The organism is Deinococcus fonticola, assembly GCF_004634215.1.
GTDB lineage: Bacteria > Deinococcota > Deinococci > Deinococcales > Deinococcaceae > Deinococcus > Deinococcus fonticola.
Genome location: NZ_SMMH01000008.1, coordinates 56,888 through 114,558, shown reverse-complemented (window position 1 = coordinate 114,558; position 57,671 = coordinate 56,888). Strand labels below are relative to the sequence as shown.

Annotated in this window: 46 protein-coding genes (2 of these 46 running past the window's edge); 38 read left to right on the top strand and 8 right to left on the bottom strand. The window is 66.8% G+C overall.

Features of this window, described 5'->3' with window-relative positions:
- The 8 genes from nagA to E5Z01_RS06750 form a co-directional block, all read left to right on the top strand.
- A protein-coding gene (gene nagA, locus E5Z01_RS06780) for an N-acetylglucosamine-6-phosphate deacetylase (protein WP_135228674.1) crosses the window boundary here: on the top strand, positions 1 to 586 show its 3' portion. It extends 536 nt beyond the left edge of the window; 586 of the gene's 1,122 nt are visible here — the last part of the coding sequence; the start codon falls outside the window, past its left edge; it ends in the stop codon at positions 584 to 586.
- A gap of 105 nt (positions 587 to 691) precedes the next feature.
- Positions 692 to 1,732 carry a DNA topoisomerase IB gene (locus E5Z01_RS06775; protein WP_135228673.1) on the top strand — a complete coding sequence of 347 codons (1,041 nt, stop codon included), beginning with the start codon at positions 692 to 694 and terminating at the stop codon, positions 1,730 to 1,732.
- Between the two features lie 120 nt (positions 1,733 to 1,852).
- Positions 1,853 to 2,572 carry a DUF1175 family protein gene (locus tag E5Z01_RS06770; protein ID WP_135228672.1) on the top strand — a complete coding sequence of 240 codons (720 nt, stop codon included), beginning with the start codon at positions 1,853 to 1,855 and terminating at the stop codon, positions 2,570 to 2,572.
- A gap of 78 nt (positions 2,573 to 2,650) precedes the next feature.
- Positions 2,651 to 3,412, top strand: a complete 762-nt coding sequence (locus tag E5Z01_RS06765) for an SDR family NAD(P)-dependent oxidoreductase (RefSeq protein ID WP_135228671.1) — start codon at positions 2,651 to 2,653, stop codon at positions 3,410 to 3,412.
- A gap of 97 nt (positions 3,413 to 3,509) precedes the next feature.
- Entirely contained in the window at positions 3,510 to 3,644 is a 135-nt protein-coding gene (locus E5Z01_RS20205; RefSeq protein WP_276321242.1) for a hypothetical protein, read from the top strand.
- 53 nt (positions 3,645 to 3,697) lie between these two features.
- The gene (locus E5Z01_RS06760) at positions 3,698 to 4,843 is read left to right on the top strand and encodes a thiolase family protein (RefSeq protein WP_135228670.1); all 1,146 of its coding nucleotides are present in this window, start codon (positions 3,698 to 3,700) and stop codon (positions 4,841 to 4,843) included.
- A gap of 399 nt (positions 4,844 to 5,242) precedes the next feature.
- Complete coding sequence (locus E5Z01_RS06755; protein ID WP_135228669.1) at positions 5,243 to 9,634, top strand: alpha-2-macroglobulin family protein; 4,392 nt, start codon at positions 5,243 to 5,245, stop codon at positions 9,632 to 9,634.
- Positions 9,631 to 10,266: a hypothetical protein gene (locus tag E5Z01_RS06750; RefSeq protein WP_135228668.1), complete on the top strand. Its 636-nt coding sequence runs from the start codon at positions 9,631 to 9,633 to the stop codon at positions 10,264 to 10,266. Before E5Z01_RS06755 ends, E5Z01_RS06750 begins: the two co-directional genes overlap by 4 nt.
- Positions 10,267 to 10,434: 168 nt before the next feature.
- Here the strand turns inward: E5Z01_RS06750 and E5Z01_RS06745 are convergent, their stop codons facing one another.
- The gene (locus E5Z01_RS06745; protein ID WP_420810832.1) at positions 10,435 to 10,875 is read right to left on the bottom strand and encodes a response regulator; all 441 of its coding nucleotides are present in this window, start codon (positions 10,873 to 10,875) and stop codon (positions 10,435 to 10,437) included.
- A 310-nt stretch (positions 10,876 to 11,185) separates the two neighbouring features.
- Between E5Z01_RS06745 and rimO the strand changes: the two genes are divergently transcribed.
- Positions 11,186 to 12,658 (top strand): 30S ribosomal protein S12 methylthiotransferase RimO, encoded by a 1,473-nt coding sequence (gene rimO, locus E5Z01_RS06740; protein ID WP_135228667.1) that lies wholly within the window; start codon positions 11,186 to 11,188, stop codon positions 12,656 to 12,658.
- Positions 12,659 to 12,910: 252 nt separating this feature from the next.
- Here rimO and E5Z01_RS06735 read toward each other — a convergent pair whose 3' ends face one another.
- Positions 12,911 to 15,298 carry a POTRA domain-containing protein gene (locus tag E5Z01_RS06735; RefSeq protein ID WP_135228666.1) on the bottom strand — a complete coding sequence of 796 codons (2,388 nt, stop codon included), beginning with the start codon at positions 15,296 to 15,298 and terminating at the stop codon, positions 12,911 to 12,913.
- Between the two features lie 312 nt (positions 15,299 to 15,610).
- On the opposite strand from E5Z01_RS06735, the gene ftsH reads away from it, so the two are divergent.
- On the top strand, positions 15,611 to 17,410 hold the full coding sequence (gene ftsH, locus E5Z01_RS06730; protein ID WP_420810833.1) for an ATP-dependent zinc metalloprotease FtsH: 1,800 nt from the start codon (positions 15,611 to 15,613) through the stop codon (positions 17,408 to 17,410).
- A gap of 107 nt (positions 17,411 to 17,517) precedes the next feature.
- On the opposite strand, the gene E5Z01_RS19430 is transcribed toward ftsH, so the two are convergent.
- From E5Z01_RS19430 to E5Z01_RS06720, 3 genes are all read right to left on the bottom strand, one after another.
- Entirely contained in the window at positions 17,518 to 17,664 is a 147-nt protein-coding gene (locus E5Z01_RS19430) for a hypothetical protein (RefSeq protein ID WP_167757806.1), read from the bottom strand.
- A 186-nt stretch (positions 17,665 to 17,850) separates the two neighbouring features.
- Positions 17,851 to 18,861, bottom strand: coding sequence for an MBL fold metallo-hydrolase (locus E5Z01_RS06725; RefSeq protein ID WP_135228664.1), 1,011 nt, complete (start codon positions 18,859 to 18,861; stop codon positions 17,851 to 17,853).
- Positions 18,862 to 18,908: 47 nt separating this feature from the next.
- Positions 18,909 to 20,546, bottom strand: coding sequence for a long-chain-fatty-acid--CoA ligase (locus E5Z01_RS06720; protein ID WP_135228663.1), 1,638 nt, complete (start codon positions 20,544 to 20,546; stop codon positions 18,909 to 18,911).
- Positions 20,547 to 20,825: 279 nt separating this feature from the next.
- Here E5Z01_RS06720 and E5Z01_RS06715 point away from each other — a divergent pair, with 279 nt between their 5' ends.
- From E5Z01_RS06715 to E5Z01_RS06670, 10 genes are all read left to right on the top strand, one after another.
- Positions 20,826 to 21,968 carry an ABC transporter substrate-binding protein gene (locus E5Z01_RS06715; RefSeq protein WP_135228662.1) on the top strand — a complete coding sequence of 381 codons (1,143 nt, stop codon included), beginning with the start codon at positions 20,826 to 20,828 and terminating at the stop codon, positions 21,966 to 21,968.
- A gap of 335 nt (positions 21,969 to 22,303) precedes the next feature.
- Complete coding sequence (gene paaK, locus E5Z01_RS06710) at positions 22,304 to 23,584, top strand: phenylacetate--CoA ligase PaaK (protein ID WP_135228661.1); 1,281 nt, start codon at positions 22,304 to 22,306, stop codon at positions 23,582 to 23,584.
- A gap of 146 nt (positions 23,585 to 23,730) precedes the next feature.
- Positions 23,731 to 24,708 (top strand): hypothetical protein, encoded by a 978-nt coding sequence (locus tag E5Z01_RS06705; RefSeq protein ID WP_135228660.1) that lies wholly within the window; start codon positions 23,731 to 23,733, stop codon positions 24,706 to 24,708.
- A gap of 19 nt (positions 24,709 to 24,727) precedes the next feature.
- Entirely contained in the window at positions 24,728 to 25,519 is a 792-nt protein-coding gene (locus E5Z01_RS06700; RefSeq protein WP_135228659.1) for an inositol monophosphatase family protein, read from the top strand.
- A gap of 43 nt (positions 25,520 to 25,562) precedes the next feature.
- Positions 25,563 to 26,957, top strand: a complete 1,395-nt coding sequence (locus tag E5Z01_RS06695) for a tetratricopeptide repeat protein (protein WP_119766852.1) — start codon at positions 25,563 to 25,565, stop codon at positions 26,955 to 26,957.
- A gap of 107 nt (positions 26,958 to 27,064) precedes the next feature.
- On the top strand, positions 27,065 to 28,081 hold the full coding sequence (locus tag E5Z01_RS06690; RefSeq protein ID WP_135228658.1) for an LLM class flavin-dependent oxidoreductase: 1,017 nt from the start codon (positions 27,065 to 27,067) through the stop codon (positions 28,079 to 28,081).
- Positions 28,082 to 28,260: 179 nt separating this feature from the next.
- Positions 28,261 to 29,241: an ABC transporter substrate-binding protein gene (locus E5Z01_RS06685; RefSeq protein ID WP_135228657.1), complete on the top strand. Its 981-nt coding sequence runs from the start codon at positions 28,261 to 28,263 to the stop codon at positions 29,239 to 29,241.
- Between the two features lie 137 nt (positions 29,242 to 29,378).
- The gene (locus tag E5Z01_RS06680; RefSeq protein WP_167757805.1) at positions 29,379 to 30,347 is read left to right on the top strand and encodes an ABC transporter substrate-binding protein; all 969 of its coding nucleotides are present in this window, start codon (positions 29,379 to 29,381) and stop codon (positions 30,345 to 30,347) included.
- Between the two features lie 7 nt (positions 30,348 to 30,354).
- Positions 30,355 to 31,194, top strand: coding sequence for an ABC transporter permease (locus tag E5Z01_RS06675; RefSeq protein ID WP_167757804.1), 840 nt, complete (start codon positions 30,355 to 30,357; stop codon positions 31,192 to 31,194).
- Complete coding sequence (locus tag E5Z01_RS06670; protein ID WP_240738212.1) at positions 31,191 to 32,042, top strand: ABC transporter ATP-binding protein; 852 nt, start codon at positions 31,191 to 31,193, stop codon at positions 32,040 to 32,042. Before E5Z01_RS06675 ends, E5Z01_RS06670 begins: the two co-directional genes overlap by 4 nt.
- Positions 32,043 to 32,428: 386 nt before the next feature.
- Here E5Z01_RS06670 and E5Z01_RS06665 read toward each other — a convergent pair whose 3' ends face one another.
- Positions 32,429 to 33,715, bottom strand: a complete 1,287-nt coding sequence (locus tag E5Z01_RS06665) for a thiolase family protein (RefSeq protein ID WP_167757803.1) — start codon at positions 33,713 to 33,715, stop codon at positions 32,429 to 32,431.
- A 200-nt stretch (positions 33,716 to 33,915) separates the two neighbouring features.
- Between E5Z01_RS06665 and E5Z01_RS06660 the strand changes: the two genes are divergently transcribed.
- From E5Z01_RS06660 to E5Z01_RS06600, 13 genes are all read left to right on the top strand, one after another.
- Positions 33,916 to 35,079, top strand: coding sequence for a cytochrome P450 (locus E5Z01_RS06660; RefSeq protein WP_135228655.1), 1,164 nt, complete (start codon positions 33,916 to 33,918; stop codon positions 35,077 to 35,079).
- A 5-nt stretch (positions 35,080 to 35,084) separates the two neighbouring features.
- Positions 35,085 to 36,620 (top strand): phytoene desaturase family protein, encoded by a 1,536-nt coding sequence (locus E5Z01_RS06655; protein WP_135228654.1) that lies wholly within the window; start codon positions 35,085 to 35,087, stop codon positions 36,618 to 36,620.
- A gap of 6 nt (positions 36,621 to 36,626) precedes the next feature.
- The gene (locus E5Z01_RS20200) at positions 36,627 to 38,078 is read left to right on the top strand and encodes a carotenoid biosynthesis protein (RefSeq protein ID WP_135228653.1); all 1,452 of its coding nucleotides are present in this window, start codon (positions 36,627 to 36,629) and stop codon (positions 38,076 to 38,078) included.
- A gap of 2 nt (positions 38,079 to 38,080) precedes the next feature.
- The gene (locus tag E5Z01_RS06645) at positions 38,081 to 38,737 is read left to right on the top strand and encodes a lysophospholipid acyltransferase family protein (RefSeq protein WP_135228683.1); all 657 of its coding nucleotides are present in this window, start codon (positions 38,081 to 38,083) and stop codon (positions 38,735 to 38,737) included.
- A 111-nt stretch (positions 38,738 to 38,848) separates the two neighbouring features.
- Positions 38,849 to 39,241, top strand: a complete 393-nt coding sequence (locus E5Z01_RS06640) for a DoxX family protein (RefSeq protein WP_135228652.1) — start codon at positions 38,849 to 38,851, stop codon at positions 39,239 to 39,241.
- On the top strand, positions 39,242 to 40,348 hold the full coding sequence (locus E5Z01_RS06635) for a glycosyltransferase family 2 protein (RefSeq protein WP_135228651.1): 1,107 nt from the start codon (positions 39,242 to 39,244) through the stop codon (positions 40,346 to 40,348). It begins immediately after the preceding gene.
- The gene (locus tag E5Z01_RS06630) at positions 40,345 to 41,754 is read left to right on the top strand and encodes a phytoene desaturase family protein (RefSeq protein WP_135228650.1); all 1,410 of its coding nucleotides are present in this window, start codon (positions 40,345 to 40,347) and stop codon (positions 41,752 to 41,754) included. The genes E5Z01_RS06635 and E5Z01_RS06630 overlap by 4 nt, the downstream gene beginning before the upstream one ends.
- A 361-nt stretch (positions 41,755 to 42,115) precedes the next feature.
- On the top strand, positions 42,116 to 43,357 hold the full coding sequence (locus E5Z01_RS06625) for a PQQ-dependent sugar dehydrogenase (RefSeq protein ID WP_135228649.1): 1,242 nt from the start codon (positions 42,116 to 42,118) through the stop codon (positions 43,355 to 43,357).
- Entirely contained in the window at positions 43,357 to 44,751 is a 1,395-nt protein-coding gene (locus E5Z01_RS06620; RefSeq protein WP_167757802.1) for a superoxide dismutase family protein, read from the top strand. The genes E5Z01_RS06625 and E5Z01_RS06620 overlap by 1 nt, the downstream gene beginning before the upstream one ends.
- 90 nt (positions 44,752 to 44,841) lie before the next feature.
- Complete coding sequence (locus E5Z01_RS06615; RefSeq protein WP_135228647.1) at positions 44,842 to 45,618, top strand: SRPBCC family protein; 777 nt, start codon at positions 44,842 to 44,844, stop codon at positions 45,616 to 45,618.
- Entirely contained in the window at positions 45,615 to 46,793 is a 1,179-nt protein-coding gene (locus E5Z01_RS06610) for a zinc-dependent alcohol dehydrogenase (RefSeq protein WP_135228646.1), read from the top strand. The genes E5Z01_RS06615 and E5Z01_RS06610 overlap by 4 nt, the downstream gene beginning before the upstream one ends.
- A gap of 9 nt (positions 46,794 to 46,802) precedes the next feature.
- A complete protein-coding gene (locus tag E5Z01_RS06605) occupies positions 46,803 to 47,795 on the top strand; it encodes an SDR family NAD(P)-dependent oxidoreductase (protein ID WP_135228645.1) in 993 nt (330 codons plus the stop codon).
- Positions 47,796 to 47,852: 57 nt separating this feature from the next.
- Positions 47,853 to 49,952 carry a catalase gene (locus tag E5Z01_RS06600; protein ID WP_135228644.1) on the top strand — a complete coding sequence of 700 codons (2,100 nt, stop codon included), beginning with the start codon at positions 47,853 to 47,855 and terminating at the stop codon, positions 49,950 to 49,952.
- Between the two features lie 99 nt (positions 49,953 to 50,051).
- On the opposite strand, the gene crtI is transcribed toward E5Z01_RS06600, so the two are convergent.
- Positions 50,052 to 51,701: a phytoene desaturase family protein gene (crtI, locus tag E5Z01_RS06595; protein ID WP_167757801.1), complete on the bottom strand. Its 1,650-nt coding sequence runs from the start codon at positions 51,699 to 51,701 to the stop codon at positions 50,052 to 50,054.
- 102 nt (positions 51,702 to 51,803) lie between these two features.
- On the opposite strand from crtI, the gene uvsE reads away from it, so the two are divergent.
- Together uvsE and fni are read left to right on the top strand one after the other, a co-directional pair.
- Positions 51,804 to 52,736 (top strand): UV DNA damage repair endonuclease UvsE, encoded by a 933-nt coding sequence (gene uvsE, locus E5Z01_RS06590; RefSeq protein ID WP_135228642.1) that lies wholly within the window; start codon positions 51,804 to 51,806, stop codon positions 52,734 to 52,736.
- A complete protein-coding gene (gene fni / locus E5Z01_RS06585; protein WP_135228641.1) occupies positions 52,729 to 53,745 on the top strand; it encodes a type 2 isopentenyl-diphosphate Delta-isomerase in 1,017 nt (338 codons plus the stop codon). The genes uvsE and fni overlap by 8 nt, the downstream gene beginning before the upstream one ends.
- Positions 53,746 to 53,788: 43 nt before the next feature.
- Here the strand turns inward: fni and E5Z01_RS06580 are convergent, their stop codons facing one another.
- Positions 53,789 to 54,760 (bottom strand): phytoene/squalene synthase family protein, encoded by a 972-nt coding sequence (locus E5Z01_RS06580; protein ID WP_135228640.1) that lies wholly within the window; start codon positions 54,758 to 54,760, stop codon positions 53,789 to 53,791.
- Positions 54,761 to 55,067: 307 nt separating this feature from the next.
- Here E5Z01_RS06580 and E5Z01_RS06575 point away from each other — a divergent pair, with 307 nt between their 5' ends.
- The 3 genes in view from E5Z01_RS06575 to E5Z01_RS06565 are tightly spaced (at most 1 nt apart) and all read left to right on the top strand, a layout consistent with a single transcriptional unit that may run on beyond the window.
- On the top strand, positions 55,068 to 55,973 hold the full coding sequence (locus E5Z01_RS06575) for a glycine betaine ABC transporter substrate-binding protein (protein ID WP_135228639.1): 906 nt from the start codon (positions 55,068 to 55,070) through the stop codon (positions 55,971 to 55,973).
- Between the two features lies 1 nt (position 55,974).
- Positions 55,975 to 57,150 (top strand): ABC transporter permease, encoded by a 1,176-nt coding sequence (locus E5Z01_RS06570; RefSeq protein WP_338069133.1) that lies wholly within the window; start codon positions 55,975 to 55,977, stop codon positions 57,148 to 57,150.
- Positions 57,143 to 57,671: the 5' portion of an ABC transporter ATP-binding protein gene (locus E5Z01_RS06565; protein WP_135228638.1), read on the top strand. The gene runs 407 nt beyond the window's last position; only the first 529 of its 936 coding nucleotides appear in the window; the start codon lies at positions 57,143 to 57,145; the stop codon falls past the right edge of the window. The genes E5Z01_RS06570 and E5Z01_RS06565 overlap by 8 nt, the downstream gene beginning before the upstream one ends.

Sequence of the window (57,671 nt, the reverse complement as noted above, 5' to 3'; positions counted from 1 at the left end):
GGGCGTCGGTCACACCGTCGCGGACGCCAACACCGTGAGCAGGTTCCTGAACCACGTTCAGCAGGCCGGGGGCCACACCTGCGCCACGCACCTGTTCAACGCCATGGGCGGCATTCAGGGCCGTGAACCCGGCGTGCCCGCCGCCCTGATGAGCGACCCGCACACTTTTCTGGAAGTCATTCTGGATCTGGTGCACGTACACCCCACCAGCTTCAGGCTGGCCTGCGCCGCCGCGCCAGACCGCACGCTGCTGATCACGGACGCCATGCGGGCCGCCGGGATGGGCGACGGCCTCAGCGAACTGGGCGGGCAGGCCGTCATCGTAAAGAACGGTGAAGCCCACCTGGAGAGCGGTTCGCTGGCGGGAAGCGTACTGACCATGGATGTGGCCTTCCGGAATGCCGTGCAGGCCGGCTTTACGGTCGCGCAGGCCAGCCGCATGGCCAGTGCCGTTCCCGCCGCCTCCACCGGCCTGACTGACCGCGGCGAACTGCGTGGGGGGCTGCGGGCCGACCTGGTTCTGCTGGATGAAAAACTGAACGTGCAGGGCGTCATGGTCGGCGGACAGGCCCTTTCCCTGGCTTAACTCCATCCTTCCTGTCCATTTCTTCACGCTCAGGTGGGCGTGGGGCGTGGGCGTTCTAGCATGCGGCGTTTGTGCCTTTCATCTTCCTGCCCCGAGGTTGCCCACATGCCCACCCGCACTGAACTGCTCTCCGAAGAATTTCTGCGCCGCGAGGGAAAAACCCCGGCGGACTTCCAGTACTTCTACCCCAGTGGCCGCCGTTACCGTGACCGCGCCGGCCTGGAACGCATCGCCAAACTGGCGGTGCCGCCGGGGTACTCGGACGTGTTCGTGTCGCCTGACCCCGACATGGAATTGCAGGCCTTCGGGCGCGACAGCGCGGGGCGGTTGCAGTACCGCTACCACCCGGATTTCGTGCAGGCTGGAGCCTTGAAGAAATGGCAGCGCCTGACGCGCTTTGCCGGGGCGCTGCCCACCCTGAAAGCCGTGACCACCGCCGACCTGCGCTCAGGCGGGCTGCCGCCGCGCAAGGTCATGGCGCTGATGACCCGGCTGCTGCATGTGGCCCGCTTCCGGGTGGGCAGCGACATCTACATGAAGCAGCACAAGACGTACGGCCTCAGCACCCTGCGCCAGCGGCACGTGCAGGTCGACGGGAACGCGGTCACTTTCCGCTTCAAGGGCAAGCACGGCATCTCGCAGCACAAGGTCACCACGGACCGCACGCTGGCGACCAACATCACGCGCCTGCTGGAATTGCCCGGCCCGTGGCTGTTCCAGAGCCTGGATGGCGACGGCCACCGCCAGCGCGTGAAATCGCAGGCCCTGAACAGTTACCTGCGGGAAGTGATCGGGCCATTTACCGCCAAGGACTTCCGCACCTGGGGCGGCACGCTGCTGGCCGCCGAATTCCTGGCGCAGGAGGGCGCTCCCAAAACCGAACGGCAGGCCCGTAAGACGCTGGTGGAGTGCGTGAAATTTGTGGCGGACGACCTGGGCAACACGCCGGCCGTGACCCGCGGCAGTTACATCTGCCCGGTCATTTTCGACCGTTACCTGGAAGGCAAGGTGCTGGACGACTACGAACCGCGCACCGCCCGCCAGGAAGCCGAACTGGACGGCCTGACTCGCTCCGAGGCGGCCCTGAAAAGGCTGCTGGAAAGTGAAAAGGTTCTGCGCGCGGGCCGAAGCAAAAAAAGCGCCTGAAGCTCGGTTGGGTCTGGCGTTCACTTCCCGGTGTCTCTGGTGGGTGCTGTGGTCAGGAGTGGGCGCGGCAGTCAGGGAAATCTTCACCGCTTTCAGCCTTCCGGCGCGGATAATCACACCATGCGTCCTCTTGCTTTGATCGCCTGCACCTTGCTGGGAATGGGGGTGGCGGCCTCCACTTTCGATGGGCCGGCGCGGGACATGGACCGCGACGGTTACCCGGACGCCGCCGAGTTGCGTGGGGAAGACCGGGCGCGGTTCAGCGAGTGGTTCGCGGCGGTGGCCGAAAGTCAGTATTACGGCCTGAATCCCGACTGGAAGCTCGAGGATCAGGATTGCGCCGGCCTGCTGCGTTACGCTTTCGTTCAAGCCCTGGAGAAGCATGACACCGGGTGGAAGGCAAAATTCAAATTCCTGCCTGCGCCGCGTTTTCCCTCGGTGCAGAACCTGATTTACCCGCTGCCGTACCTGAGCCGTTCGGTATTCCGGGTTGCGCCGGGCAGCTATCAGGCGGGGGACGTGGCGGCGGGAAAACTGGTGGGCCGCACCAGTGCGCAGTTCCTTGCCAATTACTCTTCGCAGCGCGTGACCCGCAACATCGACGAGGCGCGGCGCGGTGACCTGCTGTTCTTCTTCCGCCCGCGCCTGGGCGCCTACCACAGCATGGTGTACCTGGGCGGCGGCCTGGTCGTGTACCACACCGGGGCCAGCCCCAGCGAAGGCGGCGAAGTCCGGCTCCTGTCCATCCAGACCCTCATGAAACACCCGGAAAAAGCCTTCCATCCTGTCAGCAGCAACCCCAACTTCCTGGGTGTGTACCGCTGGAAAATCCTGCAATAGGGGGCAAAAAGCCAGGTCGGAGGCTGTCTTTCCAATCTCCAGCATCCACTGACGGGTAACCTTTATACTCGGTTCAACATGATGATTCAGGGGAAGGCGGTGCTGGTCTCCGGCGGGGCGTCGGGCCTGGGAGCGGGCACGGCACGGATGGTGGCGGAGGCGGGGGGTTTCCCGGTCATCCTCGATCTGAACGTGGCGGCGGGCGAGGCGCTGGCGGCGGAACTGGGCGGACTGTTTCAGCTGGTGGATGTGGCGAGTGAACAGGACGTCTCGCAGGCCATTGAAGCTGCCAGAGCGAAATTCGGCCGGGTTCACGGCGCGGTCAATTGCGCGGGCATCGCCATCGGGGCCTCTACCGCCGGCAAACGTGGCCCACATCCCCTCGATCAGTTCGAGAAGGTCATTCGCGTGAACCTGATCGGCACTTTCAACGTCACGCGTCTGGCCGCGCAGGCCATGCTGGACAACGACCCCGACGAGGAAGGTGAACGGGGCGTCATCGTGAATACCGCGTCGGTCGCCGCGTTCGACGGTCAGATCGGTCAGGCGGCCTACGCGGCCAGCAAGGGCGGCGTGGTGGGCCTGACCCTGCCTATCGCGCGTGACCTGTCGCGCAGCGGCATTCGCGTCATGACCATTGCGCCGGGCCTTTTCGAGACGCCCATGCTGGCCGGGCTGCCGCAGGACGTGCAGGACTCGCTGGGGGGGCAGGTGCCCTTTCCCTCCCGGCTGGGCCGGGCCGGCGAGTACGCTGCGCTGGTGCGGCACATCTTCCAGAACACCATGCTGAACGGCGAGGTCATTCGCCTGGACGGCGCTATCCGGATGGCGCCCCGGTGAGCGGGCCGCATCGTGGGGAGTCGTGGCGGAACAAGGCGCGGCTGGACACTCTGGGCAGCACCTTTCGCCCGGACCGCCGCTGTGGTTTTGAAACGTCGTGGTCTTGAAACAGGGCCTGACCGAACCGCGTGCCCACGCCCGCGCTGGCCTGGCGGGCTTCAAGGTGCCCCAGAGCGTTCAACACGTCTATAACCTGCCGCGCTACACGGCGAACAGAATCCTGAAAGGCTGACTGCGCGAGCGCTCCAGTAGGCAGCCCTCAGATGAAAAATAAGGAGATCAGGGATGAGTGAAGCAGTGATTCTGGAAGCGGTGCGAACCCCTTACGGCAAACGGAACGGTGCCCTGCGGGAAACACGTCCGGACGCACTCCTGGCGTTCGTGTTGAACGGGTTGGTAGAACGGGCGGGCTTTGACCCGGCGCAAGTCGAGGACGTGATCACCGGTGCGGTGACGCAGGCTGGAGAGCAGGGCGCGAACATTGGCCGCCTGGCGGTGCTGATGGCCGGCTGGCCCGTTCAGGTGCCTGGGGTGAGCCTGAACCGCATGTGCGGCAGTGGCCAGCAGGCAATCCATTTTGCGGCTCAGGGCGTGGCGGCGGGCGACATGAGCTATGCGGTGGGCTGCGGCGTCGAGAGCATGACCCGCGTGCAGATGTTCAGCGACATTGGCGGCGGCTTCGAGCGATTGAACCCGGAACTGCTGGGCAAGGTAGACCTGATTCACCAGGGCGAGAGTGCTGAACGCATTGCCGACCACTGGAAATTAAGCCGGGAGGAACTGGACGCCTTCGCTGCCGAGAGTCACCGCCGCGCCGCACAGAGTCAGGGCAAACACACGGAATTGCTCCCGATTTCTGGCCTCGACGCCGATGGAAACGTCATTACCCTCGCTGCCGACGAGGGCGTGCGCGGCCACATCGACCCGGCAAAAATGGCGACCCTCAAGACGCCTTTTCGTGAAACGGGCGTGGTCACGGCCGGGAACGCCAGTCAGATCAGTGACGGCGCGGCGGCCGTGCTGGTGGGGAACAGGGAAATCGCGCTTGCAGACGGCCTCTGCCCCCGTGCGCGTCTCCGGGCGCGGGTGGTGGTGGGCAGTGACCCGACCCTGCAACTCACGGGCGTCATTCCTGCCACACAAAAAGCCCTTGAGAAAGCCGGCCTGAGCCTCGGGGACATCGACTGGTTCGAGGTCAACGAGGCCTTTGCCAGCGTGGCGGTGTCATGGATGCACGAACTGAACGTCGACCCGGCGAAAGTGAACCCGTGGGGCGGAGCCATCGCGCACGGCCACCCGCTGGGCGCCAGTGGCGCGGGCCTGATGGCAAAAATGCTGGCCGGGCTGGAAGCCACAGGCGGCACCCTGGGCCTCCAGACCATGTGCATCGGTCACGGCATGGCGACGGCCACGATCATTGAACGTCTCTAATACGTCAACAAGGGCAAATTCAGGAGTTGAAAAGCTTTGACGCCTGGGGTTCGAATGACCCGCCGCTTTGTTCTCCATCTCTTCTTTTTGGGGAAAGATGGAGCGCTCACTTGGGGGACTTGCAGAGAGGGCGTCGTAACCACAACCTTCGCTTGTTCTCTGCCTTTGATCCGGCCATTTAGTAACAGGCCGTAACATCCCCGCACCTCGCTCTTCGGCGCGCGCTCGTTGTCCCATTCGAGGTTTCTCTTTTCCCCGTACTGGACAACCTTTTGACATTGAGCGGTGGGCGGCCTTCAGCTCCGCTGTCTCGGCAGAAAGTGGGATGGACTGTTCATCGTTTGCCTGTACCTTTGGGAGAACTGGCGCAGGCCGTCCAGTCACGGGAGGCAGGGAAGCATGGGGAAAGCACGGTGGGGTGGCGGGGTGTTGCTGGCGGGGTTGCTGCTGGGTCTGGGGGGCGCCCAGAGTGGCGTGAGCGTGTACGGCGGTCAGTTCATGACCGGGCGCAGCGTGAACGTCGAGGTGTCCGCCCCGAAAGGCACGCTGTTCCGCGTGGAGCGGGTGCTTGATCCGGCCGCTTTCCTGTCGGGCGGGCCGAACCCCAGCAAACCCGTGATTTCGCCCGGCTTGAAAACACAGGTCGTGGGGTCTTACCGCGCGGTGAATTCGCGCCTGAACCTGGGCCGCCTGCCGAGTGGCGTTTACCTGGTGCGCAGTGGACCAAGTGGTGGAGTGGTGCTGGTGTCCCGTCTCGGCCTGATCGTGAAGCGTGACCAGTCGAGTGCGCTGGTGTACGCCGCCGACCGCGAGTCCGGCCAGCCACGTCAGGCGCAGGTGTGGGCGCTGCGTGCAGGCGGCCTGGAGCAGGCGACGAAGGGCGTTACGGTGGATGGGCGCTGGAAAACCGGGCGCAACCTGACGGAGGCACAGGTGTTTCTGGCGCGGAGCGGCAACGACTGGGCGGTGTCGGGTTCCAACTGGAACAGTTACGCCGCCCCGAAGTGGCTGGGGCACGTGTACACGGATCGGCCCATCTACCGTCCCGGTCACCGGGTGGAGTTCAAGGGCGTGCTGCGCAAACCCGGCAGCCTCGCGCCGGTGGCGAACACCCCCGCCGTGCTGCGCGTCACCGACGCAGACGGTCAGGAGGTGCTGCGCCAGAAGGTCACCACGAACGCTTACGGCGCGGTCTCGGCGGGCCTCGACCTGCGGCTCTCGGCGCGGCTGGGCGACTACCGCGTGGCCCTGACCGCTCCCGGCGAGCAGGACGAAGGGTACGGCGGCGTGAGCGGCACCTTCAGCGTGGAGGAGTACCAGAAACCCGAGTACGCCGTGACCGTCGAGCCCCAGCGCCGGAATGCCGTGCAGGGCGAGAAAGTCAGTGTCAAGGTCAGCGCCCGTTACCTCTTTGGCGGTGTGCCGGGCGGCGCGAAAGTGACCTACAACGTGACGCGGGCGCGCTACTATCCGCCGGGCTTCGACCTGGACTCCCTGCCCCCCGGCGAGGACGAGGGCGCGGATTACGGCTCCGACCTCGTGATTCAGGACACGGCGCGGCTGGACGCGAACGGCGAGTTTATGCTGACCTTGCCGCTGGCGAAAGACAGGGAAGGGCAACCGGTGCGTTACCGCATCGAGGCGGAAGTCGAGGACGAGTCCCGCAAGCCCGTCAGTTCGCAGACGCAGGTGATCGCCTACCCGGCGGCCGTGAATGTGGAAACGCAGACGGGTTCGTACATTTACGACGCTGGGAAGCCCATCACTGTCTCGCTCGACACCCGCAACCTGGAGGGGCAGGGTCAGGCGGCGCGGGTCACGCTGGAACTGGTGCGTCAGGACTGGGTGAAGCGGGCGGGCAAGTGGGTGGAGCAGGAAACCGTGATGGACAGGCGGCCGGTGACCACCAGCGCGGCGGGCCGGGGAACGGCGAAACTGGTCACGCCGCGTGGGGGCGGTTACGTGGTGCGGGCGCGGGTGCAGGACGCGCAGGGCCGGACCTCTACCAGCGACAACTTCCTGTGGGTACTGGCAGGCAACGAGGACTGGAACTGGGTGGCGCGCGACATCGGCATCAGCCTCGATCGGCGGCAGTACGCGCCGGGCGATACGGCCACGGTGCTGGTCACCAACCCGCACCCCGGCAAGCCGGTGCTGCTCACGCTGGAGGGCGACCGCCTGCGCTCCAGCACCGTGCTGCGCGGCCAGGGTGGCGTGCTCACGTACCGCTTCAAGGTCACGCCCGACATGAGCCCGAACATCTTCGTGGGGGCCGCAGCGTTCAGTGACGGTGACCGCTTCGGGGCCGAGGCGCGAGTGCGCGTTCCGCGTCCGGATTCGGCCCTCACGGTGAAGGTCACGCCGGACAGGCCCCGCTACAAGCCCGGTGAGGCCGGGACATTCAAGGTGCAGGTGCGGAATGCCAGAGGTCAGGGGGTTCCCGCCGAGGTGGCGCTGGGCGTGGTGGACGAGGCCATTTACCTCGTGAAACGCGACAACGCGCCGACCCTGCTTCAGGTGTTCACGGCGGAGCGCGAGAACCAGGTGGGAACGTCTGCCAGCGCCGACTTTTACTTCGAGCCGCTCGGTTCGGCGACGGCCAGGGCCCCCTTGGCGCCCATGAGCGCGGCGGCCTTCGCGCAGAGCAAAGCCGAGGCCGAACCCGCCCAGAGCGACGAGACGCCGCGCGAAATCTTTAAAGACACCCTGATCTGGGTACCCAAACTGGTCACGGACGCCCGTGGGCAGGCGCAGGTGGACGTGAAATTCCCGGACAACCTGACCACCTGGATCGCCACCGCCCGCGCCCACACGCGGGAAGCGCGTTTCGGTCAGGCCACCGGCAGCGCCCTGGTCACCAAGGACGTGATCGCGCGCCTGAGCCTGCCCGCCTTCCTGGTGCGCGGCGACCGCGTGACCCTGGGCGGCATCGTGAACAACACCCTGAAGCAGAGCGTGACAGGCACGGCGAAAGCCACCTTGCAGGGGTTGTCTCCGCTGAACGGCGCGGTGTTCACCCCGTCCGGCGCGGCCTTAACGCTGGCGGCAAATGGGCGGGTGCGGCAGGATCTGACGGTGGGGGCGCCGCAGGTGGGGCTGGCAAACGTGATGTTCAGTGCCCGCACGAACGGCGGCAGTGACGCGCTGAAACTCCCACTGCCCGTGAAGGCCCGCGGGTACGAGGAAACGAAGACGCTGGTGGGCAGTGCCCGTCAGCCCAGCGTGACCTTCACCCTACCCGCCGGAACCAATCCGGCCACCGTGAAACTGAACGTGTCGGCCACGCCGTCCCTGTTATCGGCGGTGACGCCCGCGCTGGAGTATCTGCTGGGCTACCCGTACGGCTGCACCGAGCAGACCATGAGCCGCTTCCTGCCCGCGCTGCTGGCCCGTCAGGCGCTGGGCGCCGGAACCCTGCCGCCAGACCAGGCCGGCAAGCTGAACGAGTACACCGAACTGGGTCTGGCCCGGCTGGCGAAATTCCAGCACGAGGACGGCGGCTGGAACTTCTGGGAGTTCGACGAAAGCACGCTGGAAATGACCGCTTACGTCACCGAAGGGCTGCTGCGCGCCAAAGCGGTGGGCGCGAGGGTGGACAACGCCATGCTGGACAGGGCGCTGAAGTACCTGAGCCGCCACGCGAAGAACGGCCAGGAAAGGCCGGCTGACCGCGCCCGGGCGTACCGCGCATTGAGCCAGGCGGGCCGCGTGAACACGCCGGAATTGCTGGCCTTCTCGCGCCGCGCCGATCTGGTGCCGTACTCGCTGGCCAATACCGCCATGGCCCTGAAATTCGCGGGCCAGTTGCCGGCCGCGAAAACCACGCTGCAACGTCTGAAAGCCAGGCGTATCGCCGGGAATGGTCTGGTTCACTGGGAAGGTTCTGCGCGTGACCTGTGGTTCGACTACTGGGACGACAACAGCAATCAGGTCACCGCCGCCGCGCTGGAGGCCCTGGCGCTGCTGGAACCGCAGAGCACGCTGATTCCCGCGGCGTCCCAGTGGCTCCTGACGCAGCGGCGTGGCCCGCAGTGGCTCAGCACGCAGGACACCGCCAGCGTCGTGGTGGCCGCGTTGAGCTTGCCGCGCGCCCAGGCGAGTGCGCCCAGAGCGTTGCCCGTGCAGGTCGACGGTCGGAACCTCGGGCCGCTTCAGGTGCAGGGCCGCAGCGCCAGCCTGGAACTGGCCGTGCCGCTGGGCGCGGGTCAGCATACGCTCACGCTTTCCGGTGCTCCGGCGGGGACCATCTACTCGGCCGAGGTCAAGTACGCCCGCGAACCGGCGCAGCTCGGCGGCCTCGACCGCGGCATCGCGGTCACGCGCCGCTACGAGAAACTGACCCCCAGATGGGACGCGAAGAACGAGCGGTACACCTACGCCCGCACGCCCCTGATGCAGGGGGGCACGCTGAAGGACGTGAAAGTCGGTGACCTGGTGCTGGTGACCCTGACCGTCGACCCGAAAAACGACTTCAGCCGCTACCTGCTGGTCAGCGACCCCATTCCCGCCGGCACGAAAGCCATGGACGAACGCAGCCTGGTGATCGCCGGCCTGGAGGAACCCGACGAGTACGCCTGGCGGGACTGGGACGACTGGTACTCCGGGCGCGACCTGCGCGATGACCGCGTCGACCTGTACGCGGCTTCCTTGCATGGCACGGGGAAAATGACGTATCTGCTGCGGGTGCAGACGCCTGGTACGTTCACCGCCCTGCCCACGCACGCCTTCCTGATGTACAGCCCGGACGTGCAGGGCTACAGCCCGGCGGCCACCTTCACCGTCAAGCCGTGAGGGGGCTGCCGCGGCTGGTGGCCCCGTGGCTGATGGTTCTGTCGCTGCTGATGGGCCTGTCGCTGGAAGTGGGCGCCCAGTCCGTCACGCGGGCGGGCCTGACCGTGAACTACCGCGACCCGGCCGACAGGGCGCAGCTGGCCCAGGTTTTTCAGGTGTGGCAGAAGGCGGGGCAGGACTTGAAAGTAAAAGGCCTGACCCTGCCTGCGGCCACCCTGACCGCCGCGCGCAGTGCCAACGATTTCGCGGCCCTGACCGGGTCTCCGCCGCACATCGCGGCCATCACCCTGAAGGGCAAACTCTACACGCAGCGTCTGGCGGCCCTGCGGGGCAAGCAACTCCTCCCGTATACTCTGCGCCACGAGGCCTTTCATCTGGCCCAGCCGCCGGATCTTCCGCGCTGGCTGGCAGAAGGCCTGGCGCGGATCTTCAGCGGCGAATCCGGGCTGGACGCGCCGGGCCGCACAGGGCTGGAGGGCCTGAGCGAAAAAGACCTGGACACCCGCCTGGCGCAGGCCAGCGGGCCGGGGCTGACCCGCGTTTACCGTGAGGCCACGCGCCGGGCCGGACAACGCCTGGAACGACAGGGCTGGCCGGCTACACTCAACCCCCTCCATTCGAGGGGGCCATAACTGAAGCATTTGACATAAGAATGGCAGCGTATTTCTGCCATTCGTTGTCCGAACGAAGTGAGTGAATTCGAGGAGAGCATGGGGCAGAATGGAGGCATTTGGGGTGCTGTTCCCCGCAGGCCGTAATTTCTGTCCCATGCTCTATGTGTTGGGCAGCGGGAAGTTCGCTTACTTGTCCTTCTGGGGCGGCAGGGTGGCGGTGGACACCCAGAAATGCTCGAAATTCCGGATGACTTCCACGAATTCGCTGATGGACACGGGTTTGGGAATGTAGGCGTTGGCGTGCAGGTCGTAGCTGCGCCAGATGTCCTCCTCGGCGCGCGAGGTCGTCAGGACGATCACGGGAATGCGGCGCAGGTGCGGGTCGGCCTTGATGATGTCCAGGGTTTCCATGCCACTCAGGCGCGGCATGTTGAGGTCCATCAGGATGACGTCCGGCATGGGGACATTCGCGTATTCCCCTTCGCGCCGCAGGAAAGCCAGCGCCTCCACGCCGTCCGGCGCGCAGTGCAGCTCGTGCGGAAAGGCCGCTTCCTCGAAGGCCACCTGCGTCAGCATCACGTCGGCCGGGTTGTCCTCTACCAGCAGGACATGAATGGGAGCCTTCACGGTTGCCGCCTTGCGCCCCGGGTGGGTGCCGCGTCAGCGACCGCGGGCCGCCGGGAAGCGTGCCTGGCCCTTCCCGGCTTTTCCTTCACTTTGCTTGCACCCTGTCGACGTTGAGCCACTCCGCCAAGCTTAGCAAAAGATATTCAGGGTTATTCGCGTGTCCTCTGCAACGTGAAGCCGGCTGCATGAGATGTAACCCGGCGAAGAGTAACAAGAAAGAGTAACCGGGGCATGGTGAAAAGGCGTCCGAGCCTGTACACTTGGTTGTTTTGCGCCCCGCAGGTCGTGGTGTGGCGCGGAGGCTCCTAGCATGACAACCGAACTGAAACAGAAGAGAGTGGGCTTTATCAGCCTGGGCTGCCCCAAAGCCCTGGTGGACAGCGAACGCATCCTGACGCAACTGCGGGTCGAGGGGTACGAGGTCGCCCCCAGTTACGAGGACGCGGACGCCGTGATCGTGAACACCTGCGGGTTTATTACACCCGCTGTGGAGGAATCCCTGAGCGCCATCGGCGAGGCGCTGGACGCCACTGGCAAGGTGATCGTGACCGGCTGCCTGGGCGAGCGGCCCGAGAAGATCATGGAGCGGCACCCCAAAGTCGCGGCCATTACCGGCAGCGAGGCGGTGGATGAAGTGATGGGCCATGTGCGCGAGTTGCTGCCCATCGAGATGGACGCCTTCACCGGGAACCTGCCGGTGGCCGCGCCGGGCATGCGCCCACAGCCGGAAGTTCCCCAGCGTGAAAACGTGGCTCACGGGGACGTGTTCGCGCCCAGCGTGAAGCTCACGCCCCGGCACTACGCCTACGTGAAAATTGCCGAGGGCTGCAACCACACCTGCGCGTTTTGCATCATTCCCAAATTGCGCGGCCGGCAGGTCTCGCGCGACGCGGGCGCGGTGCTGTACGAGGCCTTCCGGCTGGTGGCGGGCGGCACCAAGGAACTGATGATCATCTCGCAGGACACCAGTGCCTACGGCGTGGACGTGCGTTACCGCGAGTCTGAATTTCAGGGCGAGCAGGTTCGGGCGCACCTGACCGACCTGGCCGTGAAACTGGGCGAGCTGGGCGCTTGGGTGCGCATGCACTACGTCTACCCTTACCCGCATGTGGAAAAAATCGTGGAACTGATGGCGCAGGGCAAAATCCTGCCTTACCTGGACGTGCCCCTCCAGCACGCCAGCCCCACCATCCTGAAAGCCATGCGCCGCCCTGGGGCAGGTAAGCAGCTCGACACCATTCGCCGCTGGCGCGAGATCTGCCCGCAACTGGTGATTCGCAGCACCTTCATCGTGGGGTTTCCCGGCGAGACCGATGAGGACTTTCAGGAACTGCTGCAATTCCTGGAAGATGCCCGCCTCGACCGGGTGGGGGCCTTCCCTTACAGCGACGTGGACGAAGCGGACGCCAACAAACTGCCCAACCCCGTGCCGGAAGAAGTCAAGCAGGAGCGTCTGGCGCGCTTCATGGAAGTGGCCCAGCGCATCAGCACTGAGAAACTGGCCGAGAAGGTGGGGCGCGTCATGGAGGTCATCATCGACGAGTTCAACGACGAGGACGGCGACCTGCCCGGCAGCAAACTGATTGGCCGCACGAGGGGCGATGCCCCCGGCATCGACGGGCAGGTGTACCTCGCGGCCGGAGACTTCGCCGGGCAGGTCAAGATCGGTGACATCGTCCGCGCCCGCATCGAGGACAGCGACGAGTACGACCTGTACGGCGAGGTGGTCGAACGCCCCGCGTGGAACCCCAACGTTCCGCAACTGGGGCACTTCCGGCATTGATCGGAAGTCGGCAGCGGTGAAAAGGAGGGCCTCCAGTATGAATTGGAGGCCCTTCTCTCGGGTGTTCATAAGAATTCCGGCCCTTCAGTTATGGAAGAACTGGGCAACCCGACTGGAAGGAGAAGGAACAAAAAGCGTCCCGGACGTGAAGTGCACCCTCCGGTGATCTGCCGGAGGGAGAACGCAACAAACAGGACGCTTATCAGGCGCTGATTTTCAGGCGTTTGCGCCGATATTTTTCCGTGTCGCCCCTCACCAGAAATTCCCGAGGCGCAGGCTGAATTTGTTGCTGCCGACGGTGGTAAAGCCGTAACTGAGTTGTACGTTGGCGAAACTGGTGTTCAGTTGCGTGCCCAGGCCGTAGGAGGTGTTCAGATTGAAGGGGTTGGCCGCACTGCCCTGCCGCCAGGCGTCCCCGGTGTCTACGAAGGCCAGGCCATACACGCCCTGCACGACGTTTCCGAGTTTCACGCCGAAGTTGTGGCGCAGTTCGGTGCTGGCGGTCAGATAACTGGTGCCGGCCTGCGTGGTGGTCTGCCCGCGCAGTTCGTAGGCGGGGTTCATGCTGGCCCCGACGCGGTACACGTTGCTTTCGCCGGGCGTGCCGAGCAGCGTGCCGGCGTTGACGCGGGCGGCCAGCACGGTCTGCTTGCTGCCGTCGGACATGCTGCGCCCAAAGCCCAGGTAGGTGCTGGCCCCGCTCTCCAGTTGGCCCCACGAGAGGCGGCTCTGGCTCTGGGCACTGGCCGCGCTGCCGCCTTGCACGCCGAAGCCGTACCCCACGCTGCCGCCCGTGCGCACGCCCTGGCTGGGGTATACGCCGGAGTCGGTGGTGTCGTACTGAAGGCCCAGGATGGTCAGGGCGGTGGTGTTGCCCAGCGGCAGTTGCGCGCCCGCCTGCGCGTCGTTCTGGTAAGTGGTGTCCGTGACGTTGCTGTCGCCGCTCTTGTACGGTTCCAGGTACACGCTGGTTTTGCTGACCTGCACGCCGAAGCTGCCCGTCAGTTGTGGGGTAATTTCGCGGTTCAGTTGCAGGCTCGCGCCGGTGTTGCGGGTGGTGTACTGCCGCCCGGTGTCGGTGCCGGTGGGCAGGCCGTCACTGCCCTTGACGCTGAGGGTGTTGTTGCCGCTGGCCTGGCTCCACGCGCCCACGCTGAGGCTGGTGCGTTTGCCGCCCAGGTTCAGGAAATTCGTGTCGATCCAGGGAATAGTGTAGTTGACGCTGCCGTTCAGGCGCTGCCCGACGTCATTGGCGTTGGCCCCGAGGGTAGCCCGAAAGGCATTGCCGCTGCGCAGCACGTTGTTGCTGGTGTATGTGAATTCGCCGCCCAGGCCGTTCTGGGAGTCGTAGGCCGCAGCCAGCCCGACCGGAATACCTTGCTTGCGCGGCGCGAAGTTCAGCACCACCGTCAGGTTCTCGGGGTGCTGCGGGTCGAGGGCACGGGCGTCGCGGCTGACCAGCGTGAAGTTGTCGTAGCCGTCCACACTCGACAGCGCCCGTTGCAACTCGGCTCGGTTAAAGGCGCGGCCCGCAGCGGGCAGTTGCCGGGCCAGCACCTTCTCGTCGATCAGGGGTTGCCCGCCTTCCCAGCTGAACTGGTACGCGCCGATACGGGCTTCGTGCAGGCTGAAGGTCAGGACGCCGCCCTGGAAATCCAGGCTGTCCTCGGTGGCGCTCAGGGCCAGGCCGCGCTCGTCGTACAGGTTCTGAATGGCGAAGTAGTCCTGCTGCGCCAGTTGCGCCGAGGCGACGTCGCCCACCTGCGTGCGAAGGACCTTCAGGATGTCGGCGGTGGGCACGCTGGTGTTGCCCTGCACCACGATGCGGCTCACGCGGTCACTGGCGGCGTCATCTGCGTGAAAAAAGGTGACGCGCATCTGCCCCAGGCTTCCTGACACGGGCGCGGCCTGCCAGCTGACCGCCCGGCCACTGGCGTTCGAGAGGGCGCGGGCGTCCGCGTTCAGCAGCGCAGGTTGCAGGGGCTGCCCGGCGCGGGTTTGCAGCGTGGGCGCAGCACTGGTCTTGATGGTACCGGTCTCGACCGCCTGCACGAAGGGCTCGTTGACCGTGACCTTCAGCACGCCTGCGGTCAGGCTGGCCTGCACGCCCGGCGCGTCGAAAACTATACCTCGCCGGCTGTACGCCTGCGCGAGTTGCGTCAGGGCGGCCTGGTAGCCACTGGGCGTCAGGCGCCTGGCCTGCTGCAGCGGCCCGAAGGCCTGGCGCACCACGTCCTGGCCGACCAGCCTGACGCCGCTGATCTCCACGCGGTTCAGGGCGGCGCTTTCGTCCACGGTATAGGTGACCACTGTGCCGTTTTGCCCGGCGGCCTGGCTCAACTTGACCTCGGGGGTGAACAAAGAGTGCTGCTGCGGGTAACTCTGCGCCAGCAGTTGCCGCCCGGTTTCCAACGTCTGGACACTCACGCTGGCGCCGGGTTTGATGCCCAGCCGCTCGGCCAGCGCCGCCCTGATCTGCGCCGGGTCGAAAACCGTGAAGCCTCTGAGTTCCACGCTGGCGATGGTCACGGTCTGGGCGGTGGTGGCGGGCGCAGGGGTGGAAGGTGAAGTGGTCTGGGCCTGCGCGGCGGGCGCGGCGAGCAGAGAAAGGGTCAGGAAGGCGGCACAGGGGGTCTTCATCTGCACTCCACCTTCGTGAGTTAAGAAATAAGAAGCGTGAACGGCGGCCCAGCGGAGAGCAAAATTTCTCACCTGCGCGTCAGCTCGGGCACTTTGGTGTTGAGGGAGGCCGGGGTGGTGGCGGGGTTAAGGCTTAGCCAACCTCCGGGACATCGGTGCTTGCCTGAAACATATTTGAGTCTGATACACTCAAGTCTCAGGGCGGAAGGCGTCCTGTCAGCCCTTTTTCTCAGTCTCACTCCCGGAGGCCCACTGTTGAGGCGGTTCACTAATCCATGGCTCATTGTTCTGTTCGTGCTGGCGCTGTTCCTGATGTTCTCCAGCACCGGCAACCTGGGCCGCACTAACGTCGATTACAACCAGTTCAAGGATCTGGTCGCGCAGGACAAAGTCGCGCAGGTCGTGATGACCAGCGACCACGCCACCGTGACCCTCAAGCAACCCGAGGTGCTGAGCACGGGGGCCAACGCCCAGCCCGTGCCGAAATTCAACGTGCGCCTGCCCAGCAACCCGGCCCTGCCGGACGCCGAACTGCTGCCGCTGCTCAAGGAGCATGGCGTGCAGCTGCCGGTTCAGGCCCCCAGCCAGTGGCTCTCGCTGCTGGCCACCTTCCTGCCGGTGCTACTCCTGATGGGCATGATGTACTTCTTCTTCATGCGTGCCCAGGGCGGTCAGAGCGGTGTGATGCAGTTCGGCCAGTCGCGCGCCAAGAAGTACGGTAAGGAAAACCGTGTGCCCACCAAGTTCACCGATGTGGCTGGCCACGAGGAAGCCAAAAAGGAACTGATCGAGGTCGTCGACTTCCTGAAGAACCCGGCCAAGTACCACCAGATCGGCGCGGAAATTCCCAAGGGTGTGCTGCTGGTCGGCCCTCCCGGCACCGGCAAGACGCTGCTGGCCCGCGCCATCGCTGGCGAGGCCGACGTGCCTTTCTTCAGCGTCAGCGCCAGTGAATTCATGGAGATGTTCGTGGGCGTGGGCGCCAGCCGCGTGCGCACGCTGTTCGAGGACGCCCGCAAGAGTGCGCCGGCCATCATGTTCATCGACGAGATCGACTCCATCGGGCGCAAACGTGGCGCCGGCATCGGTGGCGGGCACGACGAACGCGAGCAGACCCTCAACCAGATCCTTTCCGAAATGGACGGCTTCGACAAGAGCAGCAACGTGATCGTGCTGGCGGCCACCAACCGCCCCGACGTGCTCGACCCGGCGCTGCTGCGCCCCGGCCGCTTCGACCGTCAGGTCACCATCGACCTGCCGAACCTCAAGGAGCGCGAGGCGATTCTGAAAGTTCACCTGCGCAACAAGCCGCTGGCCGACGGCGTGGACGTCGAGGAAATTGCCCGCAGCACCCCGTATTTCAGCGGCGCCGACCTGAAGAACGTCACCAACGAGGCCGCGCTGGAAGCTGCCCGCCTGGGCAAGACGAAAATCGACATGAGCGACTTTTACCGCGCCCTGGACAAGATCACGCTGGGCCTGGAGAACGGCTCGCTGACCGTCAGCCCCGACGAGAAACGCGCCATCGCCTACCACGAGGCCGGCCACGCCGTGACCGCTGCCGTGATTCCCGGCAGTGACAAACTCCAGAAGGTCAGCATCATTCCGCGTGGCCGGGCGCTGGGCGCCGCCTTCTACCTGCCCGAAGAACAGGTGCTGATGAGCAAGGAGCGCCTGGAAAACCAGCTGGTGGTGTCTCTGGGTGGCCGCGCCGCCGAGGAAGTCTTCACTGGCAACGTGACTTCGGGCGCCGCCGACGACTTCCGCAAGGCCACCAACATCGCCCGCAAGATGGTGCTGGAGTGGGGTATGGGCGACAACTTCAAGAACATGGCCCTGACCACCGACAGCGGCCCGGTGTTCCTGGGCGAGGACATGGCCAAACCCAAGGCGTTCAGCGAGCACACCAGCCAACTGGTCGACGAGGACGTCAAGCGCATCCTGAACAAGGCCTACGACCGTGCCAAGCAGCTTGTCACCGAGTACAGCCAGGCCATGCACGAGGTGGCCGACGCCCTGCTCAGCCAGGAACTCATTACCGGCGACGTGGTGCGCGAGGCTGTCGCCAAGATCGGCGGTCAGGCCCAGCCCATGCCGCAAGCGACTGTCTGAGCCTTCCTCAAATTTCCGACCCCTGCCGTCCTGGCGGGGGTTTTTCGTTGCCTGCCGGCAGTGTTGGAAAGCATGGGGTTGAAGGCGGGAACAGCGCCTGTTTCCAGTCAGAACCCACCGACGATCAGGGAGGCCAGCAGTGCTCCCAGTCCGAACAACGCCGCAATCAGAAAGGCCGTGCGCGGTGGAATGATGCGCAGGTAACCCAGCATGACCAGCAGCAAAATGGCCAGAAGCAGGGCAACACGGGTCATGGGACCAGGCCACTCAAAAGGGGAGACATGGCCTGATAATGACGTACTGACGTACTTATAAGCACCCCGGTTGTTTTGTTCGCCTGCGGCAGAGGCTCGGGGGGCTCACGTCCGGACGCTGGTTGTTCCTGTTCGCTCTGCTGAACTCTTGCCCGTGCTTCCCTCACTGAGGGGCGGGAATCCTGATCAGTTGAGCTGGAACAGGCTGGCTCCCTGGGTGGGAATTTCTGCCAGCTCGCCGCTTTCGAGCAGGTATTCGATCAGCGCGGCGGTCTGGTCGAGCAGCAGCACGGCCTGAATTTCTTTCATGCGCGGATTCAGCAGGGCGTTGATGTCGGCCAGCGTGCGGGGTTCACGGGCGGCCTGGCGCGCGGCGTCCAGCTTCTGCGCGTAGCGTTCGCGCAGGGTGCGGATGCGGCCGCGCCAGGCGTGCATCTCCTGATCGTGGCTGCCCAGCGCCAGCGTGACGCCGTCCAGGGCGTCCAGCTTATCCAGGGAGGCCAGGTAACGGCGCAGGCCCCCGCCGGGATACAGTTTCTGGGACATCAGCGGCGGCGAGTTCAGCGGAAGCAGGTGATCGGCGCTGAGCAGCAGATCGTCCACACGCAGGCACACCTGCCCCGGCGCGTGACCGGGCGTGTGAATCACCTGCATCACGCCGTCGAGCATGTCCCCGTCCTGCAGGAGAGTATCCACGGGCACCCCACGGGGCAGCATCAGGTTCCCGGCGCGTTTGCGCAGGCGCTCCGCGAACGGCCCTTCAATGCCCGCCCAGCGCAGGTACTCCTCGATGATCGCCCGGTGACGCTCGCGGGAGACCGCCGGCTGCTCGATCAGGGGGGCGTCCAGTTCGTGCGCGGCGACGGGGGCAGGCGTGTAGCGCCGCAGGGCGGGCAGCGCCGCCACATGATCCGGGTGGGCATGCGTGATGACGATCCGCGACAGGCTGGCACCGTCCACCCGCTCGCCGAATTCCTGCTGAACGCGCGTCAGGCCAGCCTGCAGGGCCTGCTGACTGTTTGGGTCGCTGCTGCCGGTGTCCACCAGCGCTGCGTAACTGGGCGCGGCGGGCAGCCCCTGCACCACCTGAAACACGTGCACTTTCAGGTGCGGAAAGGCCGGAACAGTGATGCGGTAAACGCGGGTTCCCGCGCCCGACACGAAGCGGGTCACGGGAACGGAAACAGGAGGGGTCACAGCCGTTCATGCTACACGCCGCGCGTCCGGCGCAGGTGCCTATAGCCTTACGACATGGCGGCGCGGGCAGCGTCCTGCAGGGGCCGCCAGGCGACCTTGCCGGTGGGGCTGCGTGGCAGGCTCTCGACGAACTGGTATTCGCGCGGCACCTTGTAGGGCGCCATCTCGCCGCGTGCCCAGTCCTGCAACTCCTCGGCGCTCACGGCGTGGCCGGGTTTCAGGACAATCAGGGCGCGGGCGCGTTCGCCGGTGCGCTCGTCGGGCACGCTGATGACGCAGGCCTCCTGCACGGCGGGGTGTGCGTGCAGCTTGTTCTCGACCTCCGCCGGCCAGACCTTCATGCCCGAGACGTTCACCATGCGCTTGAGGCGGTCACTGAAGAAGAAATAGCCCTCGTCGTCCATGTACCCCAGGTCACCCGTGCGCAAAAAAGCCTTACCGTCCAGCGTCACGAAGGCCCTGGCGGTGTCCTCAGGCCGGTTCCAGTAACCCTGCATGACCTGCGGGCCGTGAATGACGATCTCGCCGCTCTGCCCTGGCTGTACTTCCTCCAGCGTGTCCACATCGACCACGCGGGCGTCCACGTTGAACAGCGGGATGCCCAGGCACTGGAATTTCTGGCGCCCTTCGGGGTTGGTGTGCGACTGCGCCATCGTCTCCGAGAGGCCGTAGCCCTCCATGTACTCGATGCCGGTGGTGTCCAGCAGGCGCTTGCCGACCGCTTCGGGCAGGCTGGCCCCACCCCCGGTGACGCGCCGCAGGGTTTTCAGGTCGTCCGGGTTGAAGGTCGGGGAACTCATCAGGTCGATGATCATGGTGGGTGTGTTCGTCCACACGGTCGCGCCGTGCTCCCTGACCAGCTTGCGGGCGGCGTCCCTGTCCCAGCGGGCCAGGATCACGATCTTGCCCCCGGCGGCCAGCGGCGAGAGCAGGCTGTTCACGAAACCTGTCACGTGAAAGAAGGGCAGCGCGGCCAGGAACACGTCCTCGGGCGTGCCGTTCACCCACACGTTCGAGCCGAACACGTTGGCCTGCACGCTGCCGTGCGTGTGCACGCAGCCCTTGGGCAGGCCGGTGGTGCCGCTGGTGTACGGCATGACGCACAGGTCGTCCCCCGAGACGTCCGCTGGCGGCGCGGGCTGGTGTTGCAGGGCCTCTTCCAGCGTCACGTCCCCGGCTTGCAGGGTGGGGGTCACATTCAGGCCGTCGGGCAGCGGAATGCCGGCGGTTTCAAAGTCGGTGCCCAGCATCACGTTGGCCGCGACGGTGTGGCCCAGGCCGCCCTGCTTGGCTTTCTCGTACAGCTCCGCGCCCACGATGCCGACGCGCACCCCGGCGTCCTGAAGAAAAAAGCCGAACTCGCGGGCCTGCAACATGGGGGCCAGCGGCACGACCACCGCGCCCAGGTGCCAGCAGGCGTGCGCGGCCACCACCCAGGCGGGGCTGTTTTGCAGCCACACTGCCACCCGGTCGCCTTTCTTGACGCCCTGCGCGGCCAGGTGCCCGGCCAGCCGCCCGGCCTGCTCACGCAACTCCCGGTACGTCAGGCTGCGGCCGTAAAACCACACGGCAGTTTTCAGGGGGTAACGTTCGGCGCTGACGGTCAGGTTGTGCATCAGGCCGGTCTGCGGAATGACCAGCGATCTGGGCTTCTGGGGCGGCCAGTAACGGTTGGCTGGGGTCACAGGGGGTCCTCCGTTGCGTGAAGCGTAAGATGAGGGCGCAGGCCGCGCCCGTTGTGGGCACTCTGGCAATGGGATGGGTTGTGGGTCTGGGCAGTAGTGTAGCGCACCGCCTGTGGCCGGTCACAGATCTTCTCCCAGCCTTGAGGTCTGATGGGCCGATGTTTGGCCCCTGGATGTCTGCACTTGTGATATTTGACCTAACACCTGTTAGGTGGAGTTTGCTACCATTCATCCAACCTTAACGTCCCATTTGTCTCTGCCCGAGACTGGAGGTCTTTCATGTTGAAAACCCGCGTAATCATGACCGCTGCCCTTGCCCTGGCTACCCTCGCCCACGCCGAAGTGCGCATCGGGGTGGTCGTGTCCAGCACCGGCCCCGCCGCCAGCCTGGGCATTCCCGAGAAAAACACCGTGGCGCTGCTGCCCCAGACCATCGGCGGCCAGAAGATCACTTACATCATCCTGGACGACGCCTCGGACACCACCACCGCCGTCACCAACACCCGCAAACTCATTCAGGACAGCAAGGTCGACCTGATCCTGGGCACCACCACCACGCCCGCTTCACTGGCCATGATCGACGTGGCCGCCGAAAGCAAAACGCCCATGATCTCGCTGGCCGCCTCGGAGGGCATCATCAAGCCGGTGGACGCCAAGAAAACCTGGGTCTTCAAGACCCCGCAGACCGACGCCATCATGGCCGCCGCCATCATCGACCACATGGCCAAAAACGGCGTAAAAACCCTGGGCTACATCGGCTTTAACGACGCTTACGGCGAAGGCTGGTACAACGAGATCAAGAAGTACGCCGACCAGAAGAACATCCGCATCATGGTCAACGAACGCTACGGGCGCAGCGACTCCAGTGTGACCGGCCAGGCGCTGAAGCTGGTCGCCGCCAAGCCCGACGCGGTGCTGATCGGCGCCTCCGGCGTGCCGGCAGTGCTGCCGCAGAAGACCCTGAACGACCGCGGCTACAAGGGCAAGGTTTACCAGACCCACGGTGTGGCCAACGCCGACTTCCTGCGCGTGGGCGGCAAGGACGTGGAAGGCGCGATCCTGCCGGTCGGCCCGGTGCTGGTCGCCGACCAGTTGCCCGCCACCAACCCCACCCGTAAGGTCGGCCTGGACTACATGAACTCGTACGAGGCCAAGTACGGCAAAGGCACCGTGTCGGGCTTCGGCGGGCACATGTGGGACGCCAGCCTGATCCTGAAAAAAGCCATTCCCGCCGCCCTCAAGAAGGCCAAGCCCGGCACGGCCGAATTCCGCAGCGCCCTGCGTGACGCCATCGAGGGCACGAAGAACGTGATCGGCACACACGGCATCTTCAACTTCAGCAGTACGGATCACCTGGGCCTGGACGCCCGCAGCCGCGTGATGGTGCAGGTCGTGAACGGCGACTGGAAACTCCTGAAGTAAAGCCAGAGCCACCCCTGACGACTTGCCGAAACCCCCACCCACGCTGGTGGGGGTTTTGTACGGATTCCGTCTGTTTCGTTGACCCACCAGGAAAGCGCCGGTAGGTCAAATCCACGCTCGGAACCCACACTGCTCACACTCGCTCCGCTCGGATTGAATCGCCTACGAAGTGATTCAATCCGGGGCCATTTCTCTGTGCTGCAGGCCCGCTTCCCGGCTATGCAGGTTGGCTACCAAACGTTTGTTAGGGCGTACACTGGGAAACGATCTCAGCCCATTCGCGCCGGCCCGCTGCCCCGTTTCAGCCGTGGCCTTTGCACCGGAGGTGTTCTTTCTTGTTTCAACCCGACCGTGAAGCCATGCCAGTCGCGCAACTGCGCGAACATCAACTGCGTCACCTTCAGGCCATGGTGGCCCGCCAGTTCGAGAACGTGCCTTTTTACCAGCGAAAATTCGCTGAACTGGGCCTGAAACCTGGCGACCTGAAAACCCTGGATGACCTGAAAGCCTTTCCCTTCACGCGCAAGACCGACCTGCGCGACAATTACCCCACCAAGCTGTGCGCCACCGCCCCGGAGAACATTCGCCGCATTCACGCCAGCAGCGGCACCACCGGCAAACCCACCGTGGTCGCCTACGACGAGAACGACCTGAACGTGTTCCGCGAGGTGGTGGCCCGCAGCCTGTACGCCGCCGGCGGGCGGCCCGGCATGGTCTTTCACAACGCTTACGGGTACGGCCTCTTTACCGGCGGGCTGGGCACCGACGGCGGCGGGCAACGCCTGGGCCTGTGTACCATCCCGGTCTCGGGCGGCGGCACCGACAAGCAGGTACAACTCATTCAGGATCTGGAACCGGAAATCATCGCCTGCACGCCCAGTTACGCATTAGTGCTGGCCGAGGCCCTCAGGAAAAGCGGCATGAAACCCGGCGACATCAGCCTGAAATATGCGGTGCTGGGCGCGGAACCCTGGTCTAACAAGGCCCGCGTGGAAATCGAGGAAAAACTGGGCCTGAAAGCCACCAACATCTATGGCCTCTCGGAAGTCATCGGCCCCGGCGTCAGCAACGAGGACGCGCAGGAGCAGTACGGCAGTTACCTGTGGGAAGACCACTTCTACCCGGAAATCGTCGACCCGGAAACGGGCGAGGTGCTGCCGGACGGCGAGTACGGCGTACTGGTCTTGAGCAGCATGACCCGCACCGCCATGCCCATTTTGCGTTACTGGACCGGCGACATCACGCGCCTGATTCCCGAGGAGAACAGCACCGGGCGCAGCATGCGCCGCATGGATCAAATCCGGGGCCGCAGCGACGACCTGATCATCCTGCGCGGCGTGAACGTGTACCCCACGCAGCTGGAGGCGGTGCTGCTGGGCATGGGCCAGGTCAGTCCGCACTACCACGTGATCCTGACCCGCACCGGCCTGATGGACGACCTGACCTTTCAGGTGGAGACCGAAAGCGAATCCGCCGCGCTGAAAAAAGAAATCCAGCGTTGCGTGAAGGCCCAGGTGGGTGTCAGCGTCAACGTGGAACTGCACGTTCCCGGCAGCCTGCCCCGCAGCGAGGGCGGCAAGCTGAAGCGCGTCACCGACCTGCGCGGCGAACGGTAAAGCGGTTCGCAGCAAGTGAACCACAGCAAGCGGGTCGGAGAAAACTCCGGCCCATTTTTAATCGGGAAACCCATTTAATGGGGAAACCCAGGCAAGTGGAAAGGACAGCTCACCGAAGTTCATCGTCCGGGCGGCATCATGGCCCGGTGATCCGGGTTTTTCCGCTGGCGGTTTCGCTGCTTGGTGGTGGGGCGCTGGCTCAGCCCACGCTGTCCGTGCCTGCCGGGGCGCCGTTCATCGTGGCGCGGGGTGTCGATCCGTCTGAACTGGAAGGGCCGCGCCGCACGCCCGCCATGCAGAAGCTGGCCCAGGCGATTTACCGTGAGTTCCGAGACGAGGCGGATTTCATGGTGGTGTCCGCCAACCGCCGCAGCGTACCCGAATCCACGCCGGTGAAGGGCTATCACCTGCGCGTGAAGAACGACGTGAAGGGCATCGGTGTGCCGACCTTCAATGCCGGGAAGAATTTTGGCGGCACCCGGCGCCTTCAGGGCCTGCTGTATTTCCCGAACACCTTCCCGTTCTGGAAGATCCCTTTTATTCACGAATTCGCGCACGGCTGGGGCAATGACCTGCTGCCCACGGCGGAGCCGGGTCACTTCGGGTTTTGTGGGGCAGGCAGTCAACTGGGCGGGTTCGACTCGCGCACCCTGCGCAAAATCGGCCCGGAGCTGTACCAGGCACGGAACCTGCGTGGCGCATCTTTCGGTACGGCGGCGAATGGCGGGAACAGCGTCCCTTACAGTGATTTCGAGCTGTACCTGATGGGCCTGCTGCCTGCGCAGGCCGTGAAGCCTTTCCAGTGCGCTTACGCGGGAGCATGGGTGAACCGAAGCGCCGGAATATTCCAGGCGAACCGCCTGCACTCGCTGAACATTCAGGCGGTTCAGTCGAAATATGGCCCACGCCAACCCGATTTTGCCCACTCCCCCAAAACCTTCCGCCTGCTGGCCGTCCTTGTCTCTTCTGCGCCCCCTACCCGGCAGGAACTGAGCACGTTCAGCCTGACCCTGCAACACCTGACAGGCACCGGCGACGACGGCGACAGCAACTACACCTTCAACGAGGCCACGCGTGGCCTGGGACGCCTGCACCTCCTCGACCCGCGCACGCTGCGGCGTTAAGGCGCCTTACACTGGCCGCATGACGTTTTCCCTCACGGGTGGACTGCCTGATCAGGCCTTGCAGGTGGCGGTGCAGGCAGCGCGGCGGGCGGGGGCCATTCACCTGGAGCACCTGGGGCGCGTGCATCAGGTCACGTCTAAAAGCACCCACTCCGACCTGGTGACCGAAGTGGACGGACTGGCCGAACGCGCCATCCGTGAGGTGATTGCCGCCGCTTTTCCGTCTCATGCGGTGCTGGGCGAGGAGGGCGGGCAGCAGGGCGCGGGCGATTACCGCTGGGTGGTCGATCCGCTGGACGGCACCGTGAATTACGCACACGGGTTCCCGGTCTTCTGCGCGTCCGTTGCCCTGGAGTTCCGGGAAGAAAGCATGGTGGCGGCGGTATTCGACCCCACGCGCGACGAACTGTTCACGGCCACGTGGGGCGGCGGGGCGTTCCTGAACGGGCAGCCCATCCGCGTGAGCGGCACGCCCAGCCTGACCACGCCTGCGCTCGTCAGTACCGGGTTTCCTTACGACCTGACCGGCGAGCGGAACCTCGCGCACGTCGTGAATCTGCTGCGGCTGGGTGTGCCGGTGCGGCGGCCGGGGGCGGCTGCCCTCGACCTGTGCAATGTGGCGTGCGGCCGCATGGACGCTTACTGGGAACTGGGCGTCAAACGCTGGGACGTGGCCGCCGGGGCGTTGATCGTGCAGGAAGCCGGGGGCCACGTCACCGACGCGCACGGCACCCCCACGCCGCACGGCGAGATGATCGTGGCGAGCAACACCCAGTTGCACGCGCATCTGCTGGACATCCTGAACGGCTGAACCCCCGACGGGGTGAACCGGAAACCCGGTATGCTGGGCGGTAATGATTGATGTGGACACCACCTGGCAGCAAGTGAGTGAGGCGCTGGCCGGTGACGATTACGACGCGGCTTTCGGCATTCTGGATGCCGCGATGCGTGAAGCCGACCCGCGCACCCGCGCCCGCCTGGCGCTGTACCAGGCGAGTTTGCACGCCCTGTACGGCGAGGCAGGCGTGACCGACATGCAGCGTTCCCTGGCGGCGGCGCGGGGCCTGGACGCCAGCCTCGCCGCCGATCCGCTGTACCTGGCCCTGCACGCCGAGCTTCAGGCCCGCACGACGGGCATCGTGTCGGTTCCGGCTGACCTGCTCACCGAGGAGGCCCCGCCGCTGGCCCGGTATCACGCGCTGGGGGCCCTGGCGCTGTCGGGGCAGGCCAGCGGGGCACTGGACGTGTTTCTGCCCGTGACCGACGTGCCCGAGCACCTGCGCTGGCGCCTGCGGTCGTGGCAGGCGGACTCGCACGAGGCAAACGGGCAGACACAGGAAGCCGCGCACCTGTACGGCGAGGCGGCGCACCACGCCCGTGGCCTCAACCGCGCCGTGATGCTGCAGGAACAGGCGGCGCTGCTCCTGCAACTGGGGCAACTGGACGCCGTGCGCCAGGCCCTGAACGCCGCCCGCCCCGAGTACACCGGACGCGACCCGGACGAGGGCCTGAACCTGGCCACCTGGCATTACCTGAACGCGCAGGCGCTGCTGCAACAGGGCAACCCGGAAGACGCCCTGCGGGAAATCGAGGAGGCGGCCCGCCTGGAACGCCACCACGGCGACATGAGTTACGGCGTGGCGCTGGTGCGCGGGCAGGTGTTCAGTCACCTGGGCCGCCCCGAGGAAGCCCTGCGCGCCTTCGAGGAGTCGCTGGCGCTGGCCACCGAACCCGACCGTCCGTACGCCCAGCACGAGTTGGGCGTGGCGCTGCTCGACCTGGATCGCCCGCTGGAGGCGCGCGAACGCCTGGAGGCGGCCGCGGGCGAAGCGGATTACCCGTACCAGCCCGAAGTCCTGGCCGACATTGCCGAGTGCGACTACCGCCTGGGCCGCCTGGCCGAGGCGCAGCTGGAGGCCGAGCAGGCCCTGGCTGGCGGCGCGGTGGTGCCCGCGAGTCTGGTGCTGGGTAGCATTGCCATGGATTACTACCACCTGGACGAGGCGCTCGATCACTACGAGCGGGTGGTGCGCGAATCCGCGCCGGACACCCGCGACTGGGTAACGGGGCATCAGATGGCGGCGGACATCATGGCGCAGCAGGGGTTTCGTGACCCGGCGGCGGCTTACGCGCACGCGCAGCAGGCGCTGGAGCACACCCCGGAAAGCGACGACTGGCACGGCACCTTACAGGAGTACGTCCGCAAGGCCGAAGCGCTGCTGGGCCAGGGCAGCCGGACATTGAACTGATCCCAATTGCGGTGATATCGCTGCTTCCCGGCAATATCACCCGACTGGAAGGAGAGGTAAAAAGTAAAGCAGTTGATTTTTTAAACCAATATTGTTAGGCTGGGGCCATGAAACGGATCGGTTTTCTCTCCTTCGGCCACTGGAACCCGTCGCCGCACTCGGGCACCCGCTCGGCCAGCGACGTGTTGCTGCAATCCATCGATCTGGCCGTGGCCGCCGAGGAACTGGGGGCAGACGGCGCTTACTTCCGGGTTCACCACTTTGCCCAGCAGCTCGCCTCTCCCTTTCCCCTGCTGGCCGCCATCGGGGCCAGAACGAAACGCATTGAAATCGGCACCGGGGTCATCGACATGCGCTACGAGAACCCCTTTTATATGGTCGAGAACGCCGGGGCCGCCGACCTGATTTCGGGTGGACGTCTGCAACTCGGCCTCAGCCGCGGCTCACCCGAACAGGTCGTCGACGGCTGGCGTTACTTCGGGTATGCCCCCGCCGAGGGCCAGGGTGACGCTGACATGGCCCGCCAGCACACCGAGGTTTTTCTGAATCTGCTGGAAGGGAAGGGCTTTGCTCAGCCCAATCCGCGCCCCATGTTCTCCAACCCGCCGGGACTGTTGCGCCTGGAACCCCACTCGGCCGGCCTGCGTGAGCGCATCTGGTGGGGTGCGGCGTCCAACGCCACGGCGGTCTGGGCGGCCCAGAAGGGCATGCACCTGCAAAGCTCGACCCTCAAGGAAGACGAGACGGGCCAGCCCTTTCACATTCAGCAGGCCGAGCAGCTGCGGGCCTTCCGCGCCGCCTGGAAGGAAGCAGGGCACCAGCACGAGCCGCGCACCTCGGTCAGCCGCAGTATTTTTGCGCTGGTCAACGACCAGGATCACGCCTACTTCGGCCGTCAGAAAGGCGGCGATCAGTTCGGGTACATCGACCGCTACAGCGCCGTGTTCGGGCGCAGTTACGCCGCCGAACCCGACGTGCTGATCGAGGAACTCCGGCAGGATGAGGCCATTGCGGAAGCGGATACCCTGCTCCTGACCATTCCTAACCAGCTGGGCGTGGACTACAACGCGCACCTGATCGAAAGCATCCTGAAGCACGTGGCCCCGGCACTGGGCTGGCGCTAGGGAAGGGTTTTTAAAGAGCTGACTGATCACAGGTAGATCGAGACCGGCGGCGGGCGGCGCGCTCAACGTAGCCGTTCGCCGCTGGTACCGGCCGCACTTATGAAGCTGCAGAAAAACACAGCCCACCTTTTGTCTAGTAGATTACTCATCTTATCAACTATTTGAGTTATGCTCTGGCCATGAAGTTGCGTCTTCCCCTGACCCTCGCGGCCCTGACGGCCCTGCTCAGCCCCGCCGCCCACGCCCAGCAAACCAAAGAATTGCGTCTGGGCGTGTTTCCCAACGTGACCCACGCCGCCGGTCTGGTGGGCGTGCAACGCGGCCTGATCCAGAAGGAACTGGGCGGCACCCGGCTGACCGTCAAGGAATTTGCCAACGGTTCGCAGATCAACGAGGCCTTCGCCGCCGGGGCCATCGACGCCGCTTACGTCGGCCCTGGCCCCGCCATGAACGCCTTCATGCGCGGCGTCCCCATTCAGATTTACGCCGGAGCCGCCAACGCGGGCGCGGTACTGGTGGGGCGTAAGGACAGCGGCATTCGCAATGTGAAAGGACTGGCAGGCAAGAAAGTCGCCGTGCCCACTCGCGGCAGCACCCAGGACATCAGCCTGCGCCACCTGCTGCACCAGAATGGCCTGAAAGCCAGCGACGAGGGCGGCAACGTCAGCATCGTTCCCATCGATCCGGCCAACATGCCCGCCGCCTTCGCCAGCAAACAAGTGGACGCCGCCCTGGTGCAGGAACCCTGGGGCGCCGTCATGGAAAGCCAGGGCGCGAAGCTGATCGTGAACGAGAAGGGCATCTGGGAGGGCGGGAATTACACCACTACCGTCCTTGTCGTGAACACCAAGTTTGCCCAGGCCAACCCCGATACGGTTAAGAAACTCCTGCAAGGTCACCTCAACGCCATCGCTTACATCAAAGGCAGCAACGCCGGCGCGCAGAAAGCCATTGCCGAGCAGATTTACGCCTTTACCGGCAAGCGCCCCAACACCGCCGAACTGTTCAAGGCCCTGTCGCGTACCAGGGTTACCTGGGACATCAATCTGAAAACCCTGGCCGAGTACGCGCAACTGAACAGGGAAGCCGGCTTCGCGCGCGACGTGCCCGATCTGGGCAAGCTCGTCGACCTGAGCCTGGTGCGCTCGCTGGCAAAATAAGACCTTCTTCCTGAACGGATGCGCCCCTGCTGGGCGTCCTTTCATCTCTCTCATATCCAGACACCGCACGATACACCATCCCGCTCAACCCGCCCTTTCCCTGAACCCGAAGTACCCCGAAGTACACAGAGGAGACCATGACCTGCACTGCCACGCTGCGCCGATCTTCTTTGCTCCTGACTTTTGCCCTGACCCTCGCACCCGCTGCGCAGGCCCAGTCCGCGACGACCGTGCGACTGGGATTTTTTCCGAACCTGACACACGCGCCTGCCCTGATTGGCCTGGAACGCGGCACTTTTCAGAAGGCGCTGGGCAACGCCAAGCTGGACGCCCGGCAGTTCGTGTCCGGCACCACCCTGAATGAAGCCTTCGCCGCCGGCCAGATCGATATTGCTTACATCGGCCCCGGCCCGGCCATCAGCGCCGCCACGCGCGGAATGCCCGTGCAGTTCCTGGCCGGCACCGCCGAGGCCGGCGCGGTGCTGGTCGCCCGCAAGGACAGCGGCATCAAGCCCTACAAGGACATGGCCGGGAAGGTCGTGGCGGTGCCCAGCCTGGGCAACACGCAGGACATCAGCCTGCGGCACATCCTGAAAGACAACAGCCTGCGGGACAGAAAAGATGGTGGCAACGTCACCATCGTGCCCATTCCACCCGCCGACATCGTGGCGGCCTTTGCCGGGAAACGCGCCGACGCGGCCCTGGTGCCTGAACCCTGGGGCGCGGCCCTCGAAGCCCAGGGCCACAAGGTCGTGGGTACCGAAAAGACGGTGTGGCGCGAAGGGAAGTACCCCACCACCATTCTGATCGTGAACACGAAGTTTGCGCAGGCCAACCCCGCGCTGGTCACGGCCTTCCTGAAAGCTCACAACGAGGCTGTGGCGTTCCTGACCAAGTCGCCCGCCGCCGCGCAGACTGCCGTAAACGCCCAGCTCGCCAAACTGACCGGCGAGAAGCTGGACTCGCGCGTGCTGCAACGCGCCTTTTCCCGCACGCGCTTTACCACCGCCCTCGACCTGGAGGCCCTGAAGGAATACGCCGCGCTGAACGTCGAAGCCGGATATGCCCGCAGTGTCCCGGACCTGACCCCATTCCTTCGCAAGTGAACCCCCTATGACGACCCTGCCACAACAACCCGACATGACCCGGCCCGCCCGCAGCACTCCCTCACGCTGGCGCGTCCTGAGCTGGCAACTGGTGGGCCTGCTGCTGCTCGTGGGCATCTGGTGGCTGGTCACCGACTTGCTGAAACTCTATCCGCCCTATGTGTTTCCCAGCCCCAGGGCCGTGTGGACCGAAATCCAGTACGGCCTGTGGGGCAGCGGGCCGCAGGACGGCAAACTGCTGGCCGCCATTGCCGGAAGTCTGCGGCGCGTGCTGACCGGGTATGTGGCCGCCGTGCTGCTGGGGGGTGTGGTGGGCCTGCTGATGGGCGCCTGGCTGCCGCTGCGGGCCACACTGGGCGCGTACCTGACCGGACTCCAGAGCGTGCCCAGCATCGCCTTCGTGCCGTTCGCCATTCTGTTCCTGGGCCTCAACGAGCGGGCAGTGCTGTTCGTGGTGATTCTGGAAGGCTTCATTCCCGTGGCGCTGGCCGTTTCCGGCGCCCTGCTGAACGTTCCGCCCACCCTGCGCGTCGCCGGCCGCACCCTGGGGGCCAGTGGGCTGGCACTGATGCTGCGTGTGCTGCTGCCCGCGGCCCTGCCCAACGTTCTGACGGGCCTGCGCACCGCCTGGAGTTTTGCCTGGCGCGCGCTGGTGGGCGGTGAACTGCTGATTGCTGGGGCCAAGAGCCTGGGCGAGCAGCTGGAGGTGGGCCGCAACACCGCGAACGTCGCCCTGGTGCTGGCGACCATCCTGATCATCGGCCTGATCGGCGGGCTGTTCGATGCCCTGCTGCGCGTGCTGGAAGGCAACGTCCGCCGGAATTACGGCCTGGAGAGCCACACATGAACACGTCCTCGGACTCCCTGCGCGACTCGATGCCGCGCGACACTGTGGCGCCCCCCCGTCCCAGGCCAGCCGACCCCACGGCCGGCCACCCTGCGCCGAACAGGCCCGCTGAACCCGTCCCGCCTGACGGTTCAGCCGTGACCAACGCCAGACCCGTCGCCGGGGCCAGCCTCGACCTCTCCGGCGTCACCTACCGCTACGGCCGCAGCGGCGCGGGCATCGGCCCCCTCGATCTGCACGTCAAGCCCGGCGAGTTCATCACGGTGGTCGGCCCTTCGGGTAGCGGCAAAAGCACCCTGCTGTCACTGCTTTCCGGTTTCCTGCACCCGCAACAGGGTGATATTCGGTTGGGTGGGCAACCCGTGCGTGGCCCCCATCCGGCCCTCACGCTGGTGCAGCAGGAAAGCGCCCTGTTTCCCTGGCTGACGGTGGGCGGCAACGTCGCCTTTGGGCTGGGCAAACTGGGCCGCCCCGAGCGCCTCCAGCGGGTGGCCGAGGCCCTGAAACTTGTCGGCCTGCCCGGCTACGAGGCCCGCCGGCCCCACGAACTGTCGGGCGGGCAGCGCCAGCGCATCAGTATCGCCCGCGCGCTGGCCGTCAAACCTGGCCTGCTGCTGCTCGATGAACCCTTCAGCGCCCTCGACCACGCCACCCGCACCACCCTGGCCGACGAACTCATGGCCATCTGGTGGGATCAGAAAATTACGGTGGTGTTCGTCACGCACCAGCTGGAAGAAGCCCTGCACCTGTCGCAGCGCGTGGTGGCTCTGCGCCAGGGCGAAATTGCGCTTGACGCCCCGAGCAAGGAACTGAGTGTGGGGGCCTTGAGGCGGGTTCTGGGCGAGTAAAGGCGGGGGAGAGGCTATTGAGATGCGTGCTTCCCCAACCCCCCCAGCCCCCTATTCCCACCGGGGACATATCTTCGCCGCGCGGGGCGGCCTGCGCGTTGACGCCAGACTCGCAAAAACATTGCCTCCAACCTGGTGGAGGGGGGAGTGTCGCTGCACTCGGCAGGTCGTTGCCGTTTGCAGTGGCTGGCTTTGGGACGGGGCTTAAGGCCAGAGGGCTTGGTGTGCGGAACGTCCGGGGACGGTTCCTATGGCCCGTGCGCTTCGCGCCCGACGGCCTCGGGCTGATTGAGCGGTGAAATTGAGGGGGGCAATGAGGGATGAAAACGCCCCCAGCCCTCGCACCATTAGGGCCGAGATTTGGGGGCAGACGGAGGAGAGCCTTACTACGCTTCGACGCGTTCGATGATGGCTGCCTCGCCCTGGCCGACGCCCACGCACAGGGTCGCCAGGCCGTACTGCTGCTGCCGGGCTTCCAGCTCGTGGGTCAGGGCCACGATCAGGCGCGCGCCGCTCATGCCCAGCGGGTGACCCAGGGCGATCGCGCCGCCGTTCACGTTCACCTTCTCCTGATCCAGGCCCAGTTCGCGGATGCACGCCAGCGCCTGCGCGGCAAAGGCCTCGTTCAGTTCCACCAGATTGAGGTCTTCCACCGTGAGGTCGGCGCGTTCCAGCGCCTTGCGGGTGGCCGGAATGGGGCCCAGGCCCATCACGCGGGCCTCCACGCCCGCCGCCGCGCCGCTCACCCAGCGGGCCAGCGGCTTCACGCTCAGTTCACGCGCTTTCTTGGCACTCATCAGCACCAGGGCCGCCGCGCCGTCGTTCAGGCCGCTGGCGTTGCCGGCCGTGACACTGCCCCCCTTGCGAAACGCGGGTTTCAGTCCGGCCATCGTTCCGGTATCGGTGGCGATCTCGTAGACGTCGCCGTTCTTTTTCATGCGCGGATGCTCGTCGGTGTCGAAGACCGTCACGCCCTTGCGTCCCTTCACTTCCACCGGCATGATCTGCGCCTTGAATTTCCCGTCGTTGATGGCCTGCACCGTACGGCGCTGGGACTCCAGGGCAAAGGTGTCCTGTTGCTCACGGGTGATCTCGCCGCCCGCGTAGGCGCCCTCGCGGCTGCGTTCCACGATGTTCTCGGCCGTTTCTCCCATCGCCTCCAGCGGGAATTTCTCCTCCATGGCGGGGTTCGGGTAACGCCAGCCCAGCGTCGTGTCGTAAACGGTCACGTTGCCGTTCTGAAAGGCCCCCGCGCCCTTGGCCATGCTCAGCGGGGCGCGGGTCATGCTCTCCACGCCGCCCGCCACGTAAATATCCCCGTCACCGTTCCTGATGGCGCGGGCCGCCGAGTTCACCGCCGACAACCCCGAAGCGCACAGGCGGTTCAGCGTCACCCCCGCCACGCTGTCCGGCAGGCCTGCCAGAATGCCGGCCATGCGGGCCACGTTGCGGTTGTCCTCGCCGGCCTGGTTCGCGCAGCCGAAAATGACTTCCTCGATCTGCTCGGCGGGGACGCCGGCGCGGGCCACGGCTTCCTTGATGATCATTCCGGCCAGGTCGTCCGGGCGTACCGTCGACAGGCTCCCGCGAATCGCGCCAATGGGCGTACGCACGGCGGAAACAATCACCACATCGTTGTCTTTCAGGTCACTTGCTTTGACGGCATTGGTCATGTTCATTTCTCCTTTTGGGGCGCGGGGGGAGGCGGACAGGCTGCCCGCAGTCAGTTCTCCCCAAGGTACTCGGGTTTGCGCGTTTCGGCACGGCCTTGCCTACGGAGCCGGCGCCACGGGCCTGCCTCCGGGAGGGTAACAGGTCAGGCCTGAGGATTGTATGGCCGCGGCCGGAGCGCCAAAGGCGGCAGAATACCGGAGTGCCCGCTGCCCTGAATACCCTGCCTTCCCCCCCGGCCGACCGGCACGTGGGCCACCTGCTGGCGTGGGCCCAGGAACCCCTGGCCCTGATCGAGCAGGGAGCCGAACTGGCGCGCGCCGCCGGGCAGGACGTGTTCGCCCTGGGGCTGGGCGTGCCGGCAGTGGTGGGCTTCAGCCCCGCCTGGAACCGCCGCCTGCTGAGCGACCTGCCCACCTTCCGCAGTGCCGGCAGCTTCTCGGCGCTGGTTCCTTACCTGGCTGGCGGCGTCATCGTGACGGACGCGCCGCGGCACCGCGAGCGGCGACAATTGCTGAACCCGCCCTTCGGTGCCCGGCAGCTGGAGGGGCTGCGCCTGCGCGTGCGCCTCAGTGTCCCCGCCGTGCCGCAGGGCCCTTTCGACGCGCTGGCCTGGGCCGACGGAGTGGTGCAGGGGGCGCTGAACGCCGCGTACTTCAGCGGAGAGTTTGACCCTGAACTGCTGCACGCTTTCCTGGCCCCGCTGCGTCGTCCCTTTCCAGCGCCGATGTTGCCGCGCCCGCTGCTGTTCCGGCAGGTGCGCCGGGAGGTGCAGCGCCTGGCCCGCCAGCGCGTCCTGGCGCCGCGCAGCGACCTGCTGAGTGCCCTGCTTGCCCTGCCCGGCGCCCTGGAGGAAACGCAGGTCAGCCTGGCCGCCGCGCACGACACCACCACCCACGCGCTGGCCTACGCGCTGTGGCACCTGGCGCTGGAGCCGCGCTGGCACACGCCGGAGCACCACGACGCGGTGATCCGCGAGGTGCTGCGCCTGTATCCGCCCGGCTGGATGGGCAGCCGCCGCCTGGGCGCCGACCTGCACTGGCAGGGCGTGACGCTGCCGCGCGGCGCGCTGGCGCTGTACTCGCCTTACCTGAGCGGACGCGACCCGCACCTGTGGCCGCAGGCGGGCGAATTCCGGCCCGGACGCTGGGCGCAGTCGCCGCCGGCCTGGGCCTACCTGCCCTTCGGTGGCGGCGAGCGCACCTGCCTGGGCCTGCATCTGGCGAACTTGATCCTGCGCGAGGTGCTGGCCGCCGCGCCGCGCCTGCAAGCCCGCTGGGGGGATGCCCGCCCTCATCCAGGCTTAACGCTCGGGCCGCGCGGGCCACTGGTCGTGCAGCGCCGCGCCGGGGACGTGCCAGACTGAGCGCCATGCCGGATTTCGACGTGATCGTGATGGGGGCTGGGCACAACGCCCTGATCACCGCTGCCTACGCCGCGCAGGCGGGCCTGAAAGTCGGCGTGTTCGAGCAGCGTCACCTGGTCGGCGGGGCAGTCAGCACCGAAGAACTGGTGCCCGGTTACCGCTTCGATTACGGCGGCAGTGCCCACATCCTGATTCGCCTGACGCCGGTGGTGCAGGAGTTGCAACTCTCGCGCCACGGCCTGCATTACCTGGAACTCGATCCGCTGTTTCACTGCTCGAACGGCGAAGATCCCTGGTTCGTGTGGCGCGACGCGGCGCGCACCATCCAGGAATTGGAAACGAAATTTCCCGGCCAGGGCGACGCCTACGCGCGGTTTTTAAATGACTGGACGCCCTTTGCTGAAACGGTGGCCGAACTGTTCATGAGTGCGCCCGGCCCGCTGGAGATGGGCAAGATGGCCGTGAAAAGCGGTCAGGGCCAGAACGCCCTGCGGCAACTGACGCGCATCCTGCGGCCTTACGGGGACGTGGCCGCCGAGTACTTCAGCGACGAGCGCGTGCGTGCCCCGCTGGTGTGGATGGCCGCCCAGAGCGGCCCGCCGCCCAGTGACCCCCTCAGCGCGCCTTTTCTGCTGTGGCACCCGCTGTACCACAAGGGCGGCGTGGCGCGGCCCAAGGGCGGCAGCGGCGCGCTGACCCGGGCGCTGGCGCGGGCCACCGAAGCGCACGGCGGCGAAATTTTCGTGAATGCCCCGGTACAGCAGATTCTGGTCGAAGGGGGGCAGGCGCGGGGCGTACGGCTGGTGGGCGGTGAGACCTACACCGCCCGCGCGGTGGTGTCGGGGGCGCACATTCTGCGCACGGCGGCGGCCCTGCCCGGCGAGTACGTGCCCCGCGAGGCGCGCGAGGTGCGGGTGGGCAACGGCTTCGGCATGATCCTGCGCCTGGCGCTCAGTGGGAAAGTGCGCTACCGCCACCACCACGACCCCGAGAGCCGCGTGGGCCTGGGCCTGCTGGTGAAAAACGAGCAGCAGATCATGCGCGGGTACGGCGAGTACCTGGCCGGGCAGCCCACCAGCGACCCGCCGCTGGTCGCCATGACCTTCAGCGCGGTGGACGACTCGCTGGCCCCCCCGCACGGCGAGGTGCTGTGGCTGTGGGCGCAGTATTACCCCTACGAACTGGCCTCAGGAAGCTGGGAAACCCGCCAGGCCGAGGCCCGCGAGAACATCCTGAACGCCTTCGAGCACTACGCCCCCGGCACCCGCGAGATGATCGTGGGCGAACTGGTGCAGACACCGCTGTGGCTGGAGCAGAACCTGCAACTGCCGCGCGGCAACGTGATGCACCTCGAGATGACCTTCGACCAGATGTTCGCCTTCCGGCCCTGGGCCGCCGCGAGCCAGTACCGCTTTCCCGGCGTGCGGGGCCTGTACCTGACCGGGGCCAGCACCCACCCGGGCGGCGGAATCATGGGGGCCAGTGGCCGCAACGCGGCGCGCGTCCTGATTCGTGACCTGACCCGGCGCGGTTGGCGGTAGGTGGGCGTGACCTATTTTCAGTACCATCTGATCTTCATCGTGCCGGTGCTGCTGGTGCTGGCCGGGCTGACCCTGCGGCGGCGCGGGCCGCTGGCGGGGGCCTTCACGCCGCGTGACAGCTGGGTTCGGGCGGGGCTGTGGCTGATGCCGCTGGTGGCCTTCGTGTACACCACCCCCTGGGACAACTATCTGGTGTTCCGGCAGGTCTGGACATACCCGCCCGAGCGCGTGCTGGCACGCATCGGGTACGTGCCTGTCGAGGAGTACGCTTTTTTCATCCTGCAATCCATCATCGGCGGCCTCTTTCTGTTCTGGCTGCTGCGGCGCAGTGGCGTCACCCCCGACGTGGCAGCCCGCCCGGCCCTGGTGCGCTGGGGCGGCGCGGCCTTTTTCATGGGTCTGGCCTTTGTGGGGGCGCTTTGCCTGCGCCAGGAGGGCACGCTGTACCTGGGCCTGATCCTGGCCTGGGCCATGCCGGTGCTGGCCGGGCAGTGGGCCTTCGGCGGCGACCTGGTGCTGGGCCGCGCCCGGCTTTACTGGGCGGCGGTGCTGCTGCCCACCGTGTACCTGTGGCTGACCGACGCTTACGCCATTCACCAGGGCATCTGGCACATCTCTGAGCGTTACACCCTGGGCCTGAAGGTGGGGCCGCTGCCCCTGGAGGAGATGCTGTTCTTCCTGGTCACCAACCTGCTGGTGGTCACCGGACTGCTGCTGTTCACGCACCCGCAGTCGCTGGAGCGGCTGGGCCGGGCCAGGCCTTACCTGAACCCCTGGCTGGGGTTCGCGGCACTGTACCTGCTGCTGAAAATCCCGGTGCCGCTGTGGCCCGCCGGGTTTCCCTTGCTGGGCACGCTCAGCACCGTGAGCCTGTTTCTGGCCGCGCTGAGCTTCGCGGCGTCGCGTTTAGGCTGGAGCCGGGCCGCCCTGCTGGCCGTGCTGGGGGTGGGCGTGGGCTGGGGCGTGGAATTTCTGGGCAGCCAGAGCGGGTGGCCGTTCGGCAGGTACTCTTACGCCGGTGCGCCCGCGCCCACGCTGGCGGGTGTGCCGCTGCTGGTGCCGCTGGGGTGGTTCGCCCTGACCGTCGTGACCACCGTGCTGGCCGGCGGGCGTTCCTGGCTGGCGGGTCTCCTGCTGGTCGCCTGGGACATTGGGCTGGAACCCCTGATGACTTCACGCGGGTACTGGACGTGGACGGATGCGCGCCCACTGTGGGCTGGGGCGCCCCTCCAGAACTTCCTGGGCTGGTGGGCGGTGGGCACCTTGCTGAGCGAAACCTTTAAGCGCCTGGCCCCCGGCCTGCTGGTTCGCCAGGCTGGCCTGGACATCCGCTTCGTGTACCTGGCCGAAGCCGCTTTCCTGGCCGGCGGCCTGCTGCTGTTCGGCCTGCCCGGCGCGGCGCTGCTCACGCTGCTGGGCATGGGCGCCCTGGCCGGGTTTGCCTGGAGAAGACCGTGAAGATGAGCCGCGCCTGGGTGGCCCCCCTGCTGCGCCGCGCCATTCGCGCGGACGTGCATGGGCAACTGGCCGGCGTGTGGGTGCGCGGCCCCCTCCCGACCGGGGCGGCGGTGCTGGCCCCCAACCACCACTCGTGGTGGGACGGGTATCTGCTGGCGGTGCTGGCCTGGAGCCTGGGGCAGCCCTTCACCCTGATGATGACGCCGCGCCAGCTGCGGCGGTTTCCCTTCCTGCGCCGCATCGGGGCGGTGGACACCGGCCAGACCCGCGAGTTGCTGCGGGCCGTGCGGGCGGGCGGATGGGCCGTTATTTTCCCGGAGGCGGCCCTGCAAAGCGCCGGGCCGGTGCGCGCCCTGCACCCCGGAGCGGCCTGGCTGGCGCGCGCTTCGGGTGCCCCGCTGGTGCCGGTGGCGCTGCGCGTGGTGCTGCGCGGGGCGCAGTGGCCCGAAGCCTTTGTGCGGTTTGGCCCGCCCTGCGCCCCCGAACACCTGCACGCTGCCCTGACCGAGCTGCTGGCCGCCCTAGACGCCGACCTGCTGGCCTCCGACCCCGATCAACCGCCCGCCGGTTACCTGAAATGGCTGTCTGGCCGCGCCAGCCGCCACGACCGGCCCTCGCTGGCCTCCCAGGCCCTGACACTGCTGGATCAGCTCGAATAGGGGCTTTTAATCTCCACTTCTCCCCTCTGCTGCGGGTTCCGGCGACAATCCTTCACGGGTCTTCATAGAGTTGCGGCGTCCCGGCCGGCTGCCACCCGCCAGAATGGGCGCATGAGCCGACCACCTCCCGCCCCCGAAGTGGTGCAGCGCCGCCCCCTGGCCCTGGGCGCTTTTTTCATATTTACCGGCGTGACGCACTTTCTGATGCCGGGGACGTTTGACCGCATGATTCCCCCCTTCGTGCCGCTGGTGCCGCGCACCGCCACGTACCTCAGCGGCGCGGCGGAGATAGCTGGCGGCTTGGGCCTGCTGGTTCCGGCCGTGCGCCCCGCGGCCCGCCTGGGCTTGCTGGCGCTGCTGGTCGCGGTATTTCCGGCCAACGTGTACATGGCCCAGCACCCCGAGCGCTTTCAGGTGCCGGCCTGGCTGGCCTGGGCCCGCCTGCCTTTTCAACCGCTGCTGCTGTGGTGGGTGTGGCGGGTCGGGCGTCCGCAGAAGTCCTGAATGCCACATCCTTTCTTTTCACGTGTAGCCTCGGTTCTGCCCTGGGCGCTGCTGGGCGCCAAGCTGGGCACCCTGGCGCTGAACGCCGCGCTGTTCCCGCGCCTGCGCCCCGCACCCCCCGCTCCTCATCACCGGCGTGACCTTCAGGCCGCCCGCACCTCCATCCTGATGCCCGCGCGCAACGAAGCGCACAACCTGCCCCACTCCCTGCCGGGCCTGCTGAGTCAGGGGGCCGCCGAGGTGCTGGTGCTGGACGACCACAGCCAGGACGGCACGGCGGAGCTGGCCCGCGCCCTGGGGGCCATGGTGCTGTCCGGCCAGCCACTGCCGCCCGGCTGGGCCGGCAAAAACTGGGCCTGCCACCAACTGGCCGGGGCGGCGCGCGGCGACCTGCTGCTGTTCGTCGATGCGGACGTGCAGTGGCAACCCGGCACGCTTGACGCGCTGCTGCATCAGCTTGACGCTTCGGGTGCCGACCTGCTGAGCATTTTTCCCCGGCAGGCGAACGTGACCTGGGGGGAACGCCTGCTGACCCCCGTGATCGACGACGTGCTGCTCAGCGGCCTGCCCGCGCCCCTGCTGAAGATTCCCTCCCCGCTGGCCAGCGCCGCCAACGGGCAGACCATGCTGTTCCGGCGGGAGGCTTACCGGGCCAGCGGCGGCCACGCGGGCGTGCGGGCCGAGCTGCTGGAGGACGTGCAGCTCTCGCGCCGCGTCAAGGCCAGTGGAGGCCGGGTGGCCCTGGCGCTGGGCGGCGACCTGATCGGCGTGCGCATGTACCGCGCTTACCCGGAATCGGTGCGCGGGCTGAGCAAAAGTATGCTGCGCTTCTATCAGGGCTCGCGGCCGCTGCTGCTGCTGAGCTGGGCGCTGTTTTTCCTGACGTACACCCGCCCCCTCTTCAAAGGCCAGCGGGCGTTGCTGCTGCTGGGCCTGCTGGAAGGTGGGCTGGTGCGCGTGGTCACCGGCCGCACCCGCCCTCGCGACCTGCTGGAAGTCCTGCTAGCCCCGCTGCTGCCGCTGCTGGCCCTGCCGGTCTACGCCCGCGCCTTGCAGCGTGAAGTGGAGTGGAAAGGCCGCACTTACCGTCAGGACACTTCACGATGAAAGTGGTGGTGATCGGTGCGGGCTTCGCGGGCCTGGCCGCTGCCCTGCGCCTGCGCCAGGCCGGCGCGGAGGTCACGGTGGTGGACTCGCTGGAGCGGGCGGGCGGCAAGGCGGCCCTGGGCTTCCCGGAGTTCTCCAGCGGCCCCACGGTGGTCACCATGCCGCAGGTGTTCCGGGCGCTGCATGCGCGCCTGGGCTGGCCGGCCCCCGACCTGGCTCCCGCCGTGCCCACCACCACCTACCACGCGGCGGGCGGGCGCACCTTTGCGCCGCAGGCCCTGCATACGCCTGGCGCGTTGGAGCGTACGCTGAAGCAACTGACCTGGCAGGAAGCCCAGGATTACCGGCGCCTGCTGCGCACCTCCCGGCGCCTGTACGAGGGCGCGGCCTCCACCTTCCTGTTTAGTAAGCCGCCCGGCCTGCCCGCGCTGGCCCGCTACGGCCTGCGTCACGGCTGGGCCGCCGCGCCCGGTCTGCCGCTCTCGCGGCTGGTGCAAAGTGGCCCCTTCCTGACCCCCTTCTGGCTGCGTTTCGCCACCTACCTGGGCGCCAACCCCTACCGCGCCCCGGCGGTGCTGCACAACATCGCCTGGGTGGAACTGGGCGGCGGCGTGTGGCACCTGCCCGGCGGCCTGCTGGCGCTGGCGGGGCGGCTGCACGCCGAGGCGCTGCGCCAGGGCGTCACCTTCGAGTTCGGCACCCAGGTCGAACACCTGCACACCGGACGCCTGCTTGGCGGAAAAAGCCGCGTGGTGGGCGCCCAGACCAGCCGCGGCACCCTGAGCGCCGACGCCTGGGTCAGCGCCGCCGACCACCACCTCACCGCACGCTGGCTGGGCCGATCCGTCAATCCACGCCCGCTGGGCGTCAGCGGTTTCGCGCTGCAACTGCGCCTGCACGATGACCAGGGCCAGGCCCACCACATCTACTGGCCCGGGGACTACGCCCGCGAATGGCAGGACATCGAACAGGGCGAACTGCCGCGCGACCCCACGCTGTACTTGCACCTCGACGGTCAGCAGGGCTTCCTGCTGGTGAACGCCCCGCCGCACTGGGCAGGCAGCGCGGACGCGCCCGAGTACGCCCGCTTCCTGCTGCGCCGCCTGCAAGCGCGCCACCCCCTGCCCATCGCAGATTACACGGCCCTGTCGCCCCGGCAGTACGCCCGCACGGCGCTGGGCGGCGCCCTGTACGGCAACGCCCCGCACGGCCTCAGCGGCAGCCTGCGCCCCGCCTGGAACCTGCACGGCCTGACCAACCTGGTGCAGGTGGGCGGCACGGTCTACCCTGGCGGGGGCGTGCCGCTATCTATGCTTTCGGGCTGGAACGGCGCGGCTTCGCTGCTGCACCTTCCCTTCGACCCGCTGGGTGGCCCGGCCTTTACGCCTTTTACTGAGTCGGTCTAGTGGGCGCGCCTCACGTTTGCTCTTCCAGCGCCTGCCTGAACCGTACCTACCTCCTGGCGTGAAGGTCATCTCATCAAGCCTTGAGCGTCCAGTTAACCGACCTTAAGTCGGTGTGTTTCAACGGGTTCAGCGCGCCGGGAGCATGCCATCTTGGCTGATCAGTCTCTGATTACTGATCAAGTCAGAGCGGGGGTCGGTGTCCGGTTCACGGCGTGGCGGGCAGGCCCTTTTCTATGGCCGCTCGGCACTCCTTTATGCCCTGGCCAGGAGGCCCGTCTCCACCCGTCCCGCCCTGTCTGCCTGAAAGTCCTGTGCTCAGCCCTGGTTCTTTCGTTTTCCGTTCCGTTTCCGAAGGAGTTTCATGTTCAAGCGCGTTTTTCTGACGGGTCTGCTGAGTGTCCTGTCGCCGTCGCTGGTGCAGGCGCAGGCCGCCCCGCCCACCCCCCGCCCGCTTCCCGCACCGGAACCGCCGGCCAGCGCCACCGTCACCAGAAATGAGCCGGTGGCGCTGGGCTTTACGCCGGACAAACTGGGCCGCCTGAAGGTGCCTGCCGGCTTCCAGATCAGCGTGATGGCCACCGAACTGGGCAACGCCCGCATGCTGCACGTCATGCCCGACGGGGGCGTGTACCTGTCGCGCCGCCAGCAGAACGACATCTGGTACCTCAAAGACCGCAACGGCGACGGCCTGTTCGACGCCACCGAGCGCCGGCAGGTGGCCGCGAACCTGAAACTGGTGCACGGGCTGGACGACCGGGGCGGCAAGCTGTACGCCGTGGGCGAAAAGACCATCTGGGTCATGGACATCGCCCGCGACGGCACGCTGGGACTGCCGCGCATCTTCGCGGACGGCTTTCCCGACGCGGGCCAGCACCCGGCGCGCGGGCTGGGCTGGGGGCCGGACGGGTTTCTGTACGCCAGTTTCGGCGCCACCAACAACGATGCGCAGACCCAGAACCCCGAGGAAGCCACCGTGCTGCGCATCCGCCCCGACGGTCAGTGGCGCGAGGTCTACGCGCGGGGCCTGCGGCACACCATCGGCTTCGGCTGGCACCCGGTCACCAAGACCTTTTACGGCATGGATCAGGGCAGCGACTGGCACGGCGACAACATTCCGCCCGAGGAACTGAACACGCTGGAACGCGGCAAGAATTACGGCTGGCCCTTCTGTTACGGCACAAAGAACCCGGACCCTTACACCAACAGTTCACAGATTCCCGGCAAGATCACCAAAGCCGAGTACTGCGCCATGACCCAGGGCAGCACCCTGACCTACACCGCGCACGCCGCTGCCATTGGCCTCAACTTCTACACCGGCCAGCAGTTTCCCGCCGAGTACCGCAACGACGCCTTCGTGGCTTTCCGGGGGTCGTGGAACCGTGACCAGCCCAGCGGCTACGAGATCGGGCGCGTGGTGTTCGACGCGCAGAACAGACCCGAGCGTATCGAACCCTTCGTGAGCGGGTTCGTGTACCAGGAGGGCACCGAGTGGAAACAGTTCGGGCGCGTGGCCGGCGTGGCCACCTACACCGACGGCAGCCTGCTCTTTACCGACGACCAGAGCGGCGTGATCTACCGCGTGCGTTACACCGGAGGCCAGTGATGCGAACTTTTGCTCTGACCAGCCTGCTTGCGCTCGGGCTCGCTGCGGCGGGCGGCGCGGCCGCCCCCACCCCCGCGCCGCTGAGGGCCACCGCCGCCATCCGTGACGCGGCCGGACAGGTCACCGGCACGGCCCGCTTCGAGCAGCTGGGCGTAAACCTTCAGATCACCGTGCAGGTGCGCGGCCTGACCCCCGGCCAGCATGGCATGCACATTCACGAGATGGGGCGCTGCACCCCCGGCGTCGATCCGGCCACCAACACCGTCGTGCCCTTCGGCGGGGCAGGCGGCCACTTCGACCCCGGCATGAGCAAGAACCACGACGCCCCCACCACCGACAACAAGCACGGTCACGGCGGCGACACGCCCATGCTGAACGTGGCGGCCGACGGTAGCGGCCAGCTGACCTTCACCACCTCCAAGGTCAGCCTGAGCGGGGAAAACGGGGTGCTGGGCCGCAGCCTGGTGATTCACGCCCGGCCCGACGACTACAAGACCGACCCGGCGGGCGCCACCGGCCCACGCGAACGCTGCGGCGTGATCGTGCGCGAGAACCTCGCGGTGCGCGACTACCCGCTGCCCGGCCCACAGGACTTCCCGGAAGGCGTGGCGGTGGACGCCCGGCGCGGCCTGATCTACACCGGCAGCGCGGCCAACGGCACCATCTATGTGCTGAACGCCAGCAGCGGGGCCGTCAGCAAATTCCAGGAAGGCGGCGCCAAAGGCCGCGCCACGGCGCTGGGGATGAAGGTGGACGCGCAGGGCCGGCTGTGGGTGGCCGGCGGCGCGCAGGGCACGGTCAGCGTGCTGTCACCCGACGGCATGACCCTGAAGGTGCTCGAAACGCCGCCCTCGCCGCACAAGTATGTCAACGACCTGGTGGTGGCCCCCGATGCGAACGTGTACGTCACCGACAGCTACCGGCCCGTTCTGTACCGCGTCAAACCCGACCTGACGCTGGAAAGCTGGCTGGATCTGGGCCGCACGCCCATCAAGTACGGCCCCGGCATCAACCTCAACGGCCTGGTCGTGACCCCCGACGGGCGTTACCTGCTCAGCGTGCAGCTGAACACAGGCGACCTATGGCGCATCGACCTGCGCACCAAAGCGGTTCGGAAGGTCATGGGCGGCCTGGTCAATGGTGACGGCCTGCTGCTCGACGGCCGCACGCTGTACGTGGCGCGCAACAAGGATCAGGTCGTCGGCAAGGTGGCCCTCAGCGCCGATTACGGCAGCGGCCAGCTGGTCGCCGAGGAACCCCTGGCGGGCCTGCGTTTTCCCACCACCCTTGCCAGCCTGGGCGGCGAACTGATCGTGACCCAGGGGCAACTGGACAAACTTCAGGGCGGCACGCCAGAGACCCCGTTCAGGCTCACGCGCTTCAGGAAGTTCTAGGGCCAGCGTTGACCGGGCCACTCCGCACAGTGATTTCCGCGCGGCGCTGCCCGCCCCCATTTCCAGGGAGAACTTTCCAGGGAGAACCTTATGACCGATCAGACGGACAACACCGATAAGACCGAGAACATCACCATTCCCGAGAAGACCCTGTTTGCGGCACTGGGAGCCATGTTCCTGGCGTCCAGCCTGCGCAGCCGCTCGACGTTGGGCACGCTGGTGCTGGGCGCGGCCGGCGCTGGCATGGGCTACCTGGCCCTGAAAGGCAAGCAGCCGCTGGCCCCAGCCCTGAAAATCGAGCAGACCGACACGCCAGGAGAGGTGCTGATCCGCGACGCGGTGACCATCAACAAGCCGGTCGAGGGGCTGTACGCCATCTGGCGCAACCTGCCCAACCTGCCACACCTGATGAGCCACCTTCAGAGCGTGGAAGTGCTGGACGAGAAGCGCTCGAAATGGACGGCCAAAGCGCCGCTGGGCCAGGCCGTGAGCTGGGAAGCCGAGCTGACCGCCGATGAGCCGGGCCGGCGCATCGCCTGGCAGAGCCTGCCGGGGTCGACCATCGAGAACAGCGGCGAGGTGAAATTCCAGCCCGCACCGGGGCAGCGCGGTACCCAGATTACCGTGAACATGACGTACAAGCCCCCGCTGGGCGCCACCGGCGCGGTGCTGGCGCGCCTGTTCGGTGAGGAACCCGCCCAGCAACTGCGCGACGACCTGATGCGGTTCAAGCGTGAGCAGGAACTGGGCTTTGCCCCCACCACCAACGGTCAGACCAGTGGCCGCCCCGACGCCGGCCAGAAGACCAAAACGGGCGAGGAAAGCCCCAAAGCCGAGCAGGATCAACGGAAGGCAGGTAACGCATGAAAGCAATTGTCTGGCAGGGCGTAAATAAGGTTGGCGTGGAAACGGTGCCCGACCCCACGCTGCTTTTACCCACTGACGCCATCGTGAAAATCACCTCCACCGCCATCTGCGGCTCCGACCTGCACCTGCTCGACGGCTTTATTCCCAGTATGGAAAAGGGCGACATCCTGGGCCACGAGTTCATGGGTGAAGTGGTGGAAGTCGGCAAGGCAGTGAAGAAACTGAAGGTCGGCGACCGCGTGGTGGTGCCCTTCAACATCTCCTGCGGCGTGTGCGACTACTGTGTGCGCGGCATGTACAGCGCCTGCGACAACAGCAACCCCAACCACCGCATGGCTGAGGCGCTGTATGGTGCCACCAGCGGTGGCGCGCTGTTCGGGTACTCCCACATGTACGGCGGGTACGCGGGCGGGCAGGCGCAGTACGTGCGCGTTCCCTTCGCCGACGTGGGGCCGCACAAGATCGAAACGGGCCTGAAGGACGAACAGGTACTGTTCCTGACCGACATTTTCCCCACCGGCTGGCAGGCCGCCGAGAACTGCAACATCCAGCCCGGGCGTGATGTGGTGGCGGTGTTCGGGGCCGGCCCGGTGGGGCAGTTCGCTATTCGCAGCGCCTACATGCTGGGCGCGGCGCACGTGATCGCCATCGACCGCGTGTCTGAACGCCTGAAAATGGCCCAGGAAGCGGGCGCACAGACCATCAATTACGAGCAGGAGGATGTGCTGCAGGCGCTCCGCGAGGCGACCGGCGGGCGCGGCCCGGATCACGTGATCGACGCGGTGGGGATGGAAGCGCACGGCCACGGCCCCGGCGCGGCGCTCGACAAGTTGCAGCAGACCCTCAAACTCAGTTTTGACCGGATCACGGCCCTGCGCTGGGCCATCCAAAGCTGCGCCAAGGGCGGCACCGTCAGCCTGCCCGGCGTGTACGGCGGCCTGGTCGACAAGCTGCCGATGGGCGCGGCCTTCGCCAAGGGCCTGACCTTCAAGATGGGCCAGACGCACACCCACAAGCACATCTACCCGCTGCTGTCGCGCATCGAGGCCGGCGAGATCGACCCCAGCTTCGTGATCACGCACCGCGCCACGCTGGATCAGGCGCCGGATCTGTACAAGACCTTCCGGGACAAGCATGACGGTTGCATCAAAGTGGTGCTGAACCCCTGGGCATAAGGTAAGGGAATGCGAATCCCCAAACGACTGATGCTGGTGGCGGGCGTGGCCGCCCTCTCGGCCCGCCGCGCCCTGAAAGCGCCGTACGACCTCGGCGGCAAAGTCGCGTTGATCTCGGGCGGTTCACGCGGGCTGGGCCTGGCCCTGGCCCGCGAACTGGTGGCCCGCGGCGCCCAGGTGGCCCTGCTGGCGCGCGACGGCGCCGAACTGGAACGCGCCGCGCAGGACATCCGCGAGCGCGGTGGCGAGGCCTACACGGTGGTCGCCGACGTGACGCAGCCCGCAGACCTGACCCGCGCCGTGGAGGAAACGGTGGCCCACTTCGGGCGGCTGGACATAGTCGTCAACAACGCCGGCATCATCCAGACCGGCCCGCTGGAAAACATGACCGACGAGGATTTCATGCGGATCATGGAGGTCAACGCCTTCGGGGCCCTGCGCCTGACCCGCGCGGCGCTGCCCCAGCTGAAAAAGAATGCTGGGCGCGTGCTGATCGTGTCGTCGGTGGGTGGCAAGGTGGCGGTGCCGCACCTGGGGCCGTACAGCGTCAGCAAATTTGCCTCTTATGGGCTGGGGCAGGCGCTGCGGGCGGAACTGGCGCAGCACGGCGTGGGTGTGACCACCGTGCTGCCCAGCCTGATGCGCACCGGCAGCGCCCGCCAGGCCGAGGTGAAAGGCCAGTACGAGAAGGAGTACGCGCTGTTCGCCACGCTGGACAACCTCCCGGTGCTCTCGCTGGACGCCGCGGTGGCGGCCCGGCGCGCGGTGGACGCGCTGGTGCGCGGGAACGCGCAGGCCATGATCGGCGGCCCGGCCCTGCTGCTGGGGTGGGCGTCCAACCTCGCGCCCGAACTGACCGCCGACCTGATGGCCCTGACCACCCGTTTCCTGCCCGCCGCCACCGCCTCCGACGCGGCACGCCCTGGCAAGCAGGTCGAAACTGAGGCCACCCGCAACAACCCCATCAAGGGGCAGGCCGAACGCGAGTTCAACCAGAATTGAATCTTTGAAACCCACCCTGGCCAGCCAGCCCAGTGAAACAAGGAAAGCAGGAGACCTATGACGAAGAAAACAAACAACGACGCCAAGCAGCAGGATCTGGCGCACGACACCCTCCAGCCCGGCAACATGCTGACCGACAACATGGGCCACGTCATCGGTGACGACCAGAACAGCCTGAAAGCTGGCGAGCGCGGCCCGGTTCTGCTCGAAGACCATTTCCTGCGCGAAAAGCTGCACCACTTCGACCATGAACGCATCCCCGAACGGGTGGTGCACGCGCGTGGCAGCGGCGCACACGGCTACTTCGAACTGACCGACTCGCTGGGGGACTACACCACCGCGCAGGTGCTGACCGAGGTGGGCGCGAAAACCCCGGTGTTCGTGCGCTTCTCCACCGTGGCGGGCTTCCGGGGCAGCCCCGACACCCCCCGCGACGTGCGCGGCTTCGCCACCCGCTTCTACACCCAGCAGGGCAACTGGGACATCGTGGGCAACAACATCCCGGTGTTCTTCATTCAGGACGCCATCAAGTTTCCGGACTTAGTGCACGCGGTCAAGCCCGAACCGCACCATGAGATGCCGCAGGCCGCCAGCGCCCACGACACCTTCTGGGATTTCATCTCACTGACGCCCGAATCCATGCACATGATCATGTGGGCCATGTCGGACCGCGCCATTCCGCGCAGCTTCGACACCATGGAGGGCTTCGGCGTCCATACCTTCCGCCTGATCAACGCGCGCGGCGAGGTGACCTTCGTGAAGTTCCACTGGAAGCCGCTGCTGGGCACGCACTCGCTGGTGTGGGACGAAGCGCAGAAGATTGCCGGCAAAGACCCCGACTTCAACCGCCGCCAGATGTGGGAAACCATCGACGCCGGCGGCATGCTGGAATGGCACCTGGGCGTACAACTGTTCACGCCCGAGCAGGCGGCGCAGTGGGACTTCGACGTGCTGGACGCCACCAAGATCGTCCCGGAAGACCTGGTGCCGGTACGCTTGATCGGCAAGATGGTGCTGAACCGCAACCCCGACAATTTCTTCAGCGAGACCGAGCAGGTCGGCTACATGACCAGCAACATCGTGCCGGGCATGGACTTTACCGAAGACCCGCTGCTGCAAGGGCGCAACTTCTCCTACCTGGACACGCAGCTTTCGCGCCTGGGTTCGCCCAACTGGCAGTCGCTGCCCATCAACCGCCCCGTGAACGCTGCCAGCAACAACCAGCGCGACGGCCACATGCGTTTCCAGATCAATCCGGGCCGCGTGTCTTACTTCCCCAATTCGCTGGACGGCAACCGACCCGCCCCCGACGAGAAGCAGGGGTTCCACAGCCACCCGGTGATGGCCTCGGGCGCCAAGTTGCGCGTGCGCCCGGCCAGTTTCAGTGACCATTACGGCCAGGCAAAGCTGTTCTGGAACAGCATGTCGCCGGTCGAGCGCGTGCACATCGCCAAGGCCCTGCGCTTCGAGCTGAGCAAGGTCGAAACGCCGCACGTGCGCCTGGCCATGCTGGAACACCTCGAGAAGATTCACCCGCTGCTGGCCTCTCAGGTGGCGCTGGGCCTGGGTGAGAAACCCCGCGCCCAGGAGACCGCCAAACCCAGCGTGACCTACGACGAACCCGCCGAAATGGCGCTGCTGGCCCGCGCCGAGGCCGACACCAGCGCCTCGGGCGGCCTGAAGAAAGCCGCCGCCCTGAGCCAGCTGGAGCAGCCGCAGTCCGCCAAGGGCCGCCACGTGGCGATTCTGGCCGGCGACGGTGTGGACGCCGGGGCAGTCAAGGCCCTTCAGCAGGCGCTGAGCGCCGAGGGAGCCATGGGCGAAGTGGTCGGCACGCACCTGGGCGACCTGGGCGGGGTGCAGGCCATGAAGACCCTGGGCAATTCGCACGCCAGCTTGTTCGACGCGGTGGTCGTCGCGGACGGGCAACTGCAAACCGAAACCGAGGCGCTGGACTTCCTGCGTGAAGCGTATCTGCACGCCAAACCCCTGGGCGCCATTGCCGACGGAGCACCGGCCCTGGCCGCGGCGGCCCGCCAACTCCCCGGCACCCCCTGGGACGCCGCGCACGGCGTGATCGACGACGACAACGCCGCCTTCGTGCAGCTGCTGGCGCAGCACCGCGTGTGGAACCGCGCCCCAAACCCCGCCAGCTGAGCCACCGAGGTCGGGAAGACAGTTTCTGAATCTTCCCTGAACTTCCGAAACGAGCCGGGCCTGTATTCATGCAGGCCCGGCTCGTTTCGGCTGTTTCTGTCAGCGCCGGATAGAGGGCGGAACGCCGAAGTCGTCGGCGATCAAGCGGGCGGTCATTTTGGCCGACATCATCACGCTGGGGGTGCCGCCGCCGGGCTGTGCACCTGCGCCCACCAGGTACAGGTTCTTCACGTCCTCGCTGCGGTTGTGCGGGCGGAAGAAAGCGCTTTGTACCAGCACCGGCTCCGGCCCGAACGCGTTGCCCAGGTAACTGTCCAGCGTGCCGGCAAAGTAGTCCGGAGTAATAAATTCCGAGTGCGTCAGGCGTTCGCGCAGGCCAGGAATAATGCCGCGCTCATCCAGGTAGGCGTACACCCGCTCGACCAGTTTCGGGCCTTCTACCGACCAGTCCAGGCCACTGCCCTTGTGTGGTACCGGCACCAGGGTGTAGGCGGCGTGGTGGCCTGGCGGGGCCAGGCTGGGGTCGGTGAGGGTGGGCACATGCAGGTACTGGCTGAAGTCGGCGCCCAGCACCTTCTGGCCGAAAATTTCGCGCAGCAGCGCCTCGTAGCGCGGGCCCAGCAGAATGTTGTGGTGGCGCAGGTTCAGCGGTTGCCCGTCGTCGCGGAACCCGAAGTAGATGACCAGCAGGCTCATGCTCTGGCGCGCCGCCTTCACGCGCAGGTCGCTGTTCACCAGCCGGGCGCGGGCCGGCACGCGTTTCAGGTAGGTGTTGGCCCAGTCGCCGTTGCTGACCACCAGATCGGCGGGGACGCGCTCGCCGCTTTCCAGCACCACGCCGCGCGCCACGCGGGGTCTCAGTGGTGAAGGCGCCTGGCCCCAGTCATCGGTCACGGTGATCTCCTGCACACCCGCGCCGTAGCGGATCTGGCCGCCCAGTTCACGAAATTTGCGCTCGAAGGCCCGCACCAGTTCGCCGGTGCCCCCCATGCAGTAATGAATGCCCCAGGTTTTCTCGACGAAGTGAATCATCGCGTAGATGGCCGGGACGCTGAGGGGATTGCCGCCCACCAGCAGCGTCTCGAAACTGAACACCTGGCGCATCTTGCCCGACTGAAAGTACTTGCTGGTAAACGAGAACAGCGTCCTGACCGCGTCCAGCCGCAGCAGGTCGGGCACCACCCTGAGCATCGTGGGCAGGTCGCCGAAGTGCGTGTACCCCAGCTCCAGAAAGCCGCGCTCGAAAATGGCGCGGGCGTCGCGGTCGAAACGCTCGTACCCGGCCAGGTCTTCCGGGGCCAGTTCACGAATCTGCTCGCGGGTGTGCTGCGGGTCGCCGTCGTAATCGAAATGCGTGCCGTCGTCGAACACGATGCGGTAAAAGGGCAGAATGGGCACCAGGTTCACATAGCGCCGGGTGTGCGATCCGCCCGAGGGGCCCACCGTGACCCGCGGCGCGTTCCGCACGCTCTGCGGGAAGTCCGCGCCGTCCAGCTGGGCGCGGCCGCGCTCCAGCGCGAACAGTTCCTCGATGAAGTGCGGCACCGTGATCACGGTCGGCCCCATGTCGAACACGTAGCCGTCCGGCGTGTGCTTCTGGTAGCCGCGCCCGCCCGGCCCGTCCAGCCGTTCCAGAATCAGCGTATCGAAGCCCAGGCTTTGCAGCCGGATGCCCAAGCTCAGGCCGCCGAAGCCCGCGCCGATGATCACGGCCCGCCGGGGACGCTGTAACTCTGCTGGAAGGGACATGGCTGGCATGCTAGCCCACCTGGCAGGGCCGGCGTCCCTGATCCCGCTTCAGGCAACCTTGATGCGCCGCCGGCCCGCACCCAGGCACGCTACGCTGGGCGGATGGGAACGCCGCATTACGGTCTGGTCTGTCTTACCGTGGGGCCGGAGGTGCGGTTCAAAACCGTGACCCTCAGCCGCTACCGCACGCTCTCGCCTGCCGGGCGCGAGGAGAAGCTGCTGACTCTGTACCGCGAGAACGTCCGCATTCTGCATTCGGCGGCCGCCTACTGCGCCGCGCGGGGCGTGCGGCTCTACCGCATGAGTTCCAGCCTGTTCCCCATGCTCGACCTGGCCGGCGACGACACCGGCCGCGCGGTGCTGGCCTCGCTGAGCGCCGAGCTGCGGGCCGCCGGGCAGGCCTTCCGGGACGCGGGCATTCGCGTGCTGATGCACCCCGAACAGTTCATCGTGCTGAACAGCGAGCGGCCCGAGGTGCGCGCCAGCAGCCTGCACGCCCTGCAAAGCCACGCCAGCGTGATGGACGCCCTGGGCCTAGAGCGCAGCCCCTGGAACCTGCTGCTGCTGCACGGTGGAAAGGGCGGGCGCGGGGCCGAATTGCAGGCCCTGATTCCCGACCTGCCGCCCGCCGTGCGCCTGCGTCTGGGCCTGGAAAACGACGAACGCGCCTACGGGCCGCAGGACTTGCTGTCCATCTGCGAGGCGACCGGCACGCCTTTCGTGTTCGACGCGCACCACCACGTGGTCAAGGAGCGCCTGGCGGATCAGGAAGACCCCAGCGTGCGCGAGTGGGTGCTGCGGGCGCGGGCCACCTGGACGCCCCCCGAATGGCAGGTCGTTCACCTCAGCAACGGCCTGGAAAACCACCAGGACAGGCGGCACAGTTACCTGATCACGCACCTGCCCAGCGCCTACGCCGACGTGCCCTGGATCGAGGTGGAGGCCAAGGGCAAAGAAGTTGCCCTGGCGGCCCTGATGGGGGCCGTTCCCCTGGAGGCCGCAGGTGAGTCCAGACAGGTGAGCACAGGTGAGTGAGGTGCAGCGCCGCAAGCTGAAGCACATCGACGTGTGTCTCGCGCACGACGTGCAGTTTCAGACAGTGACCACCGGCCTGGAGGCCGTGCCCTGGCCCTACCGCGCCCTGCCCGAGGTGAACCTGGCCGACATCGACCTCTCGACCACCTTCCTGGGCAAGCGCCTGAGTGCGCCGCTCCTGATCGGGGCCATGACCGGCGGCGCCGAGCGCGCCCGCACCATCAACCGCACGCTGGCCGAGGCCGCGCAGGCCACCGGCATCGGCCTGATGCTGGGGTCGCAGCGCGTGATGCTGGACGTGCCCGGCGCCCTATCCAGCTTTCAGGTGCGCAACGTGGCCCCGGACATTCTGCTGATCGGCAACCTGGGTCTGGGTCAGCTGATGAAGGGCTACGGCCCGGCGGAACTGGAACGCGCCGCTGCGCTGGTGGGCGCCGACGCCGTGGCTGTTCATCTCAATCCTCTCCAGGAGGCCATGCAGGCAAGCGGGGATACGGCCTACCAGGGGGCCACCGCCCGCTTGCATCAGGTGATCCGCGAAAGCCGCGTGCCCCTCCTGGTCAAGGAAGTCGGTCACGGGATTTCCGGTGGGGTGGCGGCCTCTCTGGCTGATCTGCCGCTGGCCGCGCTGGACGTGGCCGGGGCAGGCGGCACCTCCTGGGCCCGGGTGGAGGCGCTGGCGCGTTATGGAGAAGTGCGCTTCGGGCCGCTGTGCGAAGTGGGCCTGCCCACTGCCCAGGCCCTGCGCGAGTGCCGGGCGGCCCTGCCACGGGTACCGCTGGTGGCCTCCGGCGGCATTCGCAGCGGCCTGGACATGGCCCGCGCCCTGACGCTGGGGGCGCATGTCAACGCTGTCGCGCTTCCCTTCCTGCCTCTCGCCTTGGAGGGCGTGCAGGCGGTTATCGACCACATCGAGACGCTGAAGCAGGAACTGCGGGTGGCCCTCTTCGTGGCGGGTTACCGGAGCGTACGGGACGTGCAGGCCCGCACGACTGAACTGGCCCGGTAATCCTGATTTGTCTGGGCGCATAGCCTCATCTGGGTGCAGGGCCTCAGTCGGCACTCTCGGTGGGGGAGACGTTGCGGGGCGCCATGACCCGGGCGTACTGGCGTTCCAGCCAGCTGATCGGGCACACATCGATCGGTTCGCGGAAGTCGCGCTGCGCCCCCCACAGCAGCTTCAATTTGTGCCACCCCGACACGTGCGCCCGGTAAGTCAGGTTGTCGAAATCGTTGTTCTCCAAGTCGGTCAGGATGGCGGCGTAGGCGCGGGCGGCGGCGGCCACGCCTACCCTTGAGCGTCCGTCGAGCTGCGGCACGTGCGCTTCCCCCAGCGCATACCACGCCCTCGCCTCATCAGCCAGGTGGCGCAGCAGGCGGCTGTACTTGGGCGAGCGTTGCCCGGCCTGCAACTCGGCGTGCGACACACCATACCTTTCCAGCAGCTCGCGCGGCAGATACACGCGGCCCCGCCGCAGGTCTTCCCCAACATCGCGCAGGATATTGGTCAGTTGCATGGCCTCGCCCAGCTGCACCGCGCCGTCCAGCGTGGCCTGTCCGCCCCGGTAACCGCTGATGGGGGCGATCATCAGGCCCACCACGCCGGCCACCCGCCGGCAGTACAGCCGCAGGTCGTCCATGGTGTCGTAGGCCTGCCCGCGCAGGTCCATGCAGAACCCCTCGAACATTTCCTCGAAGGCACTGAGAGGAATGGCGTACTGACCCGCGGCCCAAGCCAGCGCCCGCTGCATCTCGCTCTGACCGGCTTCACCGGCAAAGGCCGAGCGCACCTCGGCGCGCCACGCCAGCAGGTTTTGCCAGGCGCCCGCGCCGGTCTGCTCGTCGGCAATGTCGTCTCCGACCCGGCAGGCGGCGTACACCGCCCACACCGCCTCGCGCTGACCCGGCGGGTACAGCAGCGATCCCAGGTAAAAGGTCTTGCTGTGCGTTCGGGTGACCTGCCGCGCCCATTCCAGGGCGGCTTTCGGACGTGCAGGGTAAGACAGTGCAGGGTTGGATGCCATAAACCACCTGGGGACACGACGCGGCAAGAAGCACAGGAAGCAGGAAAATCGAAACTGACGCTGAACTGACCGCCAGCATAAGCGCCTGTCGCGGCCCGGCCATGAACGCCTCAGAGGGGAATCTTAAGGCTAGCCGGGGTGGCCGGCAAGCGTTAAGGCTTGCTAAGCGGCGGTGGTGGCACGTTTCCTTTTTGGGGGCCGGCGGGTGTGGAAGCATGGCGCACGGCTCGCCCCCATCCTTCCCCTTATATTGCACCGGCCCTGACCGCACCGACCCGCCCCCTGCCTGTACCGATTGGAGACTGCTATGTTCCGTGCCCTGACCCTGCTGACCACCCTGGCCCTGACCACCGCCGCTGCCGCGCAACCCATCGTGGTGGGCAGCAAACTCGACCCGGAAGCGCAGATTCTGGGCCAGATGATCGTGCTGACGCTGCGGAATGCCGGGCTGCAAGTCACCGACAAGACCAACCTGGGCGACACCGGCGTGAACCGCAAAGCCATTCAGGCCGGAGAGATCGACGTGTACCCCGAGTACACCGGCAACGCCGTATACCTGTTTCCCAAGGCCAAGATCACCGCCAAGCAGGCCGGATCGCCTGGCACCATCTACGGCCTGGCGCGGCAACTCGACCTGAAAAACGGCATCACCTGGCTGAAGCCCGCCAACGTGAACAACACCTGGGTGATTGCCGTGCCGCAGAGCCTGGCGAGCAGCGCCAAACTGAGCAGCGTCTCGGATCTGGCGCGTTACCTGAAAAGCGGCGGGAAATTCAAGATTGCCGGCAGCCCCGAGTTCTTCAACCGCCCCGACACCATGCCGGCCTTCGAGGCCGCTTACGGCTTCAAGCTGAGCGCCGCGCAGAAACTGGTGCTGGCCGGGGCCACCCCCCCACAGACCCAGCAGGCGGCGGCGGGCGGCACCAGCGGCGTCAACGCGGCCATGGCCTACGGCACCGACGGCACCCTGGCGGCCCTGAAACTGGTTGCCCTGAAAGACCCCAAGGGTGCCCAGGCGGTGTACCAGCCCGCGCCTATCATTCGCAGCGGCACCCTGAAAGCCAACCCGCAGATCGAGGGCCTCCTGAATAAGGTCTTCGCCTCGCTGAACCAGGCCACGCTGCAGGGGCTGAACGCGCAGGTGGCGCTGGAGGGCCGCACCGCCCAGGACGTGGCGCAGGCTTACCTGAAAAGCAAGGGCTTCCTGAAATAACGTGACCGCCCCCGGTTCAGGCCCGCAGCGGGATCAGGTGCGGGGCACGGCGCGCACCACGGCCCTGCTGGCGGCCGTGCCCATGCTGGCTTCGGCTTTTCTGCCCTGGGTGCTGCTGCGCCCCAACCGCCTGGCGCCGGGCGAGTGGCTGGGGCTGCCGGCCAGCGCTGCGGCGGGCCTCCTGGGCCTGAGCGGGGTATTTCTGCTGCTGGCCTGGCGGCGGCCTAACTGGGCCTGGGTGCCCGCCACGCTGACGCTGCCCGCCGCCCTGTGGCTGCTGGGCAGCCAGACCCACACGGCCCTGGCGGGCCAGCCGGAGTTCGCGCGCGCCAGCGCCGCCTCCGGCTTCTGGGTCTTTCTGCTGGGGGCGGGCATCGCACTGTACGCTGCCCAGCGTTCGCTGCCGGCGGCGCAGCGCGGGCTGACCTGGCTGTGGCTGCTGCCGGTGGGCCTGCTGGTGTTCACGGGGCACCTGAACACCTGGTCGGTGCTGGTCGAGGGAAGCCGCGAGGGTGCCCGCTGGGCTCAGGAACTGGGGCAGCACCTGAAACTGACTGGCCTGGCGCTGCTGTTCGCCCTGCTGCTGGGCGTGCCGCTGGCGGTCTGGGCAGCGGGGCGAGAGGGGGTGGCGCGCGCGGTGCTGGGCCTGGCCAACGCCGTTCAGACGGTGCCCAGTCTGGCCCTGCTGGGCTTGCTGATCGCCCCGCTTTCGGCACTGGCCCGCGCTTTTCCGGGGCTGCGCGAGGTGGGGGTCAGCGGGATCGGTGTGGCCCCGGCGCTGTGCGCCATGACGCTGTACGCCCTGCTGCCGGTGCTGCGCAACGGCGTGGTGGGGCTGCGCGGCGTGAACCCCGGCACACTGGAGGCCGCCACCGGCATGGGCATGACCGCTGGGCAGCGCTTCTGGCGGGTGCAGCTGCCGCTGGCCCTGCCGGTGTGGCTGACCGGCATCCGCCAGGCCGCCGTGATGCTGGTCGGCGTGGCGGCGGTGGCCGCCCTGATCGGCGCGGGGGGCCTGGGCACCTACATCTTCAAGGGTCTACAAAGTGCCGCCGCCGACCTGATCCTGCTGGGGGCGGTGCCGGCCACGCTTCTGGCGGTACTGATCGACGGGGCGCTGCGTGGGCTAGAGGGTTTGCTGGGCCAGCGGCTGGGCCGGGTGGGCAACCATGATTGAACTGGTACACCTGGAAAAACGCTACGGGGACGCGCTGGCCGTGCGCGACCTGAGCGTGTCTTTCCCCGATGGGGCCATCACCGCGCTGCTGGGGCCTTCGGGCTGCGGCAAGACCACCACCCTGCGCATGATCAACCGCCTGATCGAACCCACCTCCGGGCAGGTGCTGCTCGGTGGGCAGGACACCCGGAACCTGCGCCCGGAGGTGCTGCGGCGCGGCATCGGCTACGTGATTCAGCAGATCGGGCTTTTTCCGCACCTGAGCGTGGCCCAGAATGTCGCCACGGTGCCGGACCTGCTAGGCAAAGATCGCCGCGCCACCGCCCGGCGTGTGGACGAGCTGCTACAGCTGGTGGGCCTCGACCCGGCCACCTTCCGGGAGAAACGTCCGGCGCAACTGTCGGGCGGTCAGGCGCAGCGGGTCGGGGTGGCCCGCGCCCTGGCGGCCGACCCACCGGTGCTGCTGATGGACGAACCCTTCGGGGCCCTGGACCCCATCGGGCGCGAGGCGCTGCAAACGG

Excerpts from the sequence above, each read along its gene's own strand:
- E5Z01_RS06775 (WP_135228673.1), top strand. The coding sequence starts at position 692 with ATGCCCACCCGCACTGAACTGCTCTCCGAAGAATTTCTGCGCCGCGAG.
- E5Z01_RS06770 (WP_135228672.1), top strand. The coding sequence starts at position 1,853 with ATGCGTCCTCTTGCTTTGATCGCCTGCACCTTGCTGGGAATGGGGGTG.
- E5Z01_RS06765 (WP_135228671.1), top strand. The coding sequence starts at position 2,651 with ATGATGATTCAGGGGAAGGCGGTGCTGGTCTCCGGCGGGGCGTCGGGC.
- E5Z01_RS06760 (WP_135228670.1), top strand. The coding sequence starts at position 3,698 with ATGAGTGAAGCAGTGATTCTGGAAGCGGTGCGAACCCCTTACGGCAAA.
- E5Z01_RS06755 (WP_135228669.1), top strand. The coding sequence starts at position 5,243 with ATGGGGAAAGCACGGTGGGGTGGCGGGGTGTTGCTGGCGGGGTTGCTG.
- rimO (WP_135228667.1), top strand. The coding sequence starts at position 11,186 with ATGACAACCGAACTGAAACAGAAGAGAGTGGGCTTTATCAGCCTGGGC.
- E5Z01_RS06735 (WP_135228666.1), bottom strand. The coding sequence starts at position 15,298 with ATGAAGACCCCCTGTGCCGCCTTCCTGACCCTTTCTCTGCTCGCCGCG.
- ftsH (WP_420810833.1), top strand. The coding sequence starts at position 15,611 with ATGTTCTCCAGCACCGGCAACCTGGGCCGCACTAACGTCGATTACAAC.
- E5Z01_RS19430 (WP_167757806.1), bottom strand. The coding sequence starts at position 17,664 with ATGACCCGTGTTGCCCTGCTTCTGGCCATTTTGCTGCTGGTCATGCTG.
- E5Z01_RS06715 (WP_135228662.1), top strand. The coding sequence starts at position 20,826 with ATGTTGAAAACCCGCGTAATCATGACCGCTGCCCTTGCCCTGGCTACC.
- E5Z01_RS06700 (WP_135228659.1), top strand. The coding sequence starts at position 24,728 with ATGACGTTTTCCCTCACGGGTGGACTGCCTGATCAGGCCTTGCAGGTG.
- E5Z01_RS06695 (WP_119766852.1), top strand. The coding sequence starts at position 25,563 with ATGATTGATGTGGACACCACCTGGCAGCAAGTGAGTGAGGCGCTGGCC.
- E5Z01_RS06690 (WP_135228658.1), top strand. The coding sequence starts at position 27,065 with ATGAAACGGATCGGTTTTCTCTCCTTCGGCCACTGGAACCCGTCGCCG.
- E5Z01_RS06685 (WP_135228657.1), top strand. The coding sequence starts at position 28,261 with ATGAAGTTGCGTCTTCCCCTGACCCTCGCGGCCCTGACGGCCCTGCTC.
- E5Z01_RS06680 (WP_167757805.1), top strand. The coding sequence starts at position 29,379 with ATGACCTGCACTGCCACGCTGCGCCGATCTTCTTTGCTCCTGACTTTT.
- E5Z01_RS06675 (WP_167757804.1), top strand. The coding sequence starts at position 30,355 with ATGACGACCCTGCCACAACAACCCGACATGACCCGGCCCGCCCGCAGC.
- E5Z01_RS06670 (WP_240738212.1), top strand. The coding sequence starts at position 31,191 with ATGAACACGTCCTCGGACTCCCTGCGCGACTCGATGCCGCGCGACACT.
- E5Z01_RS06665 (WP_167757803.1), bottom strand. The coding sequence starts at position 33,715 with ATGACCAATGCCGTCAAAGCAAGTGACCTGAAAGACAACGATGTGGTG.
- E5Z01_RS06655 (WP_135228654.1), top strand. The coding sequence starts at position 35,085 with ATGCCGGATTTCGACGTGATCGTGATGGGGGCTGGGCACAACGCCCTG.
- E5Z01_RS06645 (WP_135228683.1), top strand. The coding sequence starts at position 38,081 with ATGAGCCGCGCCTGGGTGGCCCCCCTGCTGCGCCGCGCCATTCGCGCG.
- E5Z01_RS06640 (WP_135228652.1), top strand. The coding sequence starts at position 38,849 with ATGAGCCGACCACCTCCCGCCCCCGAAGTGGTGCAGCGCCGCCCCCTG.
- E5Z01_RS06635 (WP_135228651.1), top strand. The coding sequence starts at position 39,242 with ATGCCACATCCTTTCTTTTCACGTGTAGCCTCGGTTCTGCCCTGGGCG.
- E5Z01_RS06630 (WP_135228650.1), top strand. The coding sequence starts at position 40,345 with ATGAAAGTGGTGGTGATCGGTGCGGGCTTCGCGGGCCTGGCCGCTGCC.
- E5Z01_RS06625 (WP_135228649.1), top strand. The coding sequence starts at position 42,116 with ATGTTCAAGCGCGTTTTTCTGACGGGTCTGCTGAGTGTCCTGTCGCCG.
- E5Z01_RS06620 (WP_167757802.1), top strand. The coding sequence starts at position 43,357 with ATGCGAACTTTTGCTCTGACCAGCCTGCTTGCGCTCGGGCTCGCTGCG.
- E5Z01_RS06615 (WP_135228647.1), top strand. The coding sequence starts at position 44,842 with ATGACCGATCAGACGGACAACACCGATAAGACCGAGAACATCACCATT.
- E5Z01_RS06610 (WP_135228646.1), top strand. The coding sequence starts at position 45,615 with ATGAAAGCAATTGTCTGGCAGGGCGTAAATAAGGTTGGCGTGGAAACG.
- E5Z01_RS06605 (WP_135228645.1), top strand. The coding sequence starts at position 46,803 with ATGCGAATCCCCAAACGACTGATGCTGGTGGCGGGCGTGGCCGCCCTC.
- E5Z01_RS06600 (WP_135228644.1), top strand. The coding sequence starts at position 47,853 with ATGACGAAGAAAACAAACAACGACGCCAAGCAGCAGGATCTGGCGCAC.
- crtI (WP_167757801.1), bottom strand. The coding sequence starts at position 51,701 with ATGTCCCTTCCAGCAGAGTTACAGCGTCCCCGGCGGGCCGTGATCATC.
- uvsE (WP_135228642.1), top strand. The coding sequence starts at position 51,804 with ATGGGAACGCCGCATTACGGTCTGGTCTGTCTTACCGTGGGGCCGGAG.
- E5Z01_RS06580 (WP_135228640.1), bottom strand. The coding sequence starts at position 54,760 with ATGGCATCCAACCCTGCACTGTCTTACCCTGCACGTCCGAAAGCCGCC.
- E5Z01_RS06575 (WP_135228639.1), top strand. The coding sequence starts at position 55,068 with ATGTTCCGTGCCCTGACCCTGCTGACCACCCTGGCCCTGACCACCGCC.